Source organism: Jiella avicenniae (assembly GCF_021390325.1).
GTDB lineage: Bacteria > Pseudomonadota > Alphaproteobacteria > Rhizobiales > Rhizobiaceae > Jiella > Jiella avicenniae.
In genome coordinates this window covers 110906-167757 of the sequence record NZ_JAJUWU010000008.1, presented here as the reverse complement: position 1 = coordinate 167757, position 56852 = coordinate 110906, and the positions used below count along the sequence as shown (strand labels likewise).

Annotated in this window: 53 protein-coding genes and 1 tRNA gene (2 of these 54 running past the window's edge); 34 read left to right on the top strand and 20 right to left on the bottom strand. The window is 67.5% G+C overall.

Going from position 1 to position 56852, the window contains the following annotated elements:
- Both LZD57_RS09770 and LZD57_RS09765 read left to right on the top strand, forming a co-directional pair.
- Positions 1-793: the 3' portion of an aminotransferase-like domain-containing protein gene (locus LZD57_RS09770; protein WP_233719425.1), read on the top strand. The gene continues 629 nt to the left of window position 1, outside the view; only the last 793 of its 1422 coding nucleotides appear in the window; its start codon lies beyond the left edge, outside the window; the stop codon is at positions 791-793.
- 141 nt (positions 794-934) lie between these two features.
- Positions 935-2038 carry a hypothetical protein gene (locus LZD57_RS09765; protein WP_233719424.1) on the top strand — a complete coding sequence of 368 codons (1104 nt, stop codon included), beginning with the start codon at positions 935-937 and terminating at the stop codon, positions 2036-2038.
- A gap of 11 nt (positions 2039-2049) precedes the next feature.
- On the opposite strand, the gene LZD57_RS09760 is transcribed toward LZD57_RS09765, so the two are convergent.
- The gene (locus LZD57_RS09760) at positions 2050-2652 is read right to left on the bottom strand and encodes a Uma2 family endonuclease (RefSeq protein ID WP_233719423.1); all 603 of its coding nucleotides are present in this window, start codon (positions 2650-2652) and stop codon (positions 2050-2052) included.
- A gap of 164 nt (positions 2653-2816) precedes the next feature.
- On the opposite strand from LZD57_RS09760, the gene gatB reads away from it, so the two are divergent.
- The 5 genes from gatB (at position 2817) to LZD57_RS09735 (ending at position 6568) form a co-directional block, all read left to right on the top strand.
- Positions 2817-4316, top strand: a complete 1500-nt coding sequence (gatB, locus tag LZD57_RS09755) for an Asp-tRNA(Asn)/Glu-tRNA(Gln) amidotransferase subunit GatB (protein ID WP_233719422.1) — start codon at positions 2817-2819, stop codon at positions 4314-4316.
- Complete coding sequence (locus tag LZD57_RS09750; protein ID WP_233719421.1) at positions 4313-4810, top strand: GNAT family N-acetyltransferase; 498 nt, start codon at positions 4313-4315, stop codon at positions 4808-4810. Before gatB ends, LZD57_RS09750 begins: the two co-directional genes overlap by 4 nt.
- Positions 4811-4990: 180 nt before the next feature.
- On the top strand, positions 4991-5464 hold the full coding sequence (locus LZD57_RS09745) for a phosphate-starvation-inducible PsiE family protein (protein ID WP_233719420.1): 474 nt from the start codon (positions 4991-4993) through the stop codon (positions 5462-5464).
- Between the two features lie 111 nt (positions 5465-5575).
- Positions 5576-5959, top strand: coding sequence for an NADH:ubiquinone oxidoreductase subunit NDUFA12 (locus LZD57_RS09740; RefSeq protein ID WP_233719419.1), 384 nt, complete (start codon positions 5576-5578; stop codon positions 5957-5959).
- A gap of 261 nt (positions 5960-6220) precedes the next feature.
- Positions 6221-6568 (top strand): DUF2155 domain-containing protein, encoded by a 348-nt coding sequence (locus LZD57_RS09735; RefSeq protein WP_233719526.1) that lies wholly within the window; start codon positions 6221-6223, stop codon positions 6566-6568.
- On the opposite strand, the gene aat is transcribed toward LZD57_RS09735, so the two are convergent.
- The 5 genes from aat to LZD57_RS09710 all read right to left on the bottom strand — a co-directional run bounded on the left by aat (position 6508) and on the right by LZD57_RS09710 (position 11843).
- Entirely contained in the window at positions 6508-7173 is a 666-nt protein-coding gene (gene aat, locus LZD57_RS09730) for a leucyl/phenylalanyl-tRNA--protein transferase (RefSeq protein WP_233719418.1), read from the bottom strand. The two genes, LZD57_RS09735 and aat, sit on opposite strands and share 61 nt — an antisense overlap.
- A gap of 211 nt (positions 7174-7384) precedes the next feature.
- A complete protein-coding gene (gene accC / locus LZD57_RS09725; protein ID WP_233719417.1) occupies positions 7385-8734 on the bottom strand; it encodes an acetyl-CoA carboxylase biotin carboxylase subunit in 1350 nt (449 codons plus the stop codon).
- Between the two features lie 11 nt (positions 8735-8745).
- On the bottom strand, positions 8746-9225 hold the full coding sequence (gene accB, locus LZD57_RS09720) for an acetyl-CoA carboxylase biotin carboxyl carrier protein (RefSeq protein WP_233719416.1): 480 nt from the start codon (positions 9223-9225) through the stop codon (positions 8746-8748).
- 339 nt (positions 9226-9564) lie between these two features.
- The gene (locus LZD57_RS09715; RefSeq protein WP_233719415.1) at positions 9565-10344 is read right to left on the bottom strand and encodes a DsbA family protein; all 780 of its coding nucleotides are present in this window, start codon (positions 10342-10344) and stop codon (positions 9565-9567) included.
- A 104-nt stretch (positions 10345-10448) separates the two neighbouring features.
- Complete coding sequence (locus tag LZD57_RS09710) at positions 10449-11843, bottom strand: M48 family metalloprotease (RefSeq protein ID WP_233719414.1); 1395 nt, start codon at positions 11841-11843, stop codon at positions 10449-10451.
- A 152-nt stretch (positions 11844-11995) separates the two neighbouring features.
- On the opposite strand from LZD57_RS09710, the gene LZD57_RS09705 reads away from it, so the two are divergent.
- The 4 genes from LZD57_RS09705 to LZD57_RS09690 all read left to right on the top strand — a co-directional run bounded on the left by LZD57_RS09705 (position 11996) and on the right by LZD57_RS09690 (position 16749).
- Complete coding sequence (locus LZD57_RS09705) at positions 11996-13159, top strand: pyridoxal phosphate-dependent aminotransferase (protein WP_233719413.1); 1164 nt, start codon at positions 11996-11998, stop codon at positions 13157-13159.
- 126 nt (positions 13160-13285) lie between these two features.
- Positions 13286-14695, top strand: coding sequence for a glucuronate isomerase (gene uxaC, locus LZD57_RS09700; protein ID WP_233719525.1), 1410 nt, complete (start codon positions 13286-13288; stop codon positions 14693-14695).
- Between the two features lie 43 nt (positions 14696-14738).
- On the top strand, positions 14739-16217 hold the full coding sequence (locus LZD57_RS09695; protein WP_233719412.1) for a mannitol dehydrogenase family protein: 1479 nt from the start codon (positions 14739-14741) through the stop codon (positions 16215-16217).
- 73 nt (positions 16218-16290) lie between these two features.
- Entirely contained in the window at positions 16291-16749 is a 459-nt protein-coding gene (locus tag LZD57_RS09690; RefSeq protein WP_233719411.1) for a GNAT family N-acetyltransferase, read from the top strand.
- A gap of 30 nt (positions 16750-16779) precedes the next feature.
- Here LZD57_RS09690 and LZD57_RS09685 read toward each other — a convergent pair whose 3' ends face one another.
- On the bottom strand, positions 16780-17625 hold the full coding sequence (locus LZD57_RS09685; protein WP_233719410.1) for a transcriptional regulator: 846 nt from the start codon (positions 17623-17625) through the stop codon (positions 16780-16782).
- Positions 17626-18124: 499 nt separating this feature from the next.
- Between LZD57_RS09685 and LZD57_RS09680 the strand changes: the two genes are divergently transcribed.
- Positions 18125-18376, top strand: coding sequence for a DUF2061 domain-containing protein (locus LZD57_RS09680; RefSeq protein ID WP_233719409.1), 252 nt, complete (start codon positions 18125-18127; stop codon positions 18374-18376).
- 206 nt (positions 18377-18582) lie between these two features.
- On the opposite strand, the gene LZD57_RS09675 is transcribed toward LZD57_RS09680, so the two are convergent.
- A tRNA-Ser gene (locus tag LZD57_RS09675) sits at positions 18583-18672 on the bottom strand.
- Between the two features lie 503 nt (positions 18673-19175).
- Here LZD57_RS09675 and LZD57_RS24095 point away from each other — a divergent pair.
- From LZD57_RS24095 to mazG, 9 genes are all read left to right on the top strand, one after another.
- Complete coding sequence (locus LZD57_RS24095; protein ID WP_275949682.1) at positions 19176-20318, top strand: septal ring lytic transglycosylase RlpA family protein; 1143 nt, start codon at positions 19176-19178, stop codon at positions 20316-20318.
- A gap of 110 nt (positions 20319-20428) precedes the next feature.
- The gene (locus LZD57_RS09665) at positions 20429-21667 is read left to right on the top strand and encodes a D-alanyl-D-alanine carboxypeptidase family protein (RefSeq protein ID WP_233719408.1); all 1239 of its coding nucleotides are present in this window, start codon (positions 20429-20431) and stop codon (positions 21665-21667) included.
- A 20-nt stretch (positions 21668-21687) separates the two neighbouring features.
- Positions 21688-22368 (top strand): dTMP kinase, encoded by a 681-nt coding sequence (gene tmk, locus LZD57_RS09660; protein ID WP_233719407.1) that lies wholly within the window; start codon positions 21688-21690, stop codon positions 22366-22368.
- Positions 22369-22378: 10 nt separating this feature from the next.
- Positions 22379-23473 (top strand): DNA polymerase III subunit delta', encoded by a 1095-nt coding sequence (locus LZD57_RS09655; RefSeq protein WP_233719406.1) that lies wholly within the window; start codon positions 22379-22381, stop codon positions 23471-23473.
- A 17-nt stretch (positions 23474-23490) separates the two neighbouring features.
- Positions 23491-25152 carry a methionine--tRNA ligase gene (metG, locus tag LZD57_RS09650; RefSeq protein WP_255699877.1) on the top strand — a complete coding sequence of 554 codons (1662 nt, stop codon included), beginning with the start codon at positions 23491-23493 and terminating at the stop codon, positions 25150-25152.
- Positions 25149-25949: a TatD family hydrolase gene (locus LZD57_RS09645; RefSeq protein WP_233719404.1), complete on the top strand. Its 801-nt coding sequence runs from the start codon at positions 25149-25151 to the stop codon at positions 25947-25949. Before metG ends, LZD57_RS09645 begins: the two co-directional genes overlap by 4 nt.
- A 38-nt stretch (positions 25950-25987) precedes the next feature.
- Positions 25988-26797, top strand: coding sequence for an MBL fold metallo-hydrolase (locus tag LZD57_RS09640; protein ID WP_233719403.1), 810 nt, complete (start codon positions 25988-25990; stop codon positions 26795-26797).
- A gap of 3 nt (positions 26798-26800) precedes the next feature.
- Positions 26801-27376, top strand: coding sequence for an NADPH-dependent FMN reductase (locus LZD57_RS09635; protein ID WP_338034697.1), 576 nt, complete (start codon positions 26801-26803; stop codon positions 27374-27376).
- A gap of 586 nt (positions 27377-27962) precedes the next feature.
- Positions 27963-28835, top strand: coding sequence for a nucleoside triphosphate pyrophosphohydrolase (gene mazG, locus LZD57_RS09630; RefSeq protein ID WP_233719402.1), 873 nt, complete (start codon positions 27963-27965; stop codon positions 28833-28835).
- Positions 28836-29378: 543 nt separating this feature from the next.
- Here the strand turns inward: mazG and LZD57_RS09625 are convergent.
- From LZD57_RS09625 to LZD57_RS09605, 5 genes are all read right to left on the bottom strand, one after another.
- Positions 29379-30083 carry a lysozyme inhibitor LprI family protein gene (locus tag LZD57_RS09625; protein WP_233719401.1) on the bottom strand — a complete coding sequence of 235 codons (705 nt, stop codon included), beginning with the start codon at positions 30081-30083 and terminating at the stop codon, positions 29379-29381.
- Positions 30084-30135: 52 nt separating this feature from the next.
- Positions 30136-31617, bottom strand: a complete 1482-nt coding sequence (gatA, locus tag LZD57_RS09620; RefSeq protein ID WP_233719400.1) for an Asp-tRNA(Asn)/Glu-tRNA(Gln) amidotransferase subunit GatA — start codon at positions 31615-31617, stop codon at positions 30136-30138.
- Positions 31614-32084 (bottom strand): GNAT family N-acetyltransferase, encoded by a 471-nt coding sequence (locus LZD57_RS09615; RefSeq protein WP_233719399.1) that lies wholly within the window; start codon positions 32082-32084, stop codon positions 31614-31616. Before LZD57_RS09615 ends, gatA begins: the two co-directional genes overlap by 4 nt.
- Before the next feature lie 3 nt (positions 32085-32087).
- Positions 32088-32375: an Asp-tRNA(Asn)/Glu-tRNA(Gln) amidotransferase subunit GatC gene (gene gatC, locus LZD57_RS09610; RefSeq protein ID WP_233719398.1), complete on the bottom strand. Its 288-nt coding sequence runs from the start codon at positions 32373-32375 to the stop codon at positions 32088-32090.
- A 334-nt stretch (positions 32376-32709) separates the two neighbouring features.
- On the bottom strand, positions 32710-33411 hold the full coding sequence (locus LZD57_RS09605) for a metal-dependent hydrolase (RefSeq protein WP_233719397.1): 702 nt from the start codon (positions 33409-33411) through the stop codon (positions 32710-32712).
- Positions 33412-33535: 124 nt separating this feature from the next.
- Between LZD57_RS09605 and ruvX the strand changes: the two genes are divergently transcribed.
- A complete protein-coding gene (gene ruvX / locus LZD57_RS09600; protein ID WP_233719396.1) occupies positions 33536-34000 on the top strand; it encodes a Holliday junction resolvase RuvX in 465 nt (154 codons plus the stop codon).
- Here ruvX and LZD57_RS09595 read toward each other — a convergent pair.
- The 3 genes from LZD57_RS09595 to LZD57_RS09585 form a co-directional block, all read right to left on the bottom strand.
- Positions 33954-34289 (bottom strand): DUF6105 family protein, encoded by a 336-nt coding sequence (locus LZD57_RS09595; RefSeq protein ID WP_233719395.1) that lies wholly within the window; start codon positions 34287-34289, stop codon positions 33954-33956. The two genes, ruvX and LZD57_RS09595, sit on opposite strands and share 47 nt — an antisense overlap.
- Positions 34289-34849, bottom strand: coding sequence for a hypothetical protein (locus LZD57_RS09590; protein ID WP_233719394.1), 561 nt, complete (start codon positions 34847-34849; stop codon positions 34289-34291). Before LZD57_RS09590 ends, LZD57_RS09595 begins: the two co-directional genes overlap by 1 nt.
- Before the next feature lie 138 nt (positions 34850-34987).
- The gene (locus LZD57_RS09585) at positions 34988-36643 is read right to left on the bottom strand and encodes an acyl-CoA dehydrogenase family protein (protein ID WP_233719393.1); all 1656 of its coding nucleotides are present in this window, start codon (positions 36641-36643) and stop codon (positions 34988-34990) included.
- Positions 36644-36722: 79 nt separating this feature from the next.
- On the opposite strand from LZD57_RS09585, the gene LZD57_RS09580 reads away from it, so the two are divergent.
- The 4 genes from LZD57_RS09580 (at position 36723) to dprA (ending at position 40881) form a co-directional block, all read left to right on the top strand.
- Positions 36723-37676: an aspartate carbamoyltransferase catalytic subunit gene (locus LZD57_RS09580; RefSeq protein WP_420844787.1), complete on the top strand. Its 954-nt coding sequence runs from the start codon at positions 36723-36725 to the stop codon at positions 37674-37676.
- Positions 37673-38971, top strand: a complete 1299-nt coding sequence (locus LZD57_RS09575) for a dihydroorotase (protein WP_233719391.1) — start codon at positions 37673-37675, stop codon at positions 38969-38971. Before LZD57_RS09580 ends, LZD57_RS09575 begins: the two co-directional genes overlap by 4 nt.
- A gap of 100 nt (positions 38972-39071) precedes the next feature.
- The gene (gene plsY, locus LZD57_RS09570; protein ID WP_255699891.1) at positions 39072-39683 is read left to right on the top strand and encodes a glycerol-3-phosphate 1-O-acyltransferase PlsY; all 612 of its coding nucleotides are present in this window, start codon (positions 39072-39074) and stop codon (positions 39681-39683) included.
- Between the two features lie 64 nt (positions 39684-39747).
- Entirely contained in the window at positions 39748-40881 is a 1134-nt protein-coding gene (gene dprA / locus LZD57_RS09565; RefSeq protein ID WP_233719390.1) for a DNA-processing protein DprA, read from the top strand.
- 33 nt (positions 40882-40914) lie between these two features.
- On the opposite strand, the gene LZD57_RS09560 is transcribed toward dprA, so the two are convergent.
- A complete protein-coding gene (locus LZD57_RS09560) occupies positions 40915-41100 on the bottom strand; it encodes a hypothetical protein (RefSeq protein ID WP_233719389.1) in 186 nt (61 codons plus the stop codon).
- A 242-nt stretch (positions 41101-41342) separates the two neighbouring features.
- On the opposite strand from LZD57_RS09560, the gene topA reads away from it, so the two are divergent.
- From topA to rpmG, 6 genes are all read left to right on the top strand, one after another.
- The gene (gene topA / locus LZD57_RS09555) at positions 41343-44105 is read left to right on the top strand and encodes a type I DNA topoisomerase (protein WP_233719388.1); all 2763 of its coding nucleotides are present in this window, start codon (positions 41343-41345) and stop codon (positions 44103-44105) included.
- 4 nt (positions 44106-44109) lie between these two features.
- Positions 44110-46392, top strand: a complete 2283-nt coding sequence (gene rnr / locus LZD57_RS09550) for a ribonuclease R (protein WP_233719387.1) — start codon at positions 44110-44112, stop codon at positions 46390-46392.
- Positions 46389-46832 carry a DUF983 domain-containing protein gene (locus LZD57_RS09545; protein WP_420844781.1) on the top strand — a complete coding sequence of 148 codons (444 nt, stop codon included), beginning with the start codon at positions 46389-46391 and terminating at the stop codon, positions 46830-46832. Before rnr ends, LZD57_RS09545 begins: the two co-directional genes overlap by 4 nt.
- Positions 46829-47584, top strand: a complete 756-nt coding sequence (locus tag LZD57_RS09540; RefSeq protein WP_233719386.1) for an NUDIX hydrolase — start codon at positions 46829-46831, stop codon at positions 47582-47584. Before LZD57_RS09545 ends, LZD57_RS09540 begins: the two co-directional genes overlap by 4 nt.
- Before the next feature lie 144 nt (positions 47585-47728).
- Positions 47729-48928 (top strand): MFS transporter, encoded by a 1200-nt coding sequence (locus LZD57_RS09535; RefSeq protein ID WP_255699869.1) that lies wholly within the window; start codon positions 47729-47731, stop codon positions 48926-48928.
- A gap of 251 nt (positions 48929-49179) precedes the next feature.
- Positions 49180-49347, top strand: a complete 168-nt coding sequence (gene rpmG / locus LZD57_RS09530) for a 50S ribosomal protein L33 (RefSeq protein ID WP_163464847.1) — start codon at positions 49180-49182, stop codon at positions 49345-49347.
- A gap of 235 nt (positions 49348-49582) precedes the next feature.
- Here the strand turns inward: rpmG and LZD57_RS09525 are convergent, their stop codons facing one another.
- A complete protein-coding gene (locus LZD57_RS09525) occupies positions 49583-50461 on the bottom strand; it encodes an SDR family oxidoreductase (protein ID WP_233719385.1) in 879 nt (292 codons plus the stop codon).
- A gap of 185 nt (positions 50462-50646) precedes the next feature.
- Here LZD57_RS09525 and speB point away from each other — a divergent pair, with 185 nt between their 5' ends.
- Positions 50647-51609 carry an agmatinase gene (speB, locus tag LZD57_RS09520; protein WP_233719384.1) on the top strand — a complete coding sequence of 321 codons (963 nt, stop codon included), beginning with the start codon at positions 50647-50649 and terminating at the stop codon, positions 51607-51609.
- A 170-nt stretch (positions 51610-51779) separates the two neighbouring features.
- Positions 51780-52919: a DegT/DnrJ/EryC1/StrS family aminotransferase gene (locus LZD57_RS09515; RefSeq protein ID WP_233719383.1), complete on the top strand. Its 1140-nt coding sequence runs from the start codon at positions 51780-51782 to the stop codon at positions 52917-52919.
- 69 nt (positions 52920-52988) lie between these two features.
- On the opposite strand, the gene LZD57_RS09510 is transcribed toward LZD57_RS09515, so the two are convergent.
- Complete coding sequence (locus LZD57_RS09510) at positions 52989-56417, bottom strand: error-prone DNA polymerase (protein ID WP_233719382.1); 3429 nt, start codon at positions 56415-56417, stop codon at positions 52989-52991.
- Positions 56414-56852: the 3' end of a Y-family DNA polymerase gene (locus tag LZD57_RS09505; RefSeq protein WP_233719381.1), read on the bottom strand. 1109 nt of this gene lie beyond the right edge of the window; the window shows 439 of its 1548 coding nt (coding positions 1110-1548); the start codon falls outside the window, past its right edge — the gene reads right to left on this strand; its stop codon occupies positions 56414-56416. The genes LZD57_RS09510 and LZD57_RS09505 overlap by 4 nt, the downstream gene beginning before the upstream one ends.

Genomic DNA, 56852 nt, shown 5'->3' with positions numbered 1-56852 from the left:
GACGATGATCGGCCGCATGCCCGTTACCGTGGGCATGGACGACGAAGGCATAATTCCGGAAGAGCTGGATCGCTGCGCGGCGCGGCAGCACCCAAGGATGATCTTCCTCATGCCGGCGGTGAACAATCCGCGCGGCACGACGATGTCCCTGCGACGCCGCGAACAAATCGTATCAGTTGCACGGCGGCACAATCTGCTGATCGTTGAGGACAATATTTACGGCAAGATCACGCCGGTGGACATTCCGCCGATCGTCTCTCTGGCCCCCGAGCGGACCTTCTTCGTCGGCGGACTGTCGAAAAGCGTTTCGGCGGGGCTGCGGGCCGGCTGGGCGAGCTGCCCGCGGGGCCAGTCGGTGCGTGTGACCGTGGCCCACAATCAGCTCACCGGAGGCCGGCCGTTCCTCAACATGGAGGTCGCCGCGCGGCTGGTGCTCTCGGGCAAGGCCGAGACGATCCGCCAGGCGGTCATGGGCGAGATCGCGGCGCGCGGTGCCTTGTTCGACGACATCTTCCAGACCCGCACGGCAGGGCGGGCCGCAGCGGCGGTGCCTTATCGCTGGGTCCCGCTGCCGGCGCCCTGGACCTCGCCGGCCTTCCAGCTCGCGGCGCGCAACCACGGCATCCGGATCGACGGCGAGGACGAATTCCGCAGCGTCAGAGGCGATCATGCCCATCATTCGGTCCGGATCGGCCTCTCCGCCGTCGCCGAGCGCGAAAGGCTGGCGAATGCGCTGACGATCCTCAAGGGCCTCATCGACAGCGGCAGCATCTCCTACATGAGCGTCGCCTGAGCGGCCCGCCTCCGGTGTCTCCGGGGAAAATCGGCGGGCTCCGCGGTCCGCGGGCATGCTTCGGCCGAACGCCGCGGCGCTTTGCAGCGTCCGGCCGCCGCGTTAGAAACGTGACGGGGCTGCCGGGAAGGAGAACATCGCGTGTCTCGCACGATCTTCGCCATGCTGTTGAGCGCCGCCCTCGTCTGTCACACGCAAGCGAGGCCCGCGGCCGGCCCCGAGATGGAAAAAAACCCGCCGTCGGACGCATCGGCGACCGGAGCCGGCGAGGCGCCGGAGCGGGATTTGATCCTGGCGGCAGGGCCGGCCTCCTCTTCCCCCGCCGGCCCGCCGCGGCAGACCCGCAAACCTGCCGGTGCTCTCGGCGCAGACGGCTACAGGCTGCTCGCCCGGATCGGGGCCGAAGGCGGACCCGATGGGACATCCGCCGGTGTCGTGGTGCTCGAACTGCCCCGGCCCGCGCCCAATCCCGGCCCGCAGCGCGACATCGACGTGAGGAAGCTGGCTTCGGGGCCTGATCTGGAATCCGTCATCGCGACGGTCCCGGCCATCGGGCCTTATGATCGCACCCTCGGCGAGCCTTGTCGCATCGACTGGATCGATCGCTGCGCATGGATGCCGGAGACGCTCGCCGACGGGCTCTACGATTCGCTGCGCGAGGCGGGCGTCGAGCCTTCGCGGCACGAAGAGCCCTATTTCTACGTCTCGCGCTTCGGCCCGGCGGATCGCATGATCATCTCGCGGACCGCCCGCTTCGGCGATGGCAGTCTCTCCCTCGTCAACGCCGTCGCCGACCGCGACGGAACGATACAGAAACTCTTCACGATCCCGGTGTCGCGGGACGTCCAAGGCTTCGAGGCAGGCGAGGCGGCAGCCACCGTCGCGGTGCTTTCGGCGAGCGAGGGCGAGGACGGGGCGATCTATCTGACCATCGACACACCGAGCCGCTGCGGCGACAGGGCGCGGCGGGCCGGACTGCTGGTCAAGACCGACGCCGAGTTCTCCGCGGTCGACTGGGTCTCACCCTTCAACGTTTCCGACACCAACGTCGCCATCAGGGGCGGGAGGATTTATGCGGCGAGCGGCGGCAGCTGCGAGAAGGACTATCTCTACGAACTCGACGCGGCGACGGGCCGGGTCACCGCCCGCAACGTCCTGCCGACGGCGGCGGACTTCCTCGTCGGCGCCGGGGACCATCTGCTGATCGATCTCTACGAGGGCGCCGAGGCCTACGGGTTCCGGTAGGAACGGCCGCGTCAGGTCGCGCCGGTTTTGCCTTCGATCGTGTGGACGCCCCGATAGATCTCCGCCAGCGGCAGCGAGACGCCGAGAGACGGGACGGCGACGCTGCCTTCCGTCAGGACCTCGGCGGCCTCCGGCCAGCCTGCCGGGGTGCGTTGCCAGACCCAGAGGCGGGGCTCGTCCTGGGCGGCGATGACATAGGTGTCGAGGTCGGCGAGGCCGAGATATTCGAGCCGTTTGCGATTGAAGTCGATCCTGGCGGTGGACTCCGACAGCACCTCGACGATCAACACCGTGCGCTCGGAGATCCGCCCGGCGAGATCGTCGTTCGAGGGCTCCACCAGGACATCGGCGAATCGGATCGAGCGGGGACCGGTCCGGATGGCGAAATCGCCCTGCGTCACCATATATTGTAAGCGATCGATCCGAGACTGCAGACAAAAGTCGAAATTGCTGACGATGCGGGCATGGGCGCGCTTGACGAAGGGCATCATGATGGGCGTCCCGTCGACGAGTTCGTAGTGGTCTTCGTGGGTGTCCAGCCAATCGAAGAACTCGTCGATCGTCATGTTCGTCGGCAGATCGTCCCGCCGATGCGGGTCCACAAGCGAGCTCATGGTCGGCTCCGTCGTCGTCGCGTTCGCCACGATAGCAGAGTATCGCGGGCTTCGCAGCATCAAACCGGCCGCACGGACGTGCTGCTCGGGGCGGCGAGCTTGAACCCGCTGTCGCTTTCCTCTAGCCAAATCCGACGCCATTTCGCACCGATCCGGACACGCCCATGACCATCGTCGACACCCGCACGCCCGATCCGAAGACCTTCATCTCCGGCGCCACCGGAGACTGGGAGATCATCGTCGGCCTCGAGGTCCACGCCCAGGTGACGTCCGAGGCCAAGCTCTTCTCCGGCGCCTCGACCGGCTTCGGCGCCGAACCCAACTCTCATGTCAGCCTCGTCGACGCTGCGATGCCGGGCATGCTGCCGGTGATCAACGAGGAGTGCGTGAAACAGGCGATCCGCACCGGCCTCGGCTTGAAGGCTGAGATCAACCACCGCTCGGTCTTCGACCGGAAGAACTATTTCTATCCCGATCTCCCGCAGGGCTATCAGATCTCCCAGTACAAGGATCCGATCGTCGGCGAGGGCACCGTGATCGTGTCCGTCGGGCCGGACTCCAAGGGCGAGTTCCAGGACATTAAGGTCGGCGTCGAGCGGCTGCATCTCGAGCAGGATGCCGGCAAGTCGATGCACGACCAGCATCCGACCATGTCCTTCGTCGACCTGAACCGGTCCGGCGTCGCGCTGATGGAGATCGTCTCAAAACCGGACATGCGCTCGGCCGACGAGGCCAAGGCCTATCTCACCAAACTGCGGACCATCCTGCGCTATCTCGGCACCTGCGACGGCAACATGGACGAGGGCTCCATGCGCGCCGACGTCAACGTCTCGGTGCGCCGCCCGGGCGGCCCCTTCGGCACGCGCTGCGAGATCAAGAACGTCAACTCCATCCGCTTCGTCGGTCAGGCGATCGACTCCGAGGCGCGGCGCCAGATCGCCATCATCGAGGACGGCGGCGTCATCGACCAGGAGACCCGGCTGTTCGACCCGGTGAAGGGCGAGACGCGGGCGATGCGCACGAAAGAGGATGCGCACGATTATCGCTATTTCCCCGATCCGGATCTTCTGCCGCTCGAATTCGACCAGGCCTATGTCGACGCGCTCCTGGAGGAGCTTCCCGAACTGCCCGACGACAAGCGGGCGCGGCTGATCAAGGATGCCGGCCTGTCGGCCTACGACGCCTCGATCCTCGTTTCGGAAAAGGCGATCGCCGACTACTTCGAAAAAGTCGCCGCGGGCCGCGATGCCAAGCAGGCGGCGAACTGGGTGATCAACGATCTCCTCGGTGCGCTGAACAAGTCGGGCAAGGAGATCGACGACACCCCGGTTTCGGCCGACCAACTCGGCGCGATCCTCGATCTCATCCGCGAAGGCACGATCTCCGGCAAGATCGCCAAGGACCTGTTCGAGATCGTCTGGACCGAGGGCGGCGACCCGAAGGCGATCGTCGAGAAGCGCGGCATGAAACAGGTGACCGACACCGGCGCCATCGAAAAGGCCGTCGACGAGGTGATCGCGGCAAACCCCGACAAGGTCGAGCAGGCGAAGGCGAAGCCCTCCATGGCCGGCTGGTTCGTCGGCCAGGTGATGAAGGCGACCGGCGGCAAGGCCAACCCGCAGGCGGTCAACGCGCTGGTGAAGGAAAAGCTGGGGGTGGAATGACCTTTTTCGTCCGCACCGCCAGCCGCAGCGATCTCCAGGCGATCTCGGACCTGCTCGGCGAGACCTGGCACGACACCTATGACGGCATCTACGGGCCGGCGAAGGTCGCGGAGATCACCGCCTCCTGGCATTCGGTGACGGCGCTCGAGCCGCGCCTGACGCGGCCGGAGTCGGAATTCGTCGTCGCCGACGACGGCACGCGGCTCGGCGGCGTCGCCTTCGCGGCGTCGTCCGATCCGGAGAAGAAGCTGGTCGTCCTGCACCAGCTCTATGTCCGGCCGCAATGCCAGCGTCAGGGCATCGGCCGCGACCTTCTGGACGAGATCGTCGACGCCTTTCCCGATGCCGCGCGAATTCGAATCGAAGTCGAGGCGGCGAACGAAAAGGCCATCCGCTTCTACGAGACCCATGGCTTCGCGGAGGTCGGCAGGACCGCCAATTGCGGCGCCGAGGACAGCGGCATTCCGGCGCTCGTCTACGAGAAGACGCTATAGCAAGCCGAGCGACCCGCAAACGGTTGTGCCAGGGCGATCACTCGAAGCCGGCGCCGGCTGGCACTTGCCTTCAGGTGATTGCCGCGGGTTGTGCGCCGCATGATGGACAGTCGCTCCCCGCCGATCCACATTCCTCAACCAGCGGAGCGATCCTCGTTTCGCCGCGGCGGGAGCGGCGGCATGCATTTGGTGAAACTCTATTTCCGCTTCGAGCGGCTGGTCGCGCACATCCTTCTCTTCGGTATGGTCGGCGTCGTGCTCCTGACGTTATGGAGCTTCTTGCGCGCGACGGGCCTCGCACTTTTCGATCTCGGCCAGCCCCTGGAATACTCCGCGTTTCAGACGCTGTTCGACCGGGTTCTGGCGGCGATCATCGCGCTGGAACTCGCCCATTCGATCCATCAGATGGCGCTCGGCGACCACCGGCTGGCGCAGGTCCGCACGGTCATCGTCATCGGCGTGCTGGCGGTGGTGCGGAAGCTGATCCTGCTCGAGGTCGACCACACGAGCGGCGCTTTCCTGGCCGGATTGGCCGCGACCTTCATCGCTCTCGGTGGATTGCTGGTGATGGTCCACTTCGTCGATTCCCGCGAGCAGAAGGACGCCAGGACGAGCGTCACGGGCGGAGGAGAGGAACGTTCGGCCTCGGATTGAAACGCCGCGCGCTGTCGGGGTTTCGATCTCGAATGCCGCACTGCAGGGCGGGTGGACATTTCCGGCCGCGGGACGCATAAGGAGCCGACTTGCGACGGATCGGAAATCCCCATGAAAGCATGGCTTCTCGAGATCTTCACCTGGTGGCAGAACCAGACGATCGGCACGCGTTTCCACACCTGGCGCTTCGGCAAGAAGGTCGGCGAGGACGAGTTCGGCAACCTCTATTACACCAATGCCGACGGCACGCGCCGCTGGGTGATCTACAACGGCCCGGCGGAAGCTTCGGCGATCCCGACCGGCTGGCACGGCTGGATGCATTACCGGGTCGACCAGCCGCCAAGCGAAGAAAGCTACGCTCCGCGCGAATGGCAGAAGGGCTTCGAGCCGAACCACACCGGGACCGCGAAGGCCTATCGTCCGTCGGGCTCGTTGCTACGCCCCGGCAAGGAACGCCCGCGCGTGACCGGCGAGTACGACGCCTGGACCCCGTGAGGAGCGGGCAGGGCGCGATGCGGTGATCAATCTGGCGCCGCATTCCGGGCCTAACCCTTCCGGCAGACGGGCGAAGCCTCGAAAGGCGTCGTCGAACGACTTGGCTGCGGTCGGCTTTCGGCCAGAGCCAGAATCCTCGGACCATCTATCCATCGTATGACGCGGACGAATTCCCGAATGATCCTGGCAATCGCCTTGGCCGCCTTGGTCATGCCGGGCGTTTCGGGCGCCATTGCGCAGGACGGCCAGCCCGATCCCCAGATGGCGACGCCGAAGCCGCGGGCCAAAAATCCGGTCGCGGTCTTTTCCGGCATCGACAAGATCACCGGACGGATCACCAGCTTCGACGTCTATATCGACGAGACGGTGCAGTTCGGCGCGCTGCAGGTGACGCCGCGGGTGTGCCTGACCAGTGCCGAGGGCGAGGCGGAGCGCACCGACGCTTTCGTGCAGGTCGACGAGATCACCCTTGACCGGAAGATCCAGCGGATCTTCTCCGGCTGGATGTTTGCCGATTCCCCTGGCCTCAACGCCGTCGAGCACCCGGTCTACGACGTCTGGCTGAAGAGTTGCAAAACCGACTCGGCCGTGCCCGCCCCGGCCGGATAGAAGGTCGCCGCCACCGACAGCGCCTGCCCGAGCAGCGCGTGATACTCGTCCCGCTCGATCTCGACGGCGCCGAACCGCGCCAGATGCGAGGTGATGAACTGGGTGTCGAGCAGCAGGTAGCCGCCGCGGATCAGCCTTTCGCTGAGAAAGGCGAGGGCGATCTTCGAGGCGTCGGTCTTTCGGGAAAACATGCTCTCGCCGAAAAAGGCGCCGTTGATCGAGACGCCATAGAGCCCGCCGACCAGCGCCTCGCCCTCCCAGCATTCGACCGAATGGGCGAATCCCTCTTTGTATAGTGCCAGGTAGAGATCGCGGATCTGCCGGTTGATCCAGGTCTTCTCGCGACCGGGCGCCGGCTCGGCGCAGCCGTCGACCACCGCCGCAAAGGCCGTGTCGACGCGGACCGTGAAAGGCGCCTTGCGGATCACCTTCTTCAGGCTGCGGGGCAGGTGCAGCCCGTCCAGAGGCAGGATGCCCCGCTCGGTCGGGTCGACCCAGAAGATCTGCGGATCGTCGCTCGCCTCGGCCATCGGAAAGATGCCGGACGCATAGGCCTTGAGGAGGAGTTCCGGAGTGATCGCCGGTGTCTTGCCGCGTCCCGCCATGCCCGCCTCAGCCCGTTGCCTCAGCCCGTTGAAGGAAAGACCTGCGCCGCCGTCACGAACGCCGACACGGCGCCATCCGCCGACGACGAAACGTCCCGATCGAGCGGACGCGCATGGGACAACACGTCCACGCTCGGCCGTCCGCGCCGCGAGACGCCCCATCGCCGAGAGACGGCAACCGCCTTGCCGTCGGGCGGTTGCAGACCGGGCGTCAGGCCCTGGCGTCGCCGGCCAGATATTTCTCCAGCCAGTGGATGTCGTAGGCGCCCTTGCCGACGTCGGCATTGTCGACGAGATCGCGAAACAAGGGAAGCGTCGTCTTCACGCCGTCGACGACGATCTCGTCGAGCGCCCGCCTGAGGCGCATCATGCATTCGGTGCGGTTGCGGCCGTGGACGATCAGCTTGCCGATCAGGCTGTCGTAGAAGGGCGGGATCGAATAGCCCTGATAGACCGCCGAATCGACCCGCACGCCGAGGCCGCCGGGCGCGTGGTAATAGTCGATCTTGCCGGGCGAGGGCGCGAAGGTCCGCGCGTCCTCGGCATTGATCCGGCATTCGATGGCGTGGCCGGAAAAGACGATCTCCTCCTGGGTCGCCGACAGTCCCTGGCCGCTGGCGACGCGGATCTGCTCGTGCACGAGATCCATGCCGGTGATCGCCTCGGTCACCGGATGCTCCACCTGCAGGCGGGTGTTCATCTCGATGAAATAGAACTCGCCGTTCTCGTAGAGGAACTCGATCGTGCCGGCGCCGCGATATTTCAGATCGCGCATGGCATTGGCGCAGATCGTGCCGATCCGCTCGCGCTGCTCCGCGGTGAGGGCAGGCGAATTCGCCTCCTCCCAGACCTTCTGATGGCGCCGCTGCAGCGAGCAGTCGCGTTCGCCGAGATGGATGGCGTTTCCGGCGCCGTCGCCAAAGACCTGGACTTCGATGTGGCGCGGCTTTTCCAGATATTTCTCGATGTAGACGGCGTCGTCGCCGAAGGCGGCACCGGCTTCCTGCCGGGCGGTCTGCAGCGCCAGCACCATGTCGTCGCGGGTCCTGGCGACCTTCATGCCGCGCCCGCCGCCGCCGGCCGATGCCTTGACGATGACCGGATAGCCGATCTCGTCGGCGATCTTCAGGGCCTCGCCGTCTTCGGTCACGGCGCCGGCCGAGCCGGGAACGACGGGAATGCCGAGCTGCTTCGCCGTGCGCTTGGCCTCGATCTTGTCGCCCATGATGCGGATGTGATCGGCGGTAGGCCCGATGAAGGTGATCCCGTGGGCGTCGAGGATGTCGGCGAAGCGGGCGTTTTCGGACAAAAAGCCGTAGCCCGGATGAACGGCGTCGGCGCCGGAGATCTCGCAGGCGGCGACGATCGAGGGAATGTTGAGATAGCTGTCGCGCGAGGGCGGCGGGCCGATGCAGACGCTTTCGTCGGCGAGCCGCACGTGCATCGCCGCGTTGTCGGCGGTGGAGTGGACGGCGACCGTCGAAATGCCGAGTTCCTTGCAGGCCCTGAGAACCCGCAGGGCGATCTCGCCGCGATTGGCGATGAGGACCTTCTTGACCATGAAGTTCCCCCTTACGCGATGACGACGAGGGCTTCGCCGTACTCGACCGGTTGGCCGTTCTCGACCAGGATCTTCGTCACCGTGCCGGCGCGCGGGGCCGGAATCTGGTTCATCGTCTTCATCGCCTCGATGATCAGCAGCGTCTCGCCTTCGGCGACCCTCTGGCCGACCTCGACGAAATGCTTGGCGCCGGGCGCAGCGGCGAGATAGACGGTGCCCACCATCGGCGAGGGGACGCTGCCGGCCTCGGGGCCGCTCGCCGGAGCACTCGGTGCCGGGGCCGATGCGGCGGCGGGCTGCGGCGCCGGCGCATGATGCTGCGGCGGATAATAGGCAGGCTGCATCTGCATCTGCATCTGCTCGATCTTGCGGGTCACGCGGACCTTCATCGCGCCGTTCTCGACCTCGATCTCGGTGAGGTCCGTCTCTTTCAGGATCGACGCGATTTCACGAACGAATCGCGGGTCGACCGTCATGTCTTCTTTGGGCATATTCTTCCTTGGCCGATTAGGACTGAGGGAAAGCGTGGACCGGGCGAAACCTGTCGCCGTCTGGCCCCGGCGCCGGACGCCTTCGCTTCCCCGACGATGCTCGACGTCCGGGCGGCCCGAAAGCAATGCGCAGGCAGGCCCGCCCGAGTTCCCGGACGACCGTGCCGCAAGGAACGGATATGTCCGGACGGTATCTCGACGGCGGCGATCGGCATCCTGGCTCTACGCTCACGGACGGGACGTTTCGACGTTGGCCGTCGATGTTCAGGACGCCGTATAAGGCCAAGCGCCTCTTTCGCAAAGCGCTAATTGCGAGCGGCCCGGCTCGCCCGCCGCATTTCAGCAGGCCGTGCTGCCGCAGGATCTGACGTTGGTGATCGCCGCCTGGAGGTTGTCGATCCCGACCGCACCGGGCAGGACCGCATCCTCGATGACGTAGCTCGGCGTGCCGTTGACGCCGAGGGCTTCCGCCACCTCCTTGTCCTTGGCGATGTCGGCGGCGATCTCGGGCGATGCCATCGCCGTCTTCAGCGCCTCGGCATCGACGCCGAACTCCGCCGCGACCGCGATCGCCCGCGCTTCGTCGGCGGTCCCGCGCGAAGCCAGCAGCTTGCGGTGGAAGTCGCCATAGGCCTCCGGCTTCAGGCTGCGGAAGGCCAGGCTGACCCGCGAGGCCTCGATCGACTGCGGCCCGAGTACGGGGATCTCCTTGAGGATGAAACGAACGTTCGGATCGGCTTTCAGGAGGGCGTCCATGTCGGAGAGAGCGTGCTTGCAGTAGCCGCAATTGTAGTCGAAGAACTCGACCACCGTGACGTCGCCCTGTGGATTGCCGAGCGCGGTGCCGTCGGGGCTCGAGAAGATCGTCGCGGCATTCTCTGCGATCGCGTCCTTCTGCGAGGCCGCCGCCTCGGCCGTGCGCTTGGCCTCGAGCGCGTTGATCGCTTCGACCAGCACTTCCGGATGGGTGACGAGATAGTTGCGGACGATCGCCTCGATCTCGCCCATCTGTTTGGCGTCGAAGGACTTCGCCGGCTCCTCGGCACGGGCCTGAGCGCCGAAGGCGCCGGCTGTCAGGATCGTGGCGAATGCCACCGCGGCGGAGCGTTTGAAGACCATCGGGGCGATTCCTTCGCGTCTGTTCGTTCGGCAAGTGGAAGTGGCGGACACCAATTTCCGGAATTGTGGCGTTTTGGCGGGTTCGGAGCGAGGCGCTCGCGATCTCATCGCGACTTGACCTTCAGGATGTCCTGGGCGCGGCGCCAGGCGGGAGAGCCGGGCTGGAGCTTGCCTTGCGCCCGTGCGGCGAAGACCTTCGCGTCGGTGAGCGAGCCCGCGTTCCAATGTCCCTCCGCCGTCGCGAGTTCGGCCCGCCCGACGTCGCCGAGGCGGGCATAGGCCATCGCCAGATAGCGGTAGGCGGCGGTGTTGATCGGATCGCTCTGCAGCCCGGCCTGGATCAGCTCGATGGCCTGCTTCATGTCCGCCCCGTTGCCCGCGACGACGAGCGCCTGGCCGATCTCGGCCTTGAGGAGGCCTGAATTGGAGCGGTCGAGCTTCGCCGCCTTGGCGAACGACGCGGCGGCTTCCTTGCCGCGGCCGGCCTCCAGGAGGATTTCGCCGCGCATCTCGTGGAACCACGGATTGTTCGGCCGCGCCGCGATCAGCCCGTCCATCTTGCGAAGGGCGCTCGCCGTCTCGCCGGCGAGGAACGTCGCGATGGCGTCGCCGTAGAGCGCCCCGATCCCGCGCGGATCCTTGACGAAGAGGCGGCGCACGTCGCTCATCCCGCCGGCATAGGCCGCGATCTTCGCCCGGGCGAGAGCGTGGCGCTCGGCGAGGGCGGGCGGATCGGTCCGGTCGTAAGGGGTGAGGCGTCTCGCCGCTTCCTCGACGGCGGTAACGCGGTCGCGCGGGGCAGGGTGCGAGGACAGGTAGTTCCGCCCCCGCGAACCGCTGAAGATGCTGCCGCGCTCCAGCGTCTGAAAGGTCTCGACGAGGCCGCGGCCCGACTGGCCGGTCTTGGCGAGAAACGAGATCGCCGAGCGGTCGGCGATGGATTCCTCCCCTTGCATGTAGTTGAGGATGGAGCGCTGGGCCGCGGCCCCGCCGCCGGAGATGATGCCGGCGCCGGCGCCGGCCGCGCCGCTGGCCCCGGCCACCGATCCGCCGATGGCCACTCCCGCGCCGAGCAGCGTCGCGGCGATCGCCATCACCTTGGCGCCTTCCAGCCGATCGCGCAGGCGCTGCTGATGGCCGCCCTTCAGATGGCCGATCTCGTGGGCGATGATGCCGATCAGCTGGTTCGGCGTCTCGGTGAAGGCGACGGCGCCGGTGTTGACGAAAATGCGGCGCCCGAGGACGAAGGCGTTGAAGTCGTTCGAATTGACCAGCACCGTCTCGATGCCGGAGCGCGACAGGCCGGCGGCCTTGAGCAGGGGGCGGGCATAATCGGCGATCAGAGTCTCGATCTCGGCGTCGCGCACCACCGGCAGATTGCTTCGCTCGCGTGCCTCGGCGACGGAGGGGAAGGGAGCGCCGGCGCCCGTCAGGACGAGGCTCGTCGTCAGGGCGAAGGCGCCGACGCACCGGGTGATGGAGCTGAGAAAACGTCGCATGTTCCGTCCTTTGTCCACTTCCGCTAGTGGACCCGATCGGCATCGCGTATCAAGCGCGCGACTTCAATCTTTCGTCAGCTTCGCCCCATCGGCGCGGCACAGTGGACTTGCCGACACAATACCGTCGAACGATACCAAAAGTTGATCCCACCATGCATGACCGAAAAGCCTCCCGCCGTTCCGACGTCCTGCCGTTCCGCGCGATGGACGTGCTTGCCGAGGCGAACGTCCTTCTGGCCCGCGGCGAGCCGGTGATCTCGCTCGCCGTCGGCCAGCCCGAGGCGCCGACGCCGAAGGCGGCGATCGAAGCGGCCAGGGACCATCTGGCGCGCGGACGGATCGCCTATACCGATGCGCCGGGCCTGCCGGCCCTGCGCGAGCGGATCGCCCGCCATTACCGCGAGGCCCACGACGTCGCGGTGGAGCCGTCGCGGGTGGTCGTCACCACGGGCTCGTCCGCGGGCTTCAATCTCGCCTTCCTCGCCGCCTTCGATCCCGGCGCCCGGATCGCGCTGGCTTCGCCCGGCTATCCCGCCTATCGCAACATTCTGCGCGTTCTCGGCCTCGAACCGGTCGAGATTCCCGTCGACGTGTCGACCGGCTACCTCTTGACGGCCGATCACCTCGCCGAAGCCCATCGCGAGGCGCCGATCGACGGCGTCCTCGTCGCCAGCCCGGCGAACCCGACCGGCACGGTGACGCCGCCGCAGGAACTGAAGCGCCTGATCGACTTCGCCGACGAGGCCGGCATCCGCTTCATCTCCGACGAGATCTACCACCGGCTCGCCTATTCGGGCGGCGAGGCGACGGCGCTCGCCTTCTCGCAGACACCGTTCGTGGTGAACTCGTTCTCGAAATACTACTGCATGACCGGCTGGCGGATCGGCTGGATCGTCCTGCCGCCGGAGATGGTGCGCGTCGCCGAGCGGATCGCCCAGAGCCTCTACATTTCGGCGCCGGAACTCTCCCAGGTGGCGGCGACGGCGGTGTTCGATGCGACCGAAGAACTCGACCGGGTCCGCGAGGTCTATGTCCAAAACCGCGACCTGCTGATGCGCGAACTGCCGGCGCTGGGTTTTCGCGACATCGCGCCGATCGACGGGGCGTTCTACGCCTATGCCGGCATCCCCGAAGGCGAGGCGAACGCCTCGGACTTCTGCCGCAGGCTTCTGGCCGATTCCCACGTCGCGATGACGCCCGGCATCGACTTCGACCTCACCCGCGGCGAACGCTTCGTGCGGATCTCATACGCCTGCGGCCATGCCGCGCTGGAGGAGGCGGTCGGGCGGTTGAAGGTGGCGCTTCCTTCGCGATGAGGGATCGAGCCGGAGCCGCCCCGGGAAAGTGCCGCCGTCCGAGGGCGACCGCAGACCCGTTGCTTGACAGGGTCCGGGCACTACCATACCAGCCCTTCGCCAACGACGCCGCATGACGGGAGGACGATCGTGGCACTTCTGGACGACGACAGGCTGTTTCCCGCCGACGCGGCCGGGCGCAGGATCGCCCGCGCCCTTTACGACGCCGTCAAGGCGCTGCCCATCGTCTCGCCGCACGGCCATACGGAGCCGCGCTGGTTTGCCGAAAACCTGCCGTTTGCGGACCCGGCGCAGCTCATCGTCGTGCCGGACCACTACATCTTCCGCATGCTGGTCTCCCAGGGCGTCGGCCTGGCCGAACTCGGCGTTCCCTCGGCCGACGAAACGCCGGTCGAGACCGACGGGCGGACGATCTGGCGGCGCTTTGCCGAGCATTATCACCTCTTTCGGGGAACGCCGACACGGCTCTGGCTGGACGACACGTTCCAGAACCTCTTCGGCCTCGACGTGCGGCTTTCGGCGAAGACCGCGGACCACTATTATGACCACATTGCCGAGAGGCTCACCCGGGACGATTTTCGCCCGCGGGCGCTCTACGAGCGGTTCGACGTCGAAGTTCTCGCGACCACCGAGAGCGCCCTCGACGATCTCGCCCATCACCGGGCGATCCGCGAGAGCGGCTGGCAGGGCAAGGTGATCACCACCTATCGACCCGACGCGGTGACCGATCCCGACGTCGCCGGCTTTGCCGAAAACCTGAAGACCTTCGGCGCCGTCACCGAGTGCGATACAGGCAGCTTCGCCGGTTACCTGGACGCCCATCGCCGGCGCCGCGCCTTCTTCCGCGATCACGGGGCGACGGCCACCGATCACGGCCATCCGACCGCGCGCACGGCAAACCTTTCCGGCGATGCGGCCGCTGCGCTCTACGAGCGGGTCAAGGACGGAAGCGGCACGGCGGAAGAGCGCGAACTCTTCCGCGCCCAGATGCTCACCGAGATGGCGAAGCTTTCGGTCGAGGACGGCATGGTGATGCAGATCCACGTCGGCTCCTGGCGCAGCCATTCCGACCGGATCTTCCGGAGCTTCGGCCGCGACCGGGGCTTCGACATTCCGCAGCCGACGAACTACGTCGCCGGGCTGAAGCCGCTGCTCGACGTCTGCGGGCTGGACAAGGACTTCACGCTCATCGTCTTCACCCTCGACGAGACGGTCTATTCCCGCGAACTCGCGCCGCTCGCCGGCGTCTATCCGTGCCTGCGGCTCGGGCCGCCCTGGTGGTTCTTCGATGCGCCCGAGGGGATGATGCGGTTCCGCCAGGCGGTCACCGAGACGGCGGGGTTCTACAACACCGCCGGCTTCAACGACGACACCCGCGCCTTCTGCTCGATCCCGGCCCGCCACGACGTCGCGCGGCGGGTGGACTGCGCCTATCTCGCCGGCCTCGTCACCAGCGGCCGGCTCGACGAAGACGAAGCCTTCGAGGTCGCCCACGACCTGACCTACCGCCTCGCCAAAGACGCCTACCGGCTCTGACCGGCGGGTCGTCCATCCCGCAACGATCGAGGAGCGCTCCGGCATGACTTCCCAAAGACGCCTGTCCCTCGAGGCTCTCAAGACCCTGCCGGCGGCCGTGCAGCGACCGGCCTACGATCCGGCCGGCACCACGGCGGGCATCGTTCATCTCGGCGTCGGCGCGTTTCACCGGGCGCATCAGGCGGTCGTGCTCGACGACATCCTCGCGGCCGATCCGCAATGGGCGATCGTCGGCGCCTCGCTGCGCCGCCCGGACATGCGCGACGCGCTGGCGGCTCAGGACAATCTCTACACCGTAGCGGAACGCTCGGGCGAGGGGACGCGGCTGCGGGTCGTCGGCTCGATCAAGTCCATTCTCGTCGCTCCGGAAGACCCGGAGGCGCTGCTCGCCGCGATGGTCGATCCGAAGGTCAGGATCGTCTCGCTGACGGTGACCGAAAAGGGCTATTGCCACGATCCGGCGACCGGCGACCTCAATCCGCGCCACCCCGACGTCGTCTCCGACCTCGAAAACCCCCATGCGCCGACCTCGGCGCCGGGGCTGCTGGTCGAGGCATTGCGCCGGCGCAAGGCGGCGAACGTCGTGCCGTTCACCGTGATGCCCTGCGACAACCTTCCCGCCAACGGCCCGACGGTCCACCGGATCATGGCGCAATATGCGGCGCTGATCGATCCGGATCTCGCCCGCTTCGTCGAAAACGACGTCGCCGTCGCCGGCACGATGGTCGACCGGATCGTGCCGGCCACCACAGAAGCGGACATCGCCGAGATCGACGCCGCCCTCGGCCTTTCCGATGCCTGGCCCGTGGTCACCGAGCCGTTCATCCAATGGGTCGTCGAGGACCGGTTTCCGACCGGGCGACCGGATTTTTCGGCGGCCGGCGCCGAGATGGTGTCGGACGTCGAGCCCTATGAGCGGATGAAGCTCAGAATGCTGAACGGCTCCCATTCGACGCTTGCCTATCTCGGCTATCTCGCCGGCTACCCGACGGTATCCGAAACCATGGCGGACCCGGCCTTCGAGCGGCTGGTGCGCCAGCTGATGACCGAGGAGGTGATGCCGACTCTCGAAATGCCCGGCACCGACCTTGCCGCCTATCGCGACGCGCTGATCGCAAGGTTCCACAATCCGGCGCTGAAGCACAGGACCTGGCAGATCGCCATGGACGGCTCGCAGAAGCTGCCGCAGCGCTTTCTCGGAACCGTGCGCGATCGTCTGGCGGCGGGCCAGCCGATCGACCGGCTGGCGCTCGGGGTCGCCGGATGGATGCGCTACGTCACCGGCACCGACGAGAGCGGCGCGGCGATCGACGTCCGGGACCCGCTGGCGGCCCGGCTGAAGGCGCTCGGCGATGAGGCCGGCGGCGACCCGGAGCGGCTCGCGACCGCCTATCTCGGTGTCGAAGACGTGTTCGGCCGCGATCTGCGGGAAGATCCCGCCTTCGTCCGGCCCGTGACCCGGGCGCTCGCCGGACTGTTCGAAAACGGCGCCGCGGCGACCGTCCTCACCCATGCCCACTGAATGGCGCCGAGGCTCGCCGGCGGCGATGAAATCCGCTATGGCCTCGCCACCTTCGTTTCCAGGAAATCCACCCGTGAGCAGTCTCGACATTCGCAGGGCAACCGAGGCCGACCTGCCGGCGATCGTGGGGCTCCTCGCCGACGACTATCGCGGCCGCGAACGGGAGGATCCGAGACTGCCGCTCGATCCGGCCTATCGCGAAGCCTTCGCGGCGATCGCCTCCGACGAGGGCCAGTTCCTGGCCGTCGCCCTTCTCGGTGATGAGACCGTTGGGACGCTGCAACTGTCGTTCCTGCCGGGTCTCAGTCACAAGGGCGCCTGGCGCGGCCAGATCGAGGCCGTACGCATCGCCTCGCATCTCAGGGGAAAGGGGCTCGGCGCCGAGATGATCGCCTGGGCCGTCGACGCCTGCCGCGCGCGCGGCTGCCAAATGGTACAGCTCACCTCGGACGCCACCCGGCTCGACACCCACCGCTTCTACGAAAGGCTCGGCTTCATCCAGAGCCATCTCGGCTTCAAGCTGACGCTCTGACGCTCCGGCGGCGGGTGTCCGGGATGCCGATCAGCCCGGCACGGTCATCGCCTCGATGAAGCGCGGCGTCTGCTTGGCCTCGAAATCGGCCTCGCGCACCAGCCCGTCGAAATGCCGGGTCAGCTCCAGCACCTGCCGACGCTCGGAAAACACCAGATAGAAGCGCCCCACATAGACGCTCGCCTGCAAGGGACCGAAGATCGTCACCGGGGCGGAGAACACCTTCTTGCGGTCGAAGAGATACAGGCGAAGCGAGGGATAGAGCTCGTCGGTGAGGGCGGCGAGGCGCTCGAGCTGGGCCCGCCGTTCCGCCGCGGCGAGGCCGCGCCAGTAACCCTCGCCGGCGGCGAAGCCCTCCAGCGTGTCGAGCGGCATGGCGATCTCGTAGTCGGTGTCGGGCGCCCGCAGATAGGCCAGGCGGTCGCGCATGTCGGCGATCGCCTGGTCGGAGGTGCGGCCGGCGAAATCGCCGTATTCGAACCGCAGCACCGCCTCGGACTTCAGCATGTCGGGCAGGGTCGCCGGCACGTGGCGGATCTTGTAGCCGCGAGCCTCCTCGTGCCAGCGGAAGATCCGCTCGTCGGAGGGGGCCCGCGCGGCCTCCTCCATGCGGATCGCGGCCTGCAGAACGTCGGCGCCGCGTTCGCGCCGGTCCGTCAGGCCGAGCAGCCAGTCGCTGGAGACGGCGAGGGCACTGGCGCATTCGGCGGCGAATTGCGCGTTGGGAAGACGCCCGTCCTCGGCCGACAGCGCCAGCGACACCGTCGAGCGGTCGGCGCCGGTCTGGCGGGCGAGCGCGCTCTTGGTAACGCCGGCCGCCTGCATCGCGCCGGCGAGACGGTCTCGAAAGAGGCGGGAGCGTTCGCGCTTGTCCATGGCATGACGTGATAATGGTCAACCGATTCGTCGAATATCGCCGATCGTGACGTCACTCAGCAAGCCCGGCGATATGCCGAGCCAGCGCAACCGCGGGATGGCGTCCTTCGGCCGCAGCGGCGACCAGGCAGCATGGCGGGCGCGACGGTCGTCGGCCCTGGAGCGGTCCCCGCGTTGCCGCCGGCCATTCGGTGCCGACGCCAAGGGGAGGAGGGGCCGGACGAGGCCCTTCGGACGGGCGAGGCGTCCATGCCGCAGATGCGGTCGAGCGTCTCGCATGGAGGGGACGGCAAGGGACATGACAGCGCAGGTCTTCGCGCCAGTGAGTTCCTCGCCGCGGCCCGCCCTTCGGAACAAGGCGAGGGGAGATCTTCGAAAACGTCTTCCGCCATTAAGTCTATTTTGGGCTCTGCCGTGTTCGGATGGCCAAAGTTTCCACCGTGCGCTCGCGATTGTCTCAGGTCCTTGCGTCAATCAACCCGGAGAAGGGACGAAGGACATGGAATCCAAGAAGCGAAGCCTCGCCAAGGCGGTCTCCTGGCAGCTCGTCGGTCTGGTCTCGATGGCGATCCTGGGAGACGTGTTCACCGGATCGTTCTTTGCCGGCGGCGAACTGGCGCTGACCTCCTGCGCCTTCGGTTTCGTCGCCTACATCCTGCACGAGCGCGTCTGGGCCGGGGTGCGCTGGGGTCTCGAAAAGGCAGCCGCCGCGGGCGGCCCGCGCCTTTCCGCGGATGCGGGACAGAGCTGAGGGGAACGCGGCGGCCAGAGGCTCGGCATCAGGCAAGTCGACGAGCGCATCCGGGCGTCCGCCCTTTGCGCTGCGACTCCGAACGGAGACCTCTTCAGATCAGCCCCACCCCGTCCGATACGAGATCGTCACCCATGTCTCAGGAACGATATGCTTCCGATGTCTCCGGGCAGGATAGGTGAGCGACCTGAGACATAGGATCCTTGTGGCGGATGGGGTGGGATTCGAACCCACGGTACGGTCTCCCGCACGCCGGTTTTCAAGACCGGTTCCTTAAACCGCTCGGACACCCATCCGGTGAGCCTGTCGTAACCGCGTCAGTGGCGGATAGGCAAGACGGTCGGGCTCGGAACCGGCCGGTTTTCGGGGAAGGGCGTTTGTAACAAATCGTGATGCACGCCCCGGACAAGGTTTGGCAACCGCCGAATTGTGGCAGAAATGCGGATTTTGCCGCATTTGCGCCACCTTTTCCCGCGGATCTCGCGGTTCCGGCACCGCGCGTCGTCCGTTCAACCGAAAAAATCATCACCGAAAATCAGGCTTTTGCCGTCCCAGCGCCGAATTCCGTGGGAAAGTGGCGGATCATGGCGGCCGAAATCGCATCGTCACCGGGACGCAACAGTCAAGCCTCGCGGCGCGCTCAACGCGCTCGAAACGTTGACGATCATAGGATTGCCTGACCGAAGGCTTTTGTTACATCCTCGTTTCAAAGCCGTGATCGGGCCGCAAGCGGGCGTGGGGACGCCACCTTTCGGTCACGGGAACGGCAAAACCAAGAACGAAAAATGGCGGGGGTGTCATGCAGGAGAGTGGGGGCGTCGGCCGGCGAGCGGCCGGCCTGACGATCATCGGCCTGGCGGGGTCGCTGGCGCTGTCGGGATGTCAGGGCGCAGGGTCGGAGGCCGGTTCGCCGCTGGAACAACTGGCCGAACTGTCGACCTCGGTGAAGTTCGCCAGCAAGACCTACGGCGTGCCGGCGAGCCCGCGCGTCACCGCGATGAAGCGGGTGCCCAAGGGCGGCGGCCGCGCCCAGGTGGGCAAGCCCTACAAGGTCCGCGGCAAGTGGTATTATCCGAAGGACCAGCCCGGCTACGTCAAGACCGGCAAGGCCTCCTGGTACGGGCCGAACTTCCACGGCCGGCTCACCGCCAACGGCGAGATCTACGACATGCACCACCTTTCGGCGGCGCATAAGACCTTTCCGCTGCCGTCCTATGCGATGGTCACCAATCTTCAGAACGGCAACAAGGTGATGGTGCGGATCAACGACCGCGGGCCCTTCGCCCACGGCCGCGAGATCGACGTGTCGGCCGAGACGGCCGAACTCCTCGGCTTCAAGTCGATGGGCACCGCCGACGTGAAGGTCGAATATGTCGGCCGGGCGCCGGTCGACGGCGACGACACCAAGATGCTGATGGCGAGCTTCCAGCCGGGCGACGCCGGCAGGTCCACGCCCCGGACGCCGGACAGCCTGATGATGGCCGCGGCGCAGACGCGCGGCGCGACCGAACGACTGGCCGTCGCGAACGCCTATGGCGAGGAACTGCCGGGCGTACAAGTGCCGGGCGCGCCGGTTCCGCAGGGCCGGCCGACGAAGGCCGGCGAGAGCTTCGCCGCCTCGCTGTTCCGCAATTCCTTTGCCGAAGAGCGCCGGCGCAACGGTGCCGCCGGTGCGCTGCAGAAGTTCGCCGCGTTCCCGAAGCCGGCGACCTCCATGGCGGACGAAGGCCGGCAAGCCGAGACGATCGCGCTCGGCCTGATCGACGATGCGCTGCTGGCGCGGGTCGGAGCCGTCGCGACGGGCGAGGGGAGGCTGGCCGTCGAGGGCGATGCCGATACCCGGACGGCGAAGATCGTGGTCGCGGCGGGCGTCGACACCGACGCGCTGTTGCAGCGGCTCTGGCAGGTCGGGGCGAGGGACGCCTTCGTCGTTCACGACTGACGTCGTTCGCCGAGCGCCGAGGATGGCACGGTTGCGACAATTCTTCTCGATCGCGTGAAGGACGCCGGCCGGCGCTTGCGCGTCGCGCTCGCCCGGCGATAACTGGGGCGATGACGAACGCAACTGCCTTCCGCCGCCCCGGCGCGCCCGTCCGGCGACGTCGGGGCCACAGCTTCCACGAATTCGCCGCGGCCCTGGCTGCGGCGGGCCTTCTGGCGCTCGCGTCTTCTGCCGCGCTGGCACAGGATGCCGCCAAGCCGGCGATCGAGACGAAGGCGAAGGAGGCGCTGCTGGTCGACGGCGAGACCGGCACGATCCTTCTCCGCAAGCAGCCGGATGCGCCGTTTCCGCCGGCCTCGCTCGCCAAGATGATGACCATGGAGGTGGTGTTCGAGGCGATCGCCTCCGGCGAACTCTCCCTCGACACGGAATATCCGATCAGCGTCCATGCCTGGCGCACCGGCGGCGCGCCCTCCGGAACCTCGACCATGTTCGCCGACGTGAAGTCGAGCGTGTCGGTCGAAAACCTCGTCCACGGCGCCATCATCCAGTCGGCCAACGATGCCTGCATCGCTCTTGCCGAGGGGATGGCGGGCTCGGAGGAGGCATTTGCGGAGCTGATGAACCGGCGGGCGGCCGAACTCGGGCTGACGGGCTCGCATTTCGTCAATCCGACCGGCCTTCCGGCCGAAGGCCAGCACGTCACGGCGAGCGATCTCGTCGCGCTGGCGAGGCACATTCGCACCGCCCATCCGGAACTTTACCGGATCTATGCCCAGCCGGACTTCACCTGGAACAAGATCTTTCAGAGAAACCGCAATCCGCTCCTGACGATGGATGTCGGCGCCGACGGCATGGAGACCGGCTATACCGAGGCCTCCGGCTACGCGCTCGTCGGCGTGACGAACCGCGACGACCGGGTCAGCTATCTCGCCATGAGCGGCCTTTCCTCGTCGAAGGAGCGCACGGAAGAGGCGCGGCGCCTGCTCGATTGGGCCGACCAGTCCTTTGCAATCCGCCGGCTTTATCGTAAGGGCGCGGTGGTGGGTTCTGCGAATGTCTTCGGAGGCACGGCGGGGGCCGTTCCGCTCGCCGCTCCCGGCGACATCGCGGCGCTTTTGCCGCGGCAGGAGGGCGAACGCCTCTCGGCGCGGATCCGGTATGATGGTCCGCTCGCCGCTCCTGTCGAGAAGGGGGCCGAGGTCGCCCGTCTCGACATCCTGGTCGATGGCGAGGCAGTGTTGAGCACGCCGCTGGTCGCCGGGCGGGCCGTCGAGAGCGGCAGCTTTTCGGACCGGGCGATGGGGGCGGCCGGCGAGCTCGCCCTCGGGTGGCTGCGGCGGTTTTGAGGAAAGGGCATTGGACGGGCGTGGGCGGATATCTGGTGACATTCGAGGGCGGCGAGGGCAGCGGCAAGTCCACGCAGATCGCTCGCCTCGCGGCGCATCTGAGAGCCCTCGGCCACGAGGTGGTGATCACCCGTGAGCCCGGCGGCTCGCCCGGCGCCGAAGCCGTCCGTCACATCATCCTGTCCGGCATGGCGGAAGAACTCGGCCCCGACTGGGAAGCGGTGCTGTTCGCCGCGGCGAGGGCCGATCACGTCGGCGAACTGATCCGGCCGGCGCTCGATCGCGGCGACGTCGTTTTGTGCGACCGGTTCCACGATTCCACCCGCGTCTACCAGTTCGCCGGGCGCGACCGGGACACGCGGCTGATGGAACGGCTGGAGCGGGCGGCACTCGCCGGCACCTATCCGGACCTCACGATCGTCCTCGACGTTCCGGCCGAGATCGGCGGCGACAGGGCCAGAAAGCGCCGCGGCACGGCGAATGCCGATCGCTTCGAAAAGGACGACGCGACCATCCAGGAGGAGCGGCGCCGGGCGTTCCTGAAGATCGCCGCCGAGGAGCCCGACCGTTGCGTCGTCGTCGACGGCAATCGGCCGGTCGAAGCCGTGGCCGCCGAGATCGCGACCATCGTCGACGACCGGCTGGAGGCCAAGCGCTTCGAGGCGATCGACCGCTCGCTGAAGATCGGCCAGAGCCGGTGAACCGGCCGGTATGAGTGTTTCGGCGATCGACGCATATGCGACCCATGACGCACTCGAGGGTGTCCCGCAGCCCTTCGTCACGCCGGAACTCTTCGGCCATCGCGAGGTCTTCGCCGAGATGGTCGAGGCGGCGCGGTCGGGCCGGATGCACCATGCCTGGCTCTTGCAGGGGCCGGCCGGCATCGGCAAGGCCACGGCTGCCTTCGCGATGTCCCGGCTGCTCGGGGGGGCGGCGACGCGCGAGGATGGCGACGCCACCATCGCCTTTCGCACCGACGATCCCGTCTTCCGCCAGATCGCCGTCGGTTCGCTGCCGGGGCTCATCCACATCACCCGGCCCGCGGTTGAGCGCGGCACCGGCTTCAGGACGCAGATCACCGTCGAGGAGGTACGCCGGCTCGGCCGCTTCTTCCATGCCACGGCCTCCCGCGAAGGCTGGCGCATCGCCATCGTCGACCCGGCCGACGACCTCAACCGCAGCGCCGCCAACGCGCTGTTGAAGCTGCTCGAGGAGCCGCCGGCGCGCTCGCTGTTCCTCCTCGTCAACCACACGCCCGGCAGGCTGCTTCCGACGATCCGCTCGCGCTGCCGGCTGGCGCGGTTTCAGCCGCTCGACGCGGGCGACATGCGGCGGGCGTTGACGGCCTTCGGCCACGGCCCGGATGCCGACGAGGCCGCCACGATCGTGTCGGCTGCCGAAGGCAGCGTGCGCCACGCCTTGATGCTCGCGACCCACGGCGGCGTCGAGATCGGCCAGACGCTGGAGCGCCTGCTCGCCTCCCCCGACGCCGACGTCAACGCCATCATGGCGCTGATCGACCAACTGACTCTGAAGGGCAGGGAGGCTTCCTACGATCTCTTCCTCGCGGGGCTCCTCGCCTCCATCGCCAGAGAGAGCGAACGGCTCCTCAGGGCGGGCGATCTCGCCGCCGCCGCGGCCCATGCCGAACTCTGGCAGGACGAATCGCGGCGGCTCGGCGAGGCGGCCGCCTTCAACCTCGACCGCAAGCAGATGGCGATGACCACCGTCAGCCGGCTCTTCGCGCTCAAATCGGCGGTTCGCGGGCGTGAGGGGGGCGAGGCAGCCGACGCCTTCGGGGATTGATTGAGCCGCCGGCCCGAATGCACTATCTGCCTCGAAGGCGGAGAGCGATCCGCACGGCGCGGCGAAACGCGAGCCGCGATCTCTTCGACAGCAAATTCAGCGAAAGCGCCATGGCCGAACGCTATTATCTGACCACCGCGATCTCCTATCCGAACGGTCGCCCGCATATCGGCCACGCCTACGAGTTCATCGCGACCGACGCGCTGGCGCGGTTCAAGCGGCTGGACGGTTACGACGTCTTCTTCCTGACGGGCACCGACGAGCACGGCATCAAGATGCTGCAAACCGCCCGCAAGGCCGGCATCGAGCCGCGCGACTTCGCCGAAAAGAATTCGGCCGAATTCCGCGACATGACGGTGGCGCTGGGTGGCTCCAACGACGATTTCATCCGGACCTCCGAGGAACGCCACTACGCCGCCAGCCAGGCGATCTGGAAGCGGATGGCGGACGCCGGCGACATCTACAAGGACAGCTATTCCGGCTGGTATTCCGTGCGCGACGAAGCCTATTACGGCGAGGACGAGATCACCCTGAAGGAAGACGGCCAGCGCTACGGCCCGCAGGGATCGCCGGTCGAGTGGGTCGAGGAAGAGAGCTACTTCTTCAAGCTGTCGAAGTTCCAGGAGCCGTTGCTCGAACTCTACGAGACGAACCCGGATTTCATCGGCCCGGCCGAGCGGCGCAACGAGGTGATGTCTTTCGTCCGCTCCGGGCTGAGAGATCTTTCGGTGTCACGCACGACCTTCGACTGGGGCATTCCTGTCCCCGGCGACGAGAAGCACGTGATGTATGTGTGGGTCGACGCGCTCACCAACTATCTGACGGCGACCGGCTTTCCGGGCGAGGGGGATCGTTCGGACTTCTGGCCGGCGGATCTCCACGTCATCGGCAAGGACATCGTGCGGTTTCACACGGTCTACTGGCCGGCCTTCCTGATGTCGGCCGGGCTGCCGCTGCCGAAGCGCGTCTATGGCCACGGCTTCCTGTTCAATCGCGGGGAGAAGATGTCGAAGTCGGTCGGCAACGTCATCGATCCCTTCGCGCTGGTGGAAACCTACGGGCTCGACCGGCTGCGCTATTTCCTGTTGCGCGAAGTGCCGTTCGGCCAGGACGGCAACTATTCCCACGACGCCATCGTCAACCGGACGAACTCCGAACTCGCCAACGACATCGGCAATCTCGCGCAGCGGTCGCTGTCGATGATTGGCAAGCACTGCAATGGCGAGGTGCCGACGCCCGGTGCGTTCAGCGAAGCCGACGAGGCGATCCTCGCGCAGTCGCATCAGCTCCTCGTCAGTGCCCGCGAGGCCATCGACCGGCAGGAAATCCACCATGTCCTCGCCGGCATCGTGACCCTCGTCTCGGCGACCAACCGCTATTTCGCCGGCGAGGAGCCCTGGGCGTTGAGAAAAACCGATCCCGACCGGATGGCGACGGTGCTCTACGTCACGGCCGAAGTCGTGCGCCGGGCGGCGATCCTCCTGCAGCCCTTCGTTCCGGGAAGCGCGGGCAAGCTCCTCGACATCCTCGGCGTCGCGGCGGACCGGCGGAGCTTCAGCGAACTCGCCCCGGAGCGTAGGCTGAAGCCCGGGACGCCGTTGCCGGCTCCACAGCCGGTGTTTCCGCGTTTCGTCGACAAGCTCGCCGAGGAGGATGGCGCGAAAGGCGAGCCGGCATGAGCCTCTTCCTCGTCGACAGCCACTGCCACCTCGATTTTCCGGATTTCGACGGCGAGCGGGCCGATCTCATCGCCAGAGCCAGGGACAACGGCGTCCAGCGCTTCGTGACGATCTCCACCTTCGTGTCGAAGCTCGACCGGCTGCTGGCGATCACCCGGGAGTTCGACGAGGTCTACGCCTCGGTCGGCACCCATCCGCACAATGCGGCCGCGGAGCCGGACGTCTCGGTGGCGCAGCTCGTGGAACTGTCGGGCCGCGACAAGATCGTCGCGATCGGCGAAGCGGGGCTCGACTATCACTACGACAAGAGCCCGCGCGACGTGCAGGCCGAGGTCTTTCGCACCCACATCGCGGCGGCGCGCGAGACGCAGCTGCCACTGGTGATCCACGCGCGCCAGGCCGACGAGGACGTGATCCGCATTCTGGAGGAGGAAAGCGGGAAGGGCGCCTTCCCGTTCATTCTGCATTGCTTTTCCTCCGGTCGGGCGCTTGCCGAAGCCGGTCTCGCCCTCGGCGGCTACGTGTCCTTTTCCGGAATCCTGACCTTCAAGAACTCCGAGGACATCCGGGCGATCGCCGCCGACGTGCCGATGGAGCGTCTCTTGGTCGAGACCGACGCGCCCTATCTCGCGCCGCCGCCTCATCGCGGCAAACGCAACGAACCGGCCCATACCCGGCTCACCGCGGAGGTTTTGGCCGGGGTGAAGGGCGTCGACCTCGACACCATCGCGCGGCAGACCTCCGACAATTTCTTCCGTCTCTTCGAGCGGATCGAGGATCCGCGGACGGCCGGCTGACCGTCGTTCGCCGCCAGCTTTTCCGAGAATCGCCAGACATGACAGACCGGCTGCGCCTCACCATTCTCGGCTGCTCCTCCTCGCCCGGCGTGCCGCGCATCAATGGCGACTGGGGCGCCTGCGACCCGGCAAACCCGAAGAACCGGCGGCTGCGGGCGGCGGCGCTGGTCGAGCGGATCGGGGCCGAAGGCGTGACGACCGTGGCGATCGACTGCGGCCCGGATTTTCGCGAGCAGATGCTGGCCGCCAAGGTGAAGCATCTCGATGCCGTCCTCCTGACGCATCCCCATGCCGACCACATCCATGGCATCGACGACCTGCGCGGCTTCATGCTGGCCCAGCGCACCCAGATCGCCGTCCATGCCGACGACGCGACATACGAGCGGGTATACGAGGCGTTCCGCTACTGTTTCGAGACGCCGAAGGGCAGCAACTATCCGCCGATCGTCCGCCGCGTTCCGATGTACGACGGCGAGACGTTCCGGATCGCGGGACCCGGCGGCGCGCTGGAGATCCGGCCGTTCCGGCAGGTTCACGGCTCCATCCATTCGCTGGGATTCCGCATCGGCCCGGTGGCCTACTGCACGGACGTCTCGGACTTTCCGGACGCGGCGATCGCAGCCATCGACGGCGCCGAGCACATCGTCATCGACTGCCTGCAATACAAGCGGCATCCGAGCCATCTCAGCGTCGAACAGGCGCTGTCCTGGATCGACCGGCTGGGCGTGCCGCAGGCGACGCTGACCCACATGCATACGCCGCTCGATTACGAGACGCTCTGCCGCGAACTGCCGGCGCATGTGCGGCCGGGCCATGACGGGCTGGTCGTCGAGCTGCCGCTCGCATGAGCGATCCCGGGCCATCGGGCGGCATGGCGCCGCCGCGATTTCTGGCGATCTGCGGGAGCCTCCGCCGGGCGTCGGACCAACCGCATCCTGCTCGAGGCGTTCGCGCGGCATGGCTCGACGAGCGCCACGATCGCGATGGCACCCGATCTCGCGACGATCCCGCCGTTCAACCCCGATCTCGAAGGCGCTGCGACCCCGGCCGCCGTGTCCGCTTTTGCATCAGCCGTCGCCGTCGCCGACGGTCTGCTCATCGCGACGCCCGAATATGCCCACGGCATTCCCGGAGCGCTGAAGAATGCGCTCGACTGGCTGGTGTCGCGCTCGGAGATCCCGGGCAAGCCGGTGATGCTCGTCCACGGCTCGACCCGCGGCACGTATGTTCGAGACCATCTCCGCGAAGTGCTGCAAACGATGTCGGTCCGACTGTTCGATCGGGAGGCTTTCGAGCTGCATCTCATCGGCAAGCCGGTGGAAGACGCCAGAGCGATCCTCGACGACGCCGACCAGCGAGCGCGCATCCGCGCCCATGTCGCAGCCTTCGCCGACTTTGCCGCGGGCCCGGGACTGCCGACGGCCTGACCGCCGGGATGCGACGGCCTGATGCACGGATTGGGCCGCGCGGACGGATCCGAGATTCCGTCCGGTCCCGTCGGCTGACGCAGGCCCGAACGCGCGTTGGACGCCACGACCGTTTCGTCCGCCGCGGCATCGAACATCGCAACGGCGCATTGACCATGATTCCAATCCGTCGTGGCCGGCTCCTTCGGCTTCTGCAACAGTCCGTCGACAGGCCATCACGCCAGTCGCCGGTGGCGTCGAGATGCTACGGCGTCGGTGCTGCTTCCTCACTCCTGTCCATTTTAGTTCCATAATCTATCTTATGACACTTTGCTGTATGGGTGTGCCTGCGCATGCCGGTCTACGCGCAACCTGATGCCCTGAAATCTCGGGCGACGTCCGATGGCTCCCCTCCCGATCGAACCATCCCGACGCCTGAACGTGGTGTTCGCACGGGTATTCCGCACGACATCCAATCCGGCCGGTTTTCCGCAGCCGGGATTTCGAGGGTTTTCGCGGCTCGTCAGCGTCTCCGTCCGGCGCTAGAAGCAGGTTTGCGCGGCCGCAGCCGGTCGCAACCCTCGCCAGCCTGACCGGAGTGATACCCATGGAACCCGCCCGAGACGTCTCGCGCCTGATCGCCATCATGGCCGCGCTGCGCCATCCCGAGACCGGATGCCCGTGGGACGTCGAGCAGGATTTTTCGACGATCGCGCCATATACGATCGAGGAAGCCTACGAGGTCGCCGACGCCATCGAGCGCGACGACGCGCTCGACCTCAAGGAAGAGCTCGGCGATCTGCTGCTGCAGGTCGTCTATCATGCGCGGCTCGCCGAAGAGCAAGGGCTGTTTTCCTTCGAGGACGTGGTCGAGGCGATCACCCGCAAGATGATCCGGCGCCATCCGCACGTCTTCGGCGACGCCGAGGCGCGCTCTGCCAGAAGCGCCAAGGGCCAGTGGGAACGGATCAAGGCTGACGAAAAGGCCGAGCGCCGACAACTGCGGGAAAGCGCCGCGATGACGCGGCTATCGGGCGCGACGGATGCGCCGTCGGATCGGTCGGAAGCGGGGCCTCGTCACCTCGAGGGGGTGCCGGGCTCCCTGCCCGCTCTGACGCTGGCGCTGAAGATCCAGGCGAAGGCGGCGGATGTCGGCTTCGACTGGGACCGGCCGGAGCCGATCCTCGCCAAGATCGAGGAGGAACTCGCCGAACTCGGCGAGGCCGTGTCGGCGCGCGACGCCGATGCCACCGAAGCGGAGATGGGCGACCTGTTGTTCTCCGTCGTCAACCTCGCGCGCTTTCACCGCGTCGATCCGGAAAAGGCGCTCCGGCGCTGCGTCCGCAAATTCCGCGACCGCTTCGGCTTCATCGAGGACGGACTGGCGGCAAGCGGCCGGACGCTCGACGGCGCCAGCCTCGAGGAGATGGAGGCGCTGTGGGTTGCGGCGAAGGCGCGGGGCAATGGACGGGCGGGCTGAGGCTGCGGTGTGTCGGGATGGCCGCGGACGGGACCGCTTCGTCATTCTCGGGCCGCGTCCCTATAACATTCACACATCTCATCCTGGTCCAGCGGTCAGCGGATTGCGCGGCGCAACGACCTTGCAGAATGGGCGGGAGCGTCAAAACCTCGTCATCCCGGGCTTGACCCGGGATCCATTCCAAATCGTTGCCCTCGTTGCGGCGGCCGTTCCCAACACATTGTTTTATCTGCACTGAACGGGCGGCGTTACCGCTTAGGAATGGATTCTGGGTCAAGCCCGGGATGACGAAGCTTCAAGCTTGGCGACCATTCCTCCATGCCGAGCAAGCCGACCCACAAGTGTGAATTTCGTCGGCACGGCGCCCGAGAATGACGACGCGTTGGTGTTGGTGACCTCTCTGTCATCGATGCATGGCGTCGAAAGAGCTGGAATGCCGGGAGGACCAGCCCTGCTAATCCGTCCTTCCCAGCTCGTTTCCCGGACGACGCGTCCCCATGCCAGCCGCCGCGACACCATCAGCCGGACGACTTTTGAGGCGCCTCAGGCGCCGCCGCACATATGCTGCGAATCCGGCAGCGTCCAGCTTTCGCCGGTGCGCTGGTTCGTCACCAGATAGAAGCGTCCCCGATCGTCGCCGGGCGGGCAGCCATGCGGGATCGAGACCAGACACATGACCACCGGATCGCCCGGCCTGGAGCGGAGCAGCGCCGCCTCGCGCTCGTAAGACACGCCCCGGCCGCCATTGTCGTATTCGACGCCGGTGCCGAAGTCGTAGTCGGAATCCTTCGGCGGGCCACCGTCGCCGAGCCGCGGATGGACGGAGGCGATCGCCGTCGTGACGCAGGCCCCGATCGTTTTCGGCAGTTCCTTCGAGCGCGGCGCGTTGCCCTTGGCGATCGTCTCGGCCGTGACCTCTTCCGAGGCTGCCGCCTTGGCGCCGATGTTCTGAAAGAACTGCAGCAAGCCGACATAGGAGGCGACGAGACAGGCCCTGTCAGTGTTGCAGCCTGCGCGATCGGTGAGAAAGTTGCGGGAGGCGGTCTTCGCCTCGTCGGCAAAGCTGCCGGCCCGCGCCACCCTGTAGGCCCTGCCCAAACGGCCATCGAGCTCGGAGAGGAGCGGGTCGGCGCAGACCGCCTTCTCGTCGGGGCTCGACGCCTTGATGCAGTCGAAGCTGGCCGCGGCGGCCGGAGCGGCGGCGAGGGCGCTGCCGATCACGAGCCCTGCCAGAAGGACGAGACGCATCGAACCACCCTCCCCGATCTTCCGTCATGCGCAGCGCCGACGGAGGTTTGTGCTACCACCACTTCTGCGGCGTGAAACGCCCCGCCGCCTTCTCGATCACCGAGCCGAGCGCAAACAGCGTTTCCTCGTCGAAGGGCCGTCCGATCAGCTGCAGGCCGAGCGGCAGGCCGCCTGCGTCGAGGCCGGCCGGAACGGCGATGCCGGGAAGGCCGGCCATGTTCACCGTCACGGTGAAGACGTCGTTCAGATACATCTTCACCGGATCGGCCGCCATGTCCTGATCGCCGATGCCGAAGGCGGCCGACGGCGTCGCCGGCGTCAGGAGCGCGTCGATGCCGTCGGCATAGACGGTCTCGAAGTCGCGCTTGATCAGCGTGCGGACCTTCTGGGCCTGCAGGTAGTAGGCGTCGTAATAGCCGGCGGACAGCACGTAGGTGCCGATCATGATGCGCCGCTTCACCTCGCGGCCGAAGCCGGCGGCGCGGGTCTTTTCATACATGTCGGCGATGTCCCTGCCCGGCACCCTGAGGCCGTAGCGCACGCCGTCGTAGCGGGCGAGATTGGACGAAGCCTCGGCCGGGGCGACGATGTAATAGGCCGGCAGCGCGTATTTCGTGTGCGGCAGCGAGACGTCGACGATCTCGGCGCCGGCCTCCTTCAGCCATTCGATGCCCTGTTGCCAGAGCGTCTCGATCTCGCCCGGCATGCCGTCCATGCGGTATTCCTTCGGCACGCCGATCCTCAGGCCCTTCACCGAACGGCCGATGGCGGCCTCGTAGTCCGGCACCTCGCGGTCGACCGAGGTGGTGTCCTTCGGGTCGACCGAGGCCATGGATTTCAGCAGGATCGCGGCGTCGCGCACGTCGCGGGCGATCGGCCCCGCCTGGTCGAGCGAGGAGGCGAAGGCGACGATGCCCCAGCGCGAGCAGCGGCCATAGGTCGGCTTGATGCCGACGGTGCCGGTCAGCGCCGCCGGCTGGCGGATCGAGCCGCCCGTATCCGTCGCCGTCGCGCCGGCGCAAAGATGCGCCGCGACCGATGCGGCCGAACCGCCGGACGAGCCGCCCGGCACGAGATCCATGTTGGAGCCGCGCTTGCGCCAGGGGTTCTTCACCGGGCCGTAATAGGAGGTCTCGTTGGACGAGCCCATGGCGAACTCGTCCATGTTGAGCTTGCCGAGCATCACCGCGCCGTCGGCAAAGAGGTTCGCCGTCACGGTCGATTCGTAGCGCGGCTCGAAACCGTCGAGAATGTGGCTCGCGGCCTGGGTATGGACGCCCTCGGTGGCGAAGAGATCCTTGATACCGAGCGGTATGCCTTCGAGCGGCCCGGCCTCGCCCCTGGCGATCCGCTCGTCGGAGGCCTTGGCCATCGAGCGCGCCTTGTCCGGCGTCACCTTTACATAGGCGTTGATCTGCGGATTGGCCGCCTCGATCGCCGTCAGATAGGCCTCGGTCAGTTCGCTCGCGCTGGTCTGCCGGGCAGCCAGCTTCTCGCGCGCCTCGGCGATGGTCAGGGCGGTGAGATCGCTCATGATGACAGGCTCTTTTCGTAAAATCGGCTGTATTCGGAATCGGGATAGTCGAGGACGGCGGGGCAGGCGGTGAAGCCGGCGCCCTCGTAGAGCGCCCAGGCCGGCTCGAAGCCCGGCGTCGCGCCGGTTTCGAGGACGAGGCGGGCGAGCCCGAGGTTTCGGGCCCGTGCCTCGATCGCGCCGAGGATCGCCCGGCCGAGGCCCCTGCCCCTGACGTGGACTTCGCAGAACATCCGCTTGACCTCGCCGGTCTCGCCGTCGTGCACCTTCAAGGAACCCATGGCGACGGCCGTTCCCGTTTCGTCGCGGGCGACGAAGACGGTGGCGTCCGCGCCGGCCATCTGCTCCACCGTCAGCTGGAACTGGAACTGCGGCGGCGACAGGGGCTGAAGATAGGCGTTGAGCCGTTCGACCATCGAGCGGATATCGTCCTGGAGCGGTGTCTCGGCGGCGATCGACAGGGCCATGGCCTATTCGACCACTTTCGGCACCATGAAGAAGTGGTCCTCGCTCGCCGGGGCATTGGCGACGACGTCGTCGGCCTTCTCGCCGTCGGTGACGCGATCCTCGCGCTTCTTCATCGCCATCGGAATCACCGACGTCATCGGCTCGACGCCCGAAACGTCGACTTCCGAGAGCTGCTCGACGAAGCCGAGAATGGCATTCAGCTCGCCCTCCATCGCCGTCACGTCCTCGTCGCTGACGGCGATCCGGGCGAGCTTGGCGACGCGGCGCACGGTGGCGGAATCGACGGACATGATGTCTCCGGCGGCAGGTTCATCGGGATTTGCCGTGCTATAACGGCGGCATCCCCGGGTGGCAACGGCGAACCGAGGCTCGAGTGGGCGTCGCGCCACCTGGCCGGACGCTCGGTCGGATACGATGGAGCCGGCGCCTCGTGTCTCGTGCGGAACCCGACGCGCCGTTTCCTGGGGAACGGTCAAATTCGAGCCGCTGTCGGCGGAGCGCAGTTTCAGTCGAGGCGTTCGTCCACCGAGGATGGCTCGTTCTCGATAGACCCTGGAGGGCGATGCCGTGAGGCGAGCCGCCCCCCGGGCCGACGCTGTCATGCGTTTCGAGGAAGCCCTGCTCTCAGACCTCGAAGGCCTCGCCGATCGTCGGCGTCAGCACCTTGCCGGCGTCTCCCTCCATGGCTTCCTTGAACTTGTCCGGATTGGCGTCGAGGATCGGCATCGTTCCCCAGTGGATCGGGATGATCTTGTCGAAATTGAAATAACGCCGGCAGGCCACCGCCGCGACGGCGCCGCCCATGGTGAAGCGATCGCCGACGGGGACCATCGCCACCTTCGGCTGGTGAAGTTCCTCGATCAGGGCCATGTCGCCGAAGATGTCGGTGTCACCCATGTGATAGACGGTCGGCCCGTCCTTGAAGTGGAAGACGAGCCCGTTCGGCATGCCGAGATAGACGATCCGGCCGTCCTCTTCCGTGAAGCTCGACGAATGGAACGCCTGGGTCAGCGTCACCGAGAAATCGTCGAAGGAGACGGTGCCGCCGGTCCCGGCGAACTCCGCCGTCTCGATGCCCTTCTGGCCGAGCCAGGTGTAGATCTCGAAGTTCGCGACCACCTTGCAGCCGGTTTCCTTGGCGATGGCGATCGCGTCGCCGACATGGTCGGAATGGCCATGGCTGATGGCGATGTGGGTGACGCCCTTCGTCGCCTCGGCGACGTCTCCCTCGAAATGCGGGTTGCCGTTGAGAAACGGGTCGACGAGAATGACCGACGAGCCGGTCTCGATGCGAAACGCCGAATGGCCGAAATAGGTGATTTTCATGGAGCGGGCCTCTTGATGGGTGAGAATCTGGCGTCGGCCCTCGCACCGGTCGTCGCTCGCGGTGGAAAGGCGTCGTGGCCGGTAAGTGCTCGGCCGGTCCGCCGGGTCAAGGCGTGACGGGCCGATGCTCGATCTCGACGCCTTTCTCGCCGCCGTTCCTCCCGGCCTGCCGATCGCCGGTCTCGACCTCGGAACCAAGACCATCGGCGTCGCGCTGTCGGATCGCGGCTGGCGCTTTTCGACGCCGCGGGCGGTGATCCGTCGGAAGAAGTTCACCCTCGACGCGGCAGCCCTGAAGAGGGCGCTGGACGCCGAACAGGTCGCCGGCATCGTCATCGGCCTGCCGCTCAACATGGATGGCAGCGAGGGCCCGCGGGCCCAGTCGACCCGGGCCTTCATGCGCAACTATGCGCCGCTGGACGACCGCCCGGCCCTCTTCTGGGACGAGCGGCTGTCGACGGTGGCGGCGGAGCGCGCGATGATTTCGGCCGACGTTTCGCGGGGCAAGCGGGCGGAGCGGATCGATTCGGCCGCGGCCGCCTTCATTCTGCAGGGGGCGCTCGATCGTATCGCGGGCTGGCGCGGCTGAGGGCGGGCGAATGTAGCCCGGCGTACCGGGCGGCGAGCGCGCGGCGGCGCCTGAAAGCCAGGAATCCGAGGAGCAACGCGGCGTCGGTGGCGATTCCGGAAGCGAGCATTCCGGGCAGGCGGTCCGGACTGACCTGCAGGAGACCTCCCAACAAAAGGAAGACCCCCTCGTTCGCCTCGCGGGAGAGATAGACGCCGCCGACGATCTCGCCGACGTCGGCCAGAGACAGCCAGTACCAGCCGAACAGCATCGCCCCCGGCGCCAGCGAGAGGATCAGGACCGCCCGCATTAGCGGCGATCTTCGTCGGCGTTGCGTCCTTCACTGCGGCGACGATCGGCGATCGCCGCGCGCTTGGCCTCTTCGAGCTGCGTCATGATGGCGTCGAAGGCCGCGTCCCCTTCGTCGTCCTCCTGATCGGCGATCACATGGTCGAACAGAAGCGCGGCGAGGCCGAGCGCGATGAACACGGTGACGAGCGGCCCGTTTCCGAACAGCGCGATCGCGGGCGAGCCGGACAGCGCCAGCGCAGCGTAGAAGCCGAAAAGAGCGGAGAATGCGGCGGCGGCGAACGGCTCCGAAAACCGGTCATGCGCCTTTGCGAGGTGGATGATGCCGGCGGTCGCGACCGCGAAGGCGACCGTCAGGGCGACGAGGATCGCGGCGAGCCCGAGAAGCTCCTGTCGCGGGGCGCCCAGCGGCGCGAACGCCGCTTCGCCGATCAGCCCGGTGAGGAAGGAGCCGAAGACGAGTTCGGAGATCCCCGCCTCATAGGTGCAACGCACGGCGGCCACGCCGCAGAAACCCGCCCAGCCGGACAGCGCAAAAATGGATGCGATGCGGTTCGTCACGGCATCTTTCCCGTCATCAATGGTTACCGATCGGTTAACGGCACCATCGCTTTTTCGGTTTCGCCCGGCAACGCCTTCGCCGAGACATGCTTAACGAGCCCGGCATTTCCGGGTTTCGGGCCGGTTCACGACGGAGCGTCAGCGCAGCGGCGGGCAGAGGTCGTCGAGAATGGCGCGGCAGTCGTGGCGCGGATCCATCATCCCGTAGGTGTGGTTGAAGACGCCGCCGAGGCGGGTTTCGGCGAAAGCCGCGGCGATCGGCCCGAGGCCGAGCCGCTTCAGGCTGGCGCTCGCGGCGGCCAGCGCCAGCTGCTCGGCGAGGAGCCGGCAGGAGCCCTCGTCGGACAGGACGACGTCGACCGCCGCCCTGAGGACGCCGGGCGTTCCGCCGGCACCGTCGCCGAGATCCCGCTCGATCGTGGCGATGACCGTCTCGAAGGCACCGGGGTCGCGCTTCAGAACCCGCAGCAGGTCGAGCGCGACGACGTTGCCGGAGCCCTCCCATATGGCATTGACCGGCGCCTCGCGATAGGCGCGGGCGAGACGGCCGTCCTCGACGTAGCCGTTGCCGCCGAGGCATTCCATCGCCTCGTAGGTGAAGGCCGGCGCGAGCTTGCAGACCCAGTATTTCGTCACTGGCGTCATCACCCGGGCCCAGGCCTTCGCCTCGGCATCGTCCGGCGCGGCATCCCGCCGATCGAGGGTCTCGGCAAGGCGAAAGGCCAGCACCGTCGCCCCGACCCAGTCGAGGGCGAGTTCGCCGAGGACGCGGACCATCTGCGGCTGATCGATCAGGTGCTTGCCGAAAACCTTGCGCTCGCGGCAGTGGTGGACGGCCTCCGCCAGCGCGCCGCGCATCAGCCCGGCCGAGGCGAGCGCGCAATCGACCCTCGTCAGCGTCACCATGTCGAGGATGGTGGCAATCCCCCTGCCCGCCTCGCCGACCGGATGGGCTTCGGCCTCGACGAACTCGACCTCGGAGGACGCATTGGAGCGGTTGCCGAGCTTGTCCTTCAGACGCTGGACGAAAAGGCCGTTGAGCGTGCCGTCGGAGCGGCGCCGGGGCATCAGGAAACAGGACGGGCCCGCATCGGTCTGGGCCAGAACCACGAAGGCGTCGCACATCGGCGCCGACAGGAACCACTTGTGGCCGGTGATCGCATATCGCCCGTCGCCGAGCTGGACGGCCCGTGTGGTGTTGGCCCGAACGTCGGTGCCGCCCTGCTTTTCGGTCATCCCCATGCCGAGGGTGAGGCCGGCCTTCTCCATCGGCGGCTTGACGCCGGGATCGTACTGCCGCGAGGCGATCAGCGGCAGCCAGGCCTCCCGCAGCCCCGGCTCCGCGGCGAGCGCCGCGACCGAGGCGCTGGTCATGGTGATCGGGCAGAGATGTCCGCATTCGACGCCGGCGCTCATGTAGAAGCGGGCGGCCCGTGCGCGGTGGCGGATGCCCGCCTCCGAATCGGCTCCCGACCAGATCGAGGAACTCAGACCCTCGGCCACCGAGCGGCGCATCAGCGCGTGGTAGGCGGGGTGGAAATCCACCATTTCGAGACGCCGGCCTTTCTCGTCGAAACGGCGCAGCGACGGCTTTTCCAGATTGGCGAGCCGGGCGAGATCGTGCGCCTCGTGCGAGCCGCAGAAGCGGCCATGCTGGTCGAGGGAAACGACGACGTCCGGCGGAAAGGCCGCCGTCAAAAGCTTCAGCAGCGGATCGGAGCGATAGGCGTTGAAGCCGGCATAGTCCGAAGACTGGTTGAACACCTCGTGGGTGGCGGGAAACGTCTCGGCCATCACGCTGCCTTCTCGTTTTCTCGGGTTGCGGAGTTCTTGCCGCACATACGGGAAAACCTTATAGGCCTTGTTCCTGATGATCGCACCCGCCCAAAGCCTTCCGACCGGCCGCCGCCATCTCATTGGCATCGCCGGCCTTTCGCCCCAGGACATCACCGAACTCCTCGATCTCGCCGAGGCGGAAGTCGCCGTTTCGCGGCAGGTCGAGAAGAAGAAGTCGGTGCTGAAGGGGCGCACCCAGATCAACCTGTTCTTCGAGGCTTCGACCCGGACGCAGGCCTCGTTCGAGCTCGCCGGCAAGCGGCTCGGCGCCGACGTCATGAACATGTCGGTGGCGAGCTCCTCGGTGAAGAAGGGCGAGACGCTGATCGACACGGCGATGACGCTGAACGCCATGCGGCCGGATCTCCTCGTCGTCCGGCACCATTCGGCCGGGGCCGTCGCGCTGCTCGCCCAGAAGGTCGCCTGCTCCGTCGTCAATGCCGGCGACGGCGCCCACGAACATCCGACCCAGGCGCTGCTCGACGCGCTGACGATCCGCCGCCACAAGGGCCGGATCGCCCGGCTGGTCGTCGCCATCTGCGGCGACGTCCTGCACAGCCGGGTCGCCCGCTCGAACATTCTCCTCCTCAACGCGCTCGGCGCCGAGGTGCGCGTCGTCGCGCCTTCGACGCTTCTGCCGAGCGGCATCGACCAGATGGGCGTCAGGGTCTTCCGCCGCATGGACGAGGGGCTGAAGGGCGCCGACGTGGTGATGATGCTGCGGCTGCAGCGCGAGCGCATGGAGGGTGCCTTCGTCCCCTCGGTGCGCGAATATTTCCGCTACTTCGGGCTCGATGCGGCGAAGCTCGCTCATGCCAAGCCAGATGCGCTGGTCATGCATCCGGGGCCGATGAACCGCGGCGTCGAGATCGCCTCGGAGATCGCCGACGGCCCGGCGAGCGTGATCGAGGAGCAGGTCGAGATGGGTGTCGCGGTGCGCATGGCGGTGATCGAACATCTCATCGGCCTCTCGGCGGAGGGCAACACATGAGCGAGCGCCCCCTCGTCGTCGAGACGATCCGCATCGTCGACCCCGCCCGCAAGCTCGATGCCGTCGGCACGATCGTCGTCGAGAACGGGGTGATCACCGCCGCCGGCCCCGACGCGCTCAATCAGGGACGGCCGGAGGGCGCCATGTTGATCGACGGCAGCGGCCTCACCGCCCTGCCCGGCCTCGTCGACGCCCGCGTCTTCATCGGCGAGCCGGGCGGTGAGCACCGCGAGACGATCGCCTCCGCTTCCCGCGCCGCGGCCGCCGGCGGCGTCACCTCGATCCTGACCATGCCGGACACCGATCCGGTAATCGACGACGTGGCGATCGCCGAATTCGTCATGCGCACGGCCAGGGACACCGCCCTCGTCAACGTGTTTCCCGCCGCGGCCCTCACCAAAGGGCTGAAAGGCAGGGAGATGACCGAGATCGGCCTTCTCGCCGACGCCGGCGTAAAGGCCTTCACGGAAGGGCGCAAGACCCTCGCCGACCCGGCCCTGATGCGCCGCATCATGACCTATGCCCGGGATTTCGGCGCCGTCGTCATGCACGAGACGACGGACGCGGCGCTCGCCGGCAGCGGCGTCATAAACGAGGGCCTCTACGCCTCGTGGCTGGGGCTCCCCGGCATTCCGGGCGAGGCCGAGATCATCCCGCTGGAGCGCGACCTCCGCCTCGCCGCGCTGACCGGCTGCCGCTATCACGCGGCGAAGATCTCGCTCGGCGAATCGGCGGCCGTCGTCGCCAACGCCAAGCGACGCGGCCTCGCCGTCACCGCCGGCGTGTCGATCAACCATCTGTCGCTCAACGAGAACGACGTCGGCCAGTACCGGACCTATTTCCACCTGTCGCCGCCGCTGCGGCGCGAGGAAGACCGCCTCGCCATGGTCGAGGCGCTCGCCGACGGCACCGTCGACGTCATCGTCTCCTCCCACGACCCGCAGGACGCCGACGACAAGCGCCGCCCCTTCGCCGAGGCGGAGGCCGGCGCGATCGGTCTCGAAACGCTGCTTCCGGCGGCTCTCAGGCTCCATCATTCGGGCGCCGTGCCGCTGATGCGGGTCGTCGAGGCGATGACCAGCGCGCCGGCGGCGCTTCTGGGGCTCGATCAGGGCACGCTGAAACCCGGCGCGCCGGCCGATCTCGTCCTCGTCGACCTCGACCGGCCCTTCGTCTTCACCGAGGATCTGATCCGTTCGCGCTCGAAGAATTCCGCCTTCGAGAACGCCCGCTTCGCCGGCCAGGTCTTGCGGACGATCGTCGCGGGCCGCACAGTCTTCGAAGCGGCACGATAGGCGCGGGGGCGCGCGTAAGCCGACCAGCGGATCGGGGCCATAGAGGGCGATCGGCCGGCAAAGCGGCGGCCTCAGGATCGAAGACGGAGGAGATATCTTGCTGGAGGATGCGTCCCTGAATCTCGGCTGGGCAGTCGTCTGCCTCGCCGGTGGCTATGCCTGCGGCTCGATCCCCTTCGGTCTCGTCCTCGGCTACGTCTTCGGCCTCGGCGACATCCGCAAGATCGGCTCGGGCAACATCGGCGCGACCAATGCGCTGAGAACCGGCAACAAGGCGATGGCGGCGCTGACGCTTCTCGGCGACATTCTGAAAGGGACGGTGCCGGTCTTCGTCGCGCTCTCTTATCTCGGGCCGTTCTATGCGGCTGCTGCCGGCGTCGGCGCTTTCCTCGGCCACCTCTTCCCGGTCTGGCTCGGCTTCAAGGGCGGCAAGGGCGTCGCCACCTATCTCGGCATCCTGCTCGGCATCGCCCCGCTCGGCGTCGTCGTCTTCGCCATCGCCTGGCTCTCGGTCGCCTATCTCACACGCTATTCGTCCCTCGCCGCCCTGACGGCGACGCTGCTGGTGCCGATCGCCTACTTCTTCCTCGGCTATCCCGCCGCCGCGATCCTGACGGCGATCCTCACGGTGCTGGTGTATATCCGCCATCACGCCAACATCCGCCGGCTCGTCGCCGGGACCGAGCCGAGGATCGGGGCTGGCAAGGCATGAGGATGCGATCCGCAGACCCGACACGCGGCCGCAAACCGCCCGACCGTAGTTCGGGAGAGGCGGCATGAGCCTTCCCGCCGCGCCGCGGCGCGGCGTCGTCCTGACCGAGGCGATGCGACTGTCCTGGCTGCGGCTGATCCGCAGCGAGAACGTCGGGCCGGTCACCTTTCGCGAACTCGTCAACCGCTTCGGCACGGCGGCGGCTGCCCTGGAAGCCCTGCCCGATCTCGCCTCGCGCGGCGGCCGGCGGATCGTCGTCTGCTCCGAAGCGGCAGCGAGCGAGGAAATGGCCCGGGCTGAAAAGCTCGGCGCGCGCTTCGTCTGCCGCGGCGAGCCGGACTATCCGGTGCATCTGCGCAGCCTCGCCGACGCCCCGCCGGTGCTGGCGCTGATGGGCGATGCCGCCTGCCTGCAACGGCCGGCCCTCGCCATCGTCGGCGCCCGCAACGCCTCCCTGTCCGGCATCAAGCTGACGCGGATGTTTTCCACCGGGATCGGCAAGGCCGGCTATGTCGTCGTGTCCGGCCTTGCCCGCGGCATCGACGCCGCCGCCCACGACGCGGCGCTCGCCACCGGGACGGTGGGCGTCTTCGCCGGCGGCCTCGATCGGCCCTACCCGCTGGAAAACCGCCCGCTGATGCGAAAGATCGTCGACGAGGGCGGCGCGCTCGTCTCCGAAATGCCCTTCGGCTGGACACCGCGGGCGATCGATTTTCCACGGCGCAACCGGCTCGTCGCCGGGCTGTCGCTGGGACTTCTCGTGGTCGAGGCGGCCCTGCGCTCGGGATCGCTGATCAGCGCCAGGCTGGCGGGCGAGTTCGGCCGCCTGGTCTTCGCCGTCCCTGGCTCGCCGCTCGACCCGCGGGCCGCCGGCACCAACCGGCTGATTCGCGACGGCGCGATCCTCGCCTGCGAGCCCGCCGACGTGATCGAAGCGCTGGACCCGCTGGCGAAGCGGTCAGACCAGTCGGACGACGCTGCGCTGGGCGAGCCCGAGATGGAGGGGCCGATGGAAGAAGCCTCGGAAACCGAGCGGGCCCGGATCGTCGAAACCCTCGGGCCGACCCCGGTGTCGATCGAGGAGATCATCGTGCACACCGGGATCTCGCCCGGCGCCGTCCAGCTGGTGATTCTCGAACTCGACCTTGCCGGCCGGCTCGAGCGCCATGCAGGCGGTATGGTGTCGCTTCTCCTGTAGGGCTGCCGTCCGGCAGGCTCTCGCGGGAAAAGCTCAGGCAGGCGGACCCTCGGCCGCCTGATCGAGACGGGCGATCCACGCTTCCGTCTCCAGCTTCGCCATGTCGAGGAAGTAGAGCAGAATCGCACCCTTCTCGACGCCGGACACGACCTTCAGTTGTTCGATCATGTCGCGAACATATTCGAGATTCGCGCGTGGATCGCTGCCGTCTTCTTTCATGCTTCTGAACTCGACATGGATTGTGGCTTTCCGCGCGGAAACTGCCCGCTGCCAGCCTTTTCGTTCGGTTGCATGGTTATAAACACGTTCGTCTAATGGTTGCAACCACGAGCGCCGGAGGACGCTTCGGGCTTGACCGCTCCGGCGTGACTGTCCATCTGTCGCATGCCTCGCGCCCGGTTCATGCCGAACCGACACGGTCCGAGGTCGAACTGCCACGCCCTCACGCGAACAGGACTCTTATGGACGTCGTCATCGTCGAATCGCCGGCCAAAGCGAAGACGATCAACAAATATCTCGGCAACGGCTACAAGGTCATTGCCTCCTACGGCCATGTTCGCGATCTGCCTCCGAAGGACGGTTCGGTGCGTCCGGACGAGGACTTCGCCATGAGCTGGGAGGTCGGAAAGCCGTCCCAGAAGCGGCTGAGCGAGATCGCCCAGGCGGTGAAGGGGGCCGACGGCCTCGTTCTCGCAACCGACCCCGACCGCGAGGGCGAGGCGATCTCCTGGCACGTCCTCGAGGTGCTGCGGCAGAAGAAGGCGCTCGGCAAGAAGCCGGTGAGCCGCGTGGTCTTCAACGCGATCACCAAGAAGGCCGTGCTCGACGCCATGGCCAATCCGCGGCAGATCGACGAGCCGCTGGTCGACGCCTATCTCGCCCGGCGCGCGCTCGACTATCTGGTCGGCTTCACGCTCTCGCCGGTCCTGTGGCGCAAACTCCCCGGCGCCCGCTCGGCCGGCCGCGTCCAGTCGGTGGCGCTGCGCCTCGTCTGCGACCGCGAAGCCGAGATCGAGCGCTTCGTCCCGGAGGAGTACTGGTCGATCGTCGCCCATCTGGCGACGCTGCGCGGCGAGGCCTTCGATGCGCGGCTGACCGCCTTCGACGGCGAGAAGATCCAGCGCCTGACCGTCAAGAATGGCGACGTCGCCGGCACGATCAAGCGGATGCTCGACGCGTCGACCTTCACGGTGGAGAGCGTCGAGGCGAAGCCGACCCGGCGCAACCCCGGCCCACCCTTCACCACCTCGACCCTGCAGCAGGCCGCTTCCGCCAAGCTCGGCTTTTCGGCCTCGCGCACCATGCAGGTGGCGCAGCGGCTGTACGAGGGTGTCGACCTCGGCGGCGAGACTGTCGGCCTCATCACCTACATGCGAACGGACGGCGTGCAGATGGCGCCCGAGGCGATCGAGGGTGCCCGAGGAGCGATCGGTTCGGGCTTCGGCGCCAGATACGTACCGGACAAACCGCGCTACTATTCGACCAAGGCGAAGAACGCCCAGGAGGCCCACGAGGCGATCCGCCCGACCGATTTCACCCGCTCGCCCCAGGAGGTGAAGCGCTTCCTCGATCCGGACCAGTTCCGGCTGTACGACCTCGTCTGGAAGCGCGGCATCGCCAGCCAGATGGCCTCGGCCGAGATCGAGCGCACCACCGTCGACATCGACGCCAGGGGCGGCGGCAAGACGGCGAAGCTCAGGGCATCCGGCCAGGTGGTCAAGTTCGACGGCTTCCTCGCCGCCTATGTCGACCATCGCGACGATTCGAAATCCGCCTCCGACACGGACGAGGACGGCGACGACGCCCGTCTGCCGCAGATGGCGGCGAAGGAGAGCGTCGAGCGCAGGAGCATCGACGCCGACCAGCATTTCACCGAGCCGCCGCCGCGCTTTTCCGAAGCTTCGCTGATCAAGCGGATGGAAGAGCTCGGCATCGGCCGTCCCTCGACCTACGCCGCGACGCTGCAGACGCTGCAGGACCGCGAATACATCGTCGTCGACAAGAAGAAGCTCCTGCCCGAGGCGAAGGGCCGGCTGGTCACCGCTTTCCTGCACAATTTCTTCGAGCGCTACGTCGAATACGACTTCACCGCGGATCTGGAAGAAAAGCTCGACAAGATCTCGGCGGGCGAACTGTCCTGGAAAGAGGTTCTGCGCGACTTCTGGCAGGATTTTTCCGGCCATGTCGAAGGCACCAAGGAGCTGCGAGTCTCCGACGTCCTCGACGCGCTCAACGAGGAGCTGGCGCCGCTGGTCTTCCCGCCCAAGGAGGACGGCACGGATCCCCGCGCCTGCCCGCGCTGCGGCGACGGCAAGCTGTCCTTGAAGCTCGGCAAGTTCGGCGCCTTCGTCGGCTGCTCGAATTATCCCGAATGCGGCTACACCCGCCAGCTCGGCACGAGCTTTACGGCCGACGGTGCCGACGGGGAGACGGCCGACGGGCCGAAGGATCTCGGCACCGATCCGGAGACCGGCGAGCCGGTGACGCTCCGCTCCGGCCGCTTCGGCCCCTACGTCCAGCGCGGCGAGGGCAAGGAAGCCAAGCGCTCCTCGCTGCCGAAGGGCTGGCAGGCCTCCGAAATCGATCTGGAAAAGGCGCTGCGGCTGTTGTCGCTGCCGCGCGAAGTCGGCCTGCACCCCGAGAGCGGCAAGCCGATCCTCGCCGGCCTCGGTCGCTACGGTCCGTTTCTCCAGCATGACGGCATGTATGCCAATCTGGAGACCATCGAGGACGTCTTCGAGGTCGGCCTGAACCGCGCCGTCACCGTCATCGCCGAAAAGAAGGAAAAGGGCGCGCGGGGCCGGGCGAAGCCCGCTGCGATCGCGACGCTCGGCGAACATCCGACGCTGGGCGGCGAGATCACCGTCCGGGACGGCCGCTTCGGGCCCTATGTGAACACCGGCAAGATCAATGCCACGCTTCCCAAGGGCAAGGACCCGGCCTCGGTGACGCTCGAAGAGGCGATCCAGATCCTCAACGAGCGGGCCGAGAAGACCGGCGCCAAGACCTCCGGGGCGAAGAAGAAGGCCGCGTCCTCGACCAAGAAGGCGCCGGCGAAAAAGGCCGCCAACGGCAAGGCTTCCGGCGCCGAGAACGGCGAGACCAAGCCGGCCAGGGCGAAGACCGCGACCAAGGCGAAGGGAGGCTCGGCTTCCAAGACTTCTGCGGCGAAATCGAAGGTTTCGGCGGAGGCGTCCGACGGCGTCCCCTGGGACGCGGACTGACGCCATGGCGAGGCGCAAGGCCGGCGAGGACGAGACCCCGACGCTCACCAGAGAAGCGGTGCTGCGCTTCGTCGCCGACAATCCCGGCCGGGCGTCGAAGCGCGAGATCGCCAAAGCCTTCGGCGTCAAGGGCGACGACCGCATCGCGCTGAAGCACCTCCTGAAAGAGCTGCAGGAGGACGGCGTCATTTCCGGCGACCGCCGCAGGTTCAAGACCCCCGGTGCGCTGCCACCGGTCGGCGTCTTCGAGATCCGCCGCCGCGACGAAGACGGCGCGCTCGTCGCCGAGCCCGTCACCTGGGACCGTGTCGAGGACGGAGATCCGCCGAGCATCCCCGTCCGCGTCGATCGCGCCAAGGGCCAGGCTCCCGGCGTCGGCGAGCGCATTCTCGCCCGGGTCGTCGAACCGGATGACGAGAACGACGCAACCGGCGAACGCCACCTCAGGATCATCCGCGTCCTCGAAAAGCGCCGCAGCCTGGCGCTCGGCGTTTTCCGGGCGATGCCCGGCGGCGGCGGCCGGGTCGAGCCGGTCGAGCGCAAGCAGTCCGAATACATGATCCCGCCCGGCGACACGAAGGATGCCAGGGACGGCGATCTCGTCGAAGTCGAGGCCGGCCCGCGTCGGCGCATCGGCCTGCCGACGGGGACGATCGTCGAGGTCGTCGGGTCGCTGAACTCGGAAAAGGCGATCTCCTCGATCGCGCTGCACGCCCACGGCATTCCGCACGTCTTTCCGAAAGCCGTGCTGGAGGAGGCCGAAAAGGCCGGCCCCGCCGGCATGAAGGACCGCGAGGACTGGCGCAAGCTGCCGCTCGTCACCATCGATCCGGCCGACGCGAAGGACCACGACGACGCCGTCCATGCCGCGCCGGACGAGGATCCGGCCAATCCCGGCGGCTTCGTCGTCACCGTCGCGATCGCCGACGTCTCCTGGTATGTCCGCCCGGGTTCCAAGCTCGACAACGAGGCGCGGCTGCGGGGCAATTCGGTTTATTTCCCCGACCGGGTCGTGCCGATGCTGCCCGAGCGGATCTCCAACGATCTCTGCTCGCTGCGCGAGGGCGTGGAGCGCCCTGCCCTCGCCGTCCGGCTGATCCTCGGTGCCGATGGCGAGAAGCGCCGGCACACGTTTCACCGCGTGATGATGAAGAGCCGCGCCAAGCTCGCCTACGAACAGGCGCAGGCGGCGATCGACGGGGCGACGGGCGACGTCGACCCCGCCGTCGTCGAGACCGTGCTGAAGCCGTTGTGGGAGGCCTACCGGCTGTCGCGGCAGGCCCGCGAGCGGCGGCAGCCGCTCGATCTCGATTTGCCCGAGCGGCGGCTGAAGCTCGATGCGAACGGCCGGGTCGAGAAGGTCGTCGTGCCGCTCCGCCTCGACGCCCACAAGCTGATCGAGGAGTTCATGATCCTCGCCAACGTCGCGGCGGCCGAAAGCCTGGAGAAGCAGCGCCAGCAGCTGATCTACCGGGCCCACGACGCGCCGTCGCTGTCGAAGCTCGAGGGTCTGCGCGAATTCCTGAAGAGCCTCGACATCTCGCTCGCCAAGGCCGGTTCCCTGCGGCCCTCGCACTTCAACCAGATCCTCGAACGGGTGAAGGGCGGCGACAACGAGCAACTGGTCAACGAGGTGGTGCTGCGATCCCAGTCGCAGGCGGTCTACACCCCGGACAATCTCGGCCATTTCGGTCTCAATCTCGCCCGCTACGCCCATTTCACCTCGCCGATCCGCCGCTATGCCGATCTGATCGTCCATCGCGCCCTCGTGACCGCCCTCGGCCTCGGCGAAGGCGGCCTGTCGAAGGAGGACGAGGAACTCTTGGCCGAGACCTCCGAGGAGATCTCGCGGGCCGAGCGCCGCGCCATGGCGGCCGAGCGCGACACGGTCGACCGGCTGATCGCCCATCACCTCGCCGAGCGGGTCGGCGAGAGCTTCGACGGCCGCGTCGCGGGCGTCACCAAGGCCGGGCTTTTCGTCCAGCTGCCGACCTACGGCGCCGACGGCTTCGTGCCGATCGCCACCCTCGGCAACGAATACTTCCATTATGACGAGGCCACCCACAGCCTGGTCGGGGATCGCTCCGGCCATGGCTATCGCCTCGGCGATACGGTAGAGGTCCGCCTCGTCCAGGCCCTGCCGCTGGCGGGTTCGCTGCAGTTCGAAATGCTGAGCGAGCCGCGCGCACTGCCGCGTGCCACCGGCTCGTTCCACAAGACGCAGAAGCGCGGCCGCCTCAAGGACCGCGACCGGAACGTCAAGGCGAAGGTGAGGAGAAGGCGATGACCGAGATGGGCAACGCGGTTTCGGCCGCAGACGCCGATTGGCGCCCGAGCGCCGAAGAGCGGCCGATCGGCCGGTCCCTCTGGCGCGGCTTCAAGTCTCGCTGTCCGCAATGCGGCGAGGGCCGGCTGTTCAAGAGCTTCGTCAAGTCGGTCGACGAATGCGGCGTGTGCGGCCTCGAGGTGCATCACCACCGCGCCGACGACCTGCCGCCCTATCTCACCATCTTCATCGTCGGCCACATCGTCGTCGCCGGCTTCATGGGGATGGAGGAAGCCGTCGAGCTCACCATGTGGCAGCATCTGGCGATCTGGGTGCCCGTCACCATCCTCCTCAGCCTGGCATTGATGCAGCCGCTGAAGGGCGCGACCATCGGTCTGCAATGGGCCCTGAAGATGGGCGGCTTTTCCGACGAGCCGCAGCCCGGGGAGCATCGCGGGTGACGATCGGCGCCTCGCTGCTCGAGGGCCTCGAAGCCGAGCGGCGGGAGGTCGTCGCGCGGGGCGACGAAGGAGCGCGGGTCCACGACGCGGCGACGCTGATCATCGTGGACGAACGCGCGGATCTGCCGCGCTTCCTGATGGGAATGCGGGGCGCACGGCACGTCTTCATGGCGAACCGCTTCGTCTTTCCCGGGGGCCGCGTCGACGCGTGCGATCGCGATCTCGCCGCCGGCACCCCGCTCTCCCGCCCGGTCCTCGAACGGCTGACGGGCTGCGTCTCCGCAGACTTCACAGCCGTTCATGCCGGCGCGCTCGCCTTCGCGGCGATCCGCGAGACTTACGAGGAAACCGGCCTGCTGATCGCCGGGGACGGCCCCCCTGCCGGACCAATGCCACCGGCCTTCGCCATTTTCGCCGAGCGCGGCGTGACGCCGGCGGCGGAGGCGCTGGTCCCGGTCGCCCGGGCGATCACACCGGATGGGGCTCCACGGCGCTTCGACACGCGGTTTTTCGTCATCGGCGCGTCGTCGATTGCCGGGATCGGCGAAAGCTTCGATCCGCCGACGGACGAGCTGGAACGGGTCGGATGGATCTCGGCGGACGCGCTGGACGATCATTCCATCGCGCCCATCACCCGGGCCGTGCTCGGCGACGTCATGGCGCGGATCGCGGACGGCTCATGGCAGGACGCTACGGTGAAGATGCCGTTCTACCGGGTGGTCGACGGCCGCTTCCAGAGAGATCTCGTCTAGCGATGAGACGCAAGATCGGAGATCCACAGCGCTTCCGGGCCCCGGCCGGGCTTTCGGGCGCATCGACATCGCCGGCGCTGGCCTGCCGCCGCTTCGCCGCGGCGTCGGGCCTGCCGCCGGCTCGCACGCATCGGGGATAGCACCTTGGATCGATCGACCGCGGACGACATCGTCGCCGAAGCCGAGGCCGAGCTCGAATCCGTCGACTGGCTATCGGCCGCAGCCGCCATCGCCTCGATCTCGGCGGTCGGCATCGCGCTCGGTCTCGGGCTGCCGCTGCTCAGCGTCATCCTTGAGCGACGCGGCATCTCGGCGTCGCTGATCGGCGCCAATTCCGCCGTCGCCGGCCTCGCCTCCCTCGCCGCCGCCCCGTTGGTCACCCCGATCGCCCAGCGCATCGGGGTCCGCGTGGCGATGCTGGCGGCGATCGTCGTCGCCGGGCTCTCGGCGATCGGCTTTTACGTCTTCACGCCGTTCTGGACGTGGTTTCCGTTGCGGCTGACCTTCCACTTCTCGATCACCGCGCTCTTCGTCCTGTCCGAATTCTGGATCAACGCCTCGGCGCCGCCCCGCAAGCGCGGGCTCGTCCTCGGCATCTACGCGACGGTGCTGTCGCTCGGCTTCGCCGCCGGGCCGTGGATCTTCTCGCAGACCGGATCCGAGGGCTTCCTGCCCTTCGGGATCGGCGCCGGCGTCATCTTCCTGTCGGCGATCCCGCTCTTCTTCGCCTGGGATCGGGAGCCGGCGATTTCCAAGGACCGCCGCAGGGGCTCGTTCTGGCGCTACGTCTACGCGGTCCCGACGGCGACCGGCGCCGTGCTGATTTTCGGCGCGGTGGAGTCGGGCGGCTTCACACTCTTCCCGGTCTTCGGCGAGCGGGTGGGCTTTTCGGAAGCCGCCGCCGCGCAGCTTCTCACTGCCGTCGGCATCGGCAACGTCGTGATGCAGATCCCGATCGGACTCCTGTCCGACCGGGTGCGCGACCGCCGCACGCTGCTGGCGATCTGTGCCGCCGTCGGCCTCGTCGGGACGCTCTGCCTGCCGATTCTCGTGCATGACTGGTGGCTGATGGCCTCGGTGCTCTTCGTCTGGGGCGGTGTCGTCGCCGGGCTCTACACCGTCGGCCTCGCCCATCTCGGCTCCCGCCTGCCAGCCGCGGATCTCGCCGACGCCAACGCCGCCTTCATCTTCTGCTATTCCGCCGGCATGCTGGTCGGCCCGCAGGCGATCGGCAGCGCCATGGACCTCTTCGGGCCGGGCGGCTTCGCCTGGTCGCTGGCGGTCTTCTTCGCGATCTATCTCGCTTTGGCGCTCGGGCGCATGGTCGCCGCACGGTCATCGTGACCGCCCGTTTCGACCGAGGCAGACATGCCGGGTCTCGTCGCCGTCATACGGACAAAGCCTTGACAGAAGCGCGCTCATGGCTATTGTCCGGCCGAATTTGCCGGCGCTGCGCGACGGGCGGCTCGCTGTATCTGCGGGAATCCCCCTTCGGCTCCGCCCGGCGAAAACTCCATCGGCGCAGGCCAGCGGTCGATTGCGGAAGGGTTCGCCCGACCGGGATCGTTCCTGCGTAACATCAAACGAGGAAGACCATGGCCAAGGCGACCACCATCAAGGTCAAGCTGCTGTCCACCGCCGACACCGGCTTTTTCTACGTCACGCGCAAGAACTCGCGCACGATGACGGACAAGATCACCAAGACCAAGTACGACCCGATCGCGCGCAAGCACGTCGAGTTCCGCGAGACGAAGATCAAGTAGGCTTCTTCTGCCGGGCCGGCTCACGCGTTAGAGCCATGGCAGAGCCTGCGAATTCGGAACGGCCGCGGCTGGGCATCAGCCGCGGCCGTTCGTCGTTGCGATTGCCCGGAGCGCCGCAAATCCGAACGCCCTCATCCTGCGGTGCCGCCCCTCGCCCTTCGAGGTGATTCGCCGCTCTTGCGAGCGGCGGATCACCTCGGGACGAGGGGCTCTGGAACCGCTGCCTGACGGAAGCTCAGTGGCTGCCGGGTTGCTGACGCACCTTCGTCGCCGCCTTTGCGAAGGCTTCGTCCGGGACGAAGAAGTCCGCCATCGGCACGCCGGTCTCCGGCCCGTATTTCGAGAAATCTGTGACACCCTCTTCCATCAGCAGGAGCTCGTCGATGACGAAGCGGCCGGTGAATTCCCGCGACGGCTTCGTCAGGATCGCATGGGCCGCATCGGCGACGATCTCCGGCGACCGGCTCATCGCCGCCAGCGGGGCGCCGCCGAGGACGTTCCTGACCGCCGCCGTGTCGATCACCGTCAGCGGCCAGAGGGAGTTGGCGGCGATGCCGTCGGCCTTCAGCTCTTCCGCGAGGCCGAGCGTCACCATCGACATGCCGAACTTCGCCATCGAATAGGCGACGTGCCCGGCGAACCATTTCGCCTGCATGTCGAGCGGCGGCGACAGCGTCAGGATGTGGGGGTTCTCCGCCTTCTTCAGGTGCGGGATGCAGCATTTCGAGACGAGGAAGGTGCCGCGGGCGTTGACGCCGTTCATCAGGTCGTAGCGCCTCATCTCGGTCGACAGCGTGTCGGTCAACTGGATCGCCGAGGCGTTGTTGACGCAGACGTCGATGCCGCCGAAGTGCTCGGCCGCCTTCGCGACGGCCGCCTCGACCTGCGCATCCTCGCGGATGTCGCAAAGGACGGCGAGGCCCTTGCCGCCGGCCTTTTCGATCTCCTCGACGGCAGTGTGGATCGTTCCAGGCAGCTTGGGGTGCGGCTGATCGGTTTTCGCCGCGATCACGACGTTCGCCCCGTCCCGCGCCGCTCTCAGCGCGATGGCGAGGCCGATGCCGCGCGAGCCGCCGGACATGAAGATGGTCTTTTCCTGAAGCGTTCCGGCCATGAGTCGTCTCCTCCGATTGACGTTTACGTCAAAGTGGACCGGCGCGGCCCGCGACGCAAGCCTCGCCGCTGCGCGCGCTTCGACCTGTTTGAGTGATCCGCGCAATGATTTCGCCGGCGGCATTTCCGACTTTTCCGCGTCCCGCCCTAACTGCGGCACCGAAGAGAGTTGGCGAGAGGGAAGACATGTCCGGCAAATCCATCGATCATGCCTTCACGGCCACCGAAAGCCTCGGCGCGGCCGCCGACCCGACCTATGCCGGCGCCCTCTCCTTCATGCGACGGCGCTTTTCCAAGGACGTCGCGGGAACGGACGTCGCCGTCTGGGGCGTTCCCTTCGACAGCGCCGTCTCCAACCGCCCGGGAGCACGCTTCGGGCCGCAGGCCCTGCGCCGGGCATCGGTGATCTTCGACAACGATCCGCAATATCCCTTCGACCGCGATCTCTTCGCGGCCCTCGCCGTCGTCGACTATGGCGACTGCCTGCTCGACTATCGCCTGCCGGAAACCGCCCATGCGAAGATCCGCGCCGAAGCCGCCGACCTCCTTGCGAAGACCGGATTTCTCCTGACCCTCGGCGGCGACCATTCGATCACCTATCCGCTGCTGCAGGCCCATGCCGAGCGGCATGGCAAGCTGTCGCTCGTCCAGTTCGACGCCCATCAGGACACCTGGCCCGTCGCCGTGGCGGCGGACGGTTCCGCGCGGGTCGATCACGGCTCCTTCGTCAAACAGGCGGTAGCGGACGGGCTGATCGATCCGGCGACCTCCATCCAGCTCGGCATCCGCACCCATGCGCCGGAGACCTGCGGAATCGAGATCCTCGGCGGCGAAGCGGTCGAGGAGATGACGAGCGCCGAGATCGCCGCGAGGATCTACGAGCGCACCGGCGGCACCAATGTCTATCTGACCTTCGACATCGACTGTCTCGACGCCGCGTTTGCCCCCGGCACCGGCACGCCCGTTGCCGGCGGCCCGTCCAGCGCCAGGATGCTCGCGGTGCTGCGCCACCTGAAGAACCTGCAATTCGTCGGCGCGGACGTGGTCGAGGTTTCGCCGCCCTACGACCATGCCGACGTCACGGCGATCGCCGGCTCGACGGTGGCGATGTACGTGCTCGGCATTCTGGCGGAGAAGAAGGCCGGTTGAGGCTGCGGGATCGGCTTCCTCACCCGGCCTCGGTCGCAGCGTCGCGCCTTCGGCGATCACCACGTTAAGCCGCCGTCACCAAAGTTGAGTGGCGCAGCGGCGCATTTTCGCTCAACTCCGCCCATAGCCCGCTCTTTCAGCGATTCGCATCGTCCGCAAAGGCCACCAGCATGCAGCCCATTCCCTTCATCGATCTTCAGACCCAGCGCGACCGGATCCGCGACAAGGTGGACCGCCGCATCGCCGCCGTGCTCGACCACGGCGCCTTCATCATGGGACCGGAGATCCGCGAGCTGGAATCTGCCCTGTCGAGCTTCGTCGGCATGGAGCACACGCTCTCCTGCGCGTCGGGCACGGACGCGCTGGCGCTGCCGCTGATGGCCTGGGACATCCGGCCGGGCGATGCCGTCTTCTGCCCGAGCTTCACCTTCGCGGCGACGGCCGAAGTCGTCGCCTGGCTCGGCGCCGTCCCCTATTTCGTCGACGTCGACGCGGCGACCTTCAACATGGACCCCGAAAGCCTGGAAGCGGCGATCGCCGAGGTGAAGGCGGCCGGCAAGCTGAGGCCGCGGGTGATCATCGCCGTCGACCTGTTCGGCCAGCCGGCCGACTATCCGGCGATCCGCAAGATCGCCGATGCGAACGGGCTGAAGCTGATCGCCGATGCCGCGCAGGGCTATGGCGGCACGATCGACGGCCGGCAGGCGAGCGCCTGGGCGGACGTCGTCGCGACCAGTTTCTTTCCGGCCAAGCCCCTCGGCTGCTACGGCGACGGCGGCGCCGTGCAGACGAACGACGGAGATCTGGCGGCGATCATGACCTCGCTGCGCGTCCACGGCCAGAACCTCGAAGACAAATACGACAACATCCGCATCGGCATGAACGGCCGCATGGACACGCTCCAGGCGGCGATCCTCCTGGAAAAGCTGGCGATCTTCCCGGACGAGATCGAAGCCCGCGGCAAGATCGCGGCGCGCTACAGCCAGAAGCTCTCGAACGTCGCGACGCCGCAAAAGCTTCTGCGCGACGCGGTGTCGAGCTGGGCCCAATACACGGTGCGACTGCCGGAAGGCGCCGACCGGGGCGCCGTGCAGGCGAAGCTGCGCGAGGCGGGCGTGCCGACGGCGATCTATTATCCCAAGCCCCTGCACCGCCAGACGGCCTATCAGCATTTCCCGGTCGAGGGGGGCGAGCTGAAGGTCTCCGACGCGCTCTCGCGCGACGTCGTCAGCCTGCCGATGCACGCCTATCTCGGCGAGGAGACGCAGGACCGCATCGTCGAGGCGCTGGCCGGCGCACTCGCGGGCTGATCGCGTCCGGGTGTGACCCGGCCTCGCTCGGCAGCGAGGCGTTCGGGCGCGGCGGGATCCATGCGCCGCCTACCGGAAATTCCGCGCCTTCACCTTGATCGTGTCGAGGTGGAGGTCCGGGATGTAGATGTCCCGCGTGCGCATGGCGCGCGGCGGCTGGTCGCGCGGATCGGGCGACGGCGGGCCGTGGTGGAACTCGTCGCCACGGCCGTGCGGCAGCGGAAACGGCGCCTCCCGCTCGCCGATGCCGGCCAGAGCGGCAGACAGATCCGTCAGCCTGTGAACGACGAGATGCACCACCTCGCCTTCGCGCTGGATGCGGCCATGGGCGGCCAGCATCGACGCCGTCAGCACGATGCGGCGGAATTTCTCGAAGGTCTTCGGCCAAACGACGAGATTGGCGATGCCGCTCTCGTCCTCCATGGTGATGAACATGACGCCCTTGGCGCTGCCGGGCCGCTGACGCACAAGGACGAGGCCCGCCGCCTCCAGCCAGCGTCCGTCGCGGCTCGCCATCGCCATGGCACAAGGGACGATGCGGCGCTTCGACAGGTCCGGCCTCAGGAACGACACCGGGTGGGCGCGGAGCGACAGGCCGACATGGCGATAGTCGCCGACCACCTCGCCGCCCGCCGCCATCTTGCGAAGCGTCACCTCCGGCTCGATCAGTTCGGGCGTCGTTGCCGCGGCTGATACCGTCTCCGGCAATGTCGCCCCCTCCCCCTCCTCCGCCTGTCGTGCAGCCGCCTTGCCGGCAGCGGCGAACAGCGGCAGCGGCTCGTCTCTCAGCGCCCTGATCGCCCAGAGCGCCTCGCGCCGCGACAGCCCCAGCGCGGCCTCGAAGGCGTCCGCCTCGGCGAGCCGCGCCAGCGCGGCGACCGGCACGCCCGCCCGGCGCCAGAGATCTTCCACCGACGCGAACGGCGTCTCGCCCCGGGCGGCGACGATCGCCGCGGCGTCCCGGTTGGCGAGGCCCTTGACCATGCGCAGGCCGAGCCTGACGGGGAGATGGCGATCGCAGCTTCCGTCTTCCGGCGGGCGTCCTCGATCCTCGCTCGCGCGGTCGTCCGAACCGCCGTGCGGGGCATCCTCCTCATGCTCCAGCGTACAGTCCCAGCGGGAGTGGTTCACCGAGACGGGCCGGATCCCGACTCCGTGGTCTTTGGCGTCGCGGACGATCTGGGCGGGCGCGTAGAAGCCCATCGGCTGGGCGTTCAGGAGCGCCGCGCAGAAGACGTCCGGGTGCCAGCATTTCAGCCAGGACGAGGCATAGGCGACGAGGGCGAAGGAGGCGGCGTGGCTTTCCGGAAAGCCGTAGGAGCCGAAGCCTTCGAGCTGGCGGAAGGTGCGCTCGGCGAAGTCCTTCTCGTAGCCGTTCTTCATCATGCCGGCGACGAGCTTGTCGCGGAAGGCCGAGACGCCGCCGGTGAACTTGAAGGTCGCCATGGACTTGCGCAGCTGGTCCGCCTCGCCCGGCGTGAAGCCGGCGCATTCGATCGCGACCCGCATCGCCTGCTCCTGAAACAGCGGCACGCCGAGGGTCTTGCCGAGCACCTTTTCCAGCTCGGGCTTGGGATAGTTCACCTTCTCCTTGCCCTCCCGGCGGCGCAGATAGGGATGCACCATGTCGCCCTGGATCGGGCCGGGCCGCACGATCGCCACCTGAATGACGAGGTCGTAATAGGTTCTCGGTTTCAGGCGCGGCAGCATCGACATCTGGGCGCGCGATTCGATCTGGAAGGTGCCGAGCGTATCGGCCCTGCGGATCATCGCATAGGTCTTCTGGTCTTCGGCCGGAATCGTCGCCAGGTCGTAGTCGATCTGCTTGTGCGCTTTCAGGAGATCCAGGCCGCGCTTCATGCAGGACAGCATGCCCAGCGCCAACACGTCGACCTTCATGAATTTCAGGCTGTCGATGTCGTCCTTGTCCCATTCGATCACCTGCCGGTCGTCCATCGCCGCCGGCTCGATCGGCACGAGGTCGTCGAGCCGCTGGTTGGTGAGGACGAAGCCGCCCGGATGCTGGGAGAGATGGCGCGGAAAGCCCCGCAGCTGGCCGGCAAGCTCCAGCGTCATCCGCAGCCGCCGGTCCGACAGGTTGAGGTTCAGTTCCTTCAGATGCTCCGGATCGACCGGCCCCTCCGACCAGCCCCAGACCTGGCCGGAGACCTGGGCGATCAGATCTTCAGGCAGGCCGAGGGCCTTGCCGACGTCGCGCAGCGCCCCCTTGGTGCGGTAGCGGATGACCGTCGAACACAGCGCCGCGCGGTCGCGGCCATAGGTGTCGAAGATCCACTGAATGACGATCTCGCGCCGCTCGTGCTCGAAATCGACGTCGATGTCCGGCGGCTCTCGGCGCTCTTCCGAGACGAAGCGCTCGAACAGGAGATCGGAGCGGACCGGATCGATGGCGGTGATGCCGAGGACGTAGCAGACCGCCGAGTTCGCCGCCGAGCCGCGGCCCTGGCACAGGATGTCTTCGGACCGGGCGAAACGGACGATGGAATTCACCGTCAGGAAATAGGGAGCGTAGTTCAGCCGGCCGATCAGTGCGAGTTCGTGGGCAAGGCTCGCCCGCACCTTGTCCGGCAATCCGTCCGGATAGCGCTGCGCCGCGCCCTCCCATGTCAGCCGCTCCAGCGTCTGTTGCGGGGTGAGCGCCGGATCGTCCCGCTCTTCTGGATACTGGTAGGCGATCTCGTCCATGGAGAAGCGGCAGCGTTCCGCGATCTCGATCGTGCGCGCCAGAGCGTCCGGGTATCGCGAAAACAGCCGGTGCATCTCCTGCGGCGGTTTCAGATGCCGGTCGGCATGGCGCTCGCGGCGAAAGCCCAATTGGTCGATGGTGACGTTGTGGCGGATCGCGGTGACGACGTCCTGCAGGATGCGCCGGCCGGGTTCGTGAAACAGGACGTCGTTGGTGACGACCGTCGCCACGCCCGCCCTTGCCGCGAGATCCGACAGGGCCTCGAGCCGCAGCCGGTCGCCGGGGCGGCGGAAGAGAGTGAGCGCCAGATAGGCCCGGTCTGCGAAGGTGGCGGCGAGCCTCTCGGCCTGACGGGCGCAGTCCGCATCGGCAGGGCCCGGAAGGAGCACGGCGATCAGCCCCTCCCGATGCTCTTCGAGATCAGCCCATTCGAGATCGCACTTGCCCTTGCCGGCCCTGCTCTTGCCGCGAGACAGGAGGCGGCAGAGGCGGGAATAGGCCGGAAGATTCGTCGGATAGACGAGAACCGGCAGGCTGCCTGAAAGATCCAGCCGGCAACCGACGATGAGCCTGACGCCGGTCGCCTTGGCCGCCTCGTGGGCTCGCACCATGCCGGCGAGCGAATTGCGGTCGGCGACGGCGAGCGCGTCGAGGCCCATCAGCGCCGCCGTGGCGAAGAGTTCCTCCGCCGAGGAGGCGCCGCGCAGGAAGCTGAAATTCGTCGTGACCTGCAATTCCGCATAGGCCGGACCGGCCTTGGGACCACGCAGCGTGCGGACCGCGCCGCTCATCCGAACAGACCGTGGAGGAACCAGCGCTGCGAGCCGGTCTCCATCGCTTCGCCGTCGCCCGACCGGAAGATCCAGAAGCGCTCGCCGTCCTCCGCCTCGACCTGGAAATAGTCGCGGACGGCGGAGAGCTCCTCATCGCGCTTCCACCATTCGCCGAAGATCCGCTCCGGACCGTCGGCGGCGCGCACCCGGCGGCGGACGCCCCGCCAGGTGAAGGAGGCCGGCGGATGATCGGGCAGAAGCGCCAGGGTCTCGATCGGCTCGGGCCGCCTCAGCAGCCGGGCAGGCCGCGGCCAGTCGCGCCGCCAGCTTTCGCCGGTCTCCGGGGCGAGCGGCGGAATGCGCCGCACCGAGCGCTCCGGCACGTCGCTTTCGACCGGCGCCAGACGGTAGAGCCGCTCCTCGCCCACCCGGTTGGCGATCACGTCGACCAGG

Coding starts and splice junctions, on each gene's coding strand:
- LZD57_RS09685 (WP_233719410.1), bottom strand. CDS start 17,625: ATGGACAAGCGCGAACGCTCCCGCCTCTTTCGAGACCGTCTCGCCGGC.
- LZD57_RS09710 (WP_233719414.1), bottom strand. CDS start 11,843: ATGCGACGTTTTCTCAGCTCCATCACCCGGTGCGTCGGCGCCTTCGCC.
- LZD57_RS09705 (WP_233719413.1), top strand. CDS start 11,996: ATGCATGACCGAAAAGCCTCCCGCCGTTCCGACGTCCTGCCGTTCCGC.
- LZD57_RS09640 (WP_233719403.1), top strand. CDS start 25,988: ATGACAGACCGGCTGCGCCTCACCATTCTCGGCTGCTCCTCCTCGCCC.
- LZD57_RS09665 (WP_233719408.1), top strand. CDS start 20,429: ATGACGAACGCAACTGCCTTCCGCCGCCCCGGCGCGCCCGTCCGGCGA.
- LZD57_RS09645 (WP_233719404.1), top strand. CDS start 25,149: ATGAGCCTCTTCCTCGTCGACAGCCACTGCCACCTCGATTTTCCGGAT.
- LZD57_RS09750 (WP_233719421.1), top strand. CDS start 4,313: ATGACCTTTTTCGTCCGCACCGCCAGCCGCAGCGATCTCCAGGCGATC.
- LZD57_RS09615 (WP_233719399.1), bottom strand. CDS start 32,084: ATGGCCCTGTCGATCGCCGCCGAGACACCGCTCCAGGACGATATCCGC.
- mazG (WP_233719402.1), top strand. CDS start 27,963: ATGGAACCCGCCCGAGACGTCTCGCGCCTGATCGCCATCATGGCCGCG.
- LZD57_RS09575 (WP_233719391.1), top strand. CDS start 37,673: ATGAGCGAGCGCCCCCTCGTCGTCGAGACGATCCGCATCGTCGACCCC.
- LZD57_RS09745 (WP_233719420.1), top strand. CDS start 4,991: ATGCATTTGGTGAAACTCTATTTCCGCTTCGAGCGGCTGGTCGCGCAC.
- LZD57_RS09515 (WP_233719383.1), top strand. CDS start 51,780: ATGCAGCCCATTCCCTTCATCGATCTTCAGACCCAGCGCGACCGGATC.
- dprA (WP_233719390.1), top strand. CDS start 39,748: ATGAGCCTTCCCGCCGCGCCGCGGCGCGGCGTCGTCCTGACCGAGGCG.
- LZD57_RS09605 (WP_233719397.1), bottom strand. CDS start 33,411: ATGAAAATCACCTATTTCGGCCATTCGGCGTTTCGCATCGAGACCGGC.
- LZD57_RS09585 (WP_233719393.1), bottom strand. CDS start 36,643: ATGGCCGAGACGTTTCCCGCCACCCACGAGGTGTTCAACCAGTCTTCG.
- rpmG (WP_163464847.1), top strand. CDS start 49,180: ATGGCCAAGGCGACCACCATCAAGGTCAAGCTGCTGTCCACCGCCGAC.
- LZD57_RS09655 (WP_233719406.1), top strand. CDS start 22,379: ATGAGTGTTTCGGCGATCGACGCATATGCGACCCATGACGCACTCGAG.
- LZD57_RS09510 (WP_233719382.1), bottom strand. CDS start 56,417: ATGAGCGGCGCGGTCCGCACGCTGCGTGGTCCCAAGGCCGGTCCGGCC.
- aat (WP_233719418.1), bottom strand. CDS start 7,173: ATGGCGGGACGCGGCAAGACACCGGCGATCACTCCGGAACTCCTCCTC.
- ruvX (WP_233719396.1), top strand. CDS start 33,536: ATGCTCGATCTCGACGCCTTTCTCGCCGCCGTTCCTCCCGGCCTGCCG.
- speB (WP_233719384.1), top strand. CDS start 50,647: ATGTCCGGCAAATCCATCGATCATGCCTTCACGGCCACCGAAAGCCTC.
- LZD57_RS09760 (WP_233719423.1), bottom strand. CDS start 2,652: ATGAGCTCGCTTGTGGACCCGCATCGGCGGGACGATCTGCCGACGAAC.
- accB (WP_233719416.1), bottom strand. CDS start 9,225: ATGCCCAAAGAAGACATGACGGTCGACCCGCGATTCGTTCGTGAAATC.
- LZD57_RS09560 (WP_233719389.1), bottom strand. CDS start 41,100: ATGAAAGAAGACGGCAGCGATCCACGCGCGAATCTCGAATATGTTCGC.
- LZD57_RS09525 (WP_233719385.1), bottom strand. CDS start 50,461: ATGGCCGGAACGCTTCAGGAAAAGACCATCTTCATGTCCGGCGGCTCG.
- LZD57_RS09595 (WP_233719395.1), bottom strand. CDS start 34,289: ATGCGGGCGGTCCTGATCCTCTCGCTGGCGCCGGGGGCGATGCTGTTC.
- LZD57_RS09695 (WP_233719412.1), top strand. CDS start 14,739: ATGACTTCCCAAAGACGCCTGTCCCTCGAGGCTCTCAAGACCCTGCCG.
- gatA (WP_233719400.1), bottom strand. CDS start 31,617: ATGAGCGATCTCACCGCCCTGACCATCGCCGAGGCGCGCGAGAAGCTG.
- LZD57_RS24095 (WP_275949682.1), top strand. CDS start 19,176: ATGCAGGAGAGTGGGGGCGTCGGCCGGCGAGCGGCCGGCCTGACGATC.
- gatB (WP_233719422.1), top strand. CDS start 2,817: ATGACCATCGTCGACACCCGCACGCCCGATCCGAAGACCTTCATCTCC.
- LZD57_RS09625 (WP_233719401.1), bottom strand. CDS start 30,083: ATGCGTCTCGTCCTTCTGGCAGGGCTCGTGATCGGCAGCGCCCTCGCC.
- LZD57_RS09715 (WP_233719415.1), bottom strand. CDS start 10,344: ATGGTCTTCAAACGCTCCGCCGCGGTGGCATTCGCCACGATCCTGACA.
- LZD57_RS09735 (WP_233719526.1), top strand. CDS start 6,221: ATGGCGACGCCGAAGCCGCGGGCCAAAAATCCGGTCGCGGTCTTTTCC.
- topA (WP_233719388.1), top strand. CDS start 41,343: ATGGACGTCGTCATCGTCGAATCGCCGGCCAAAGCGAAGACGATCAAC.
- LZD57_RS09680 (WP_233719409.1), top strand. CDS start 18,125: ATGGAATCCAAGAAGCGAAGCCTCGCCAAGGCGGTCTCCTGGCAGCTC.
- gatC (WP_233719398.1), bottom strand. CDS start 32,375: ATGTCCGTCGATTCCGCCACCGTGCGCCGCGTCGCCAAGCTCGCCCGG.
- LZD57_RS09740 (WP_233719419.1), top strand. CDS start 5,576: ATGAAAGCATGGCTTCTCGAGATCTTCACCTGGTGGCAGAACCAGACG.
- LZD57_RS09545 (WP_420844781.1), top strand. CDS start 46,389: ATGACCGAGATGGGCAACGCGGTTTCGGCCGCAGACGCCGATTGGCGC.
- metG (WP_255699877.1), top strand. CDS start 23,491: ATGCACTATCTGCCTCGAAGGCGGAGAGCGATCCGCACGGCGCGGCGA.
- accC (WP_233719417.1), bottom strand. CDS start 8,734: ATGGTCAAGAAGGTCCTCATCGCCAATCGCGGCGAGATCGCCCTGCGG.
- rnr (WP_233719387.1), top strand. CDS start 44,110: ATGGCGAGGCGCAAGGCCGGCGAGGACGAGACCCCGACGCTCACCAGA.